The sequence below is a fragment of the Nitrospira sp. genome (genome assembly GCA_016788885.1).
Lineage (GTDB): Bacteria > Nitrospirota > Nitrospiria > Nitrospirales > Nitrospiraceae > Nitrospira_A.
Genome location: JAEURX010000036.1, coordinates 115343 through 173013, shown reverse-complemented (window position 1 = coordinate 173013; position 57671 = coordinate 115343). Strand labels below are relative to the sequence as shown.

Below are 57671 nucleotides of genomic sequence, written 5' to 3'. Positions count from 1 at the left end.
CCAGCAGTTTGAGGATGTCCTGAATGCCGGCCCCATCGTTCCAGACGATGCGCACCCGTTGGGGAAGCACCGAGAAGAACTGTTTCGCCAGGCGAAATTCCAGAGCCGAGGCGCGATCCAGTGAGATGACGATTTCATTCACGTAGCGGATGTCCTTGAGGACTTCGACGATGTGTTTGAGCGCGGGGTTCTCTAGCTCAGAATACAGCGACGGGAGAACCAGCGCGATCGGGTTCGTCGCCGCATGCCGCTCGAGTTCTTTTTCCAATTGCTCGAGGTTGGGTGCGCCGAGCCGATGCAAGACGGTCACAAGACCGTTCTGATGAAAGTCGGACATGGTCCCTCCAGTTCGGGGTTCGAAGAGAATGCTGGTCTGCAAGTACCCGGCACGGCAGGGACTGGTTCCACCGTGTGCGGCGGACACCGACCATGCCGGGTGGTTGAGTGCGCTGAGAGGAGATCGTTGCTATTGAGCCGGAGGCATCGCTTTGCTGGTGACGACCGACTTCACGATCTTGGCGCGTTTCACGGACTCCAAAAATCGATCCGGGGGTTCAGGATTCGGCAAATTTACTTCGACGGAGTACCAGCCTGATTTCATCGGACCTTTTTTGATGCCGTTGATTTCCTGAACCAGATCCTCGATGCTTTTTTCGGTGGTGCCGTCCTGGAAGGCGACCCAGAACATGAAGGCCTGTCGATCCGCTTCGCGAAGGGCATCCGAGACCGGCACGGCGGTCGGCACCGGCGTTTCCTTCGGCGGATCGTTCTTGGCCACGACCGTCGGTTTGGCCGTTGCGGCATTGGCCTTGGCGACTTCCAGCGAGGTCAGCGCCAAACGGGCATGCAATTCTCGGTTGCGGCTCTCCAAGAGCGCGACTTGTTTAATCAGCGTTTCGTTCACCGACTTGATCGACTGCAGATCCTGCCGCACGACATCACGGTCCGCCTCGACCGCACTCACCGCAACGCGCATCCCGCTCTGGACTTCCTGGGCCACATCGGTCTTGACGGTCTTGAGATCGTCCTGGACCGCGACCATCTGCGCAGTGAGTTTTTGTTGGGTATGGGCGACGGTCCCGACGAGAGTGTTCAACTGCGCGAGACGGTCTTGTTCTGCGCGGGACACGGCCATGGCCGTCGACTGGGACTCGACGAGTTGGGCCAGTTGCCGGTGGACTTGGTCGATCTGATCCTGCGTGGATTGCCGGGCCGCCAACTCCTCTTCCATCTGGTGCGTGCGATCCTCGGAGCCTAACCATCCGGGTACCCGTTCCGCCAGCAGCGCGACCACTCCTACCGCCAGCACGACTTGGGCAAACGTAGTGGCCATGGTCCACACCGGGACGATCGGTGCTGCGGTGGACGCGGTGCCGGCCGGGAGTCCAATGGCGGAGGCCACGTGCGACCACCACCGTGGAGCGCTCTCATATCGCAAGTGGAGTGAGCCGCCGTCGAAATGATTTTGGATGCTGAGGGTCAGGCTGCCTTTTCCGATCGGGAGGCGTAGGCTTTTCTGCCCGGCTTCGGCGGCCACGCAGCCGCCAAGCAGCACTCCGGACTCGCTCCGGATTTCGAGGTGCTGAATACTGCGGTCTTTGGTCGTGCAGGTGAAGGTTGGATCGACCTGCGAACAGTTCAGCGTGCCGACGCGCTCGTGGTTGACCAGCACCTGGAGAAATCCAGGCCGCTCCTCAGCCGCGCGTTGCGGTTGGTCATCCAGGGCATCAAGCAGATGTGCGCGATAATCGTTGAGCTCTGGTGTGTCCATGTTGCCGTCCTCCCCGATCGCCGCCAAAGAGAGCCAGGACGCCTCCCTTTTTCAGCGGATGTATATGCAAATTGACTTGCGGCTTGGATCCGCTGCTCAGTTCGGCTTGCCGGCGGTCTGCCACTTCCAGGAAGCAATCCCGGCAAAAGGCCAAATGCCAGACGCGGTAATCGTGGCCGTAGTCATCGTGAAAGAGTTGCCCCCACTTTTGTTCAGATAAGCAGGGGTAGTGTTCCGGTTCACTTTTTCGATAATGCGATTGCAAGACCGGCATCAGCCGATCGACTTCGTTGTTCAAGTGGTCGGGCCTGGTGCGCAGCTCTTCTTCCAAGACGTCGATCTCCGAGCCGCTCAAGCCTGTTTCGTTCATCGTGCGTTGCCATCCCGATTGACGCCACCGTTCGAAATTTTTGTAGACCCGCTGGCTTTCGGCCTGTCCAAATCCCAGGAGCTTCACCACGTGGGCCTGGCTGAATCCATAGAAGTGGTAAAACAGTGCGATCAAGGCGTCGCGACTGACGACGGCCCGCGAGGCCAACCCGTCGAGAAATCGTCCCACCGGGGTCAGCAACTCCTTGTGGTAGCACAAGGGGTCCGGTTGGCTGAACGACTTCGCGATCAGGCTATCCAGAAGGAAGAACGGGCGGCAGGGCACTTCAGTGCGCCCGAACACGACAAACCGTTCCACCAACTCGTACCCCCACCGGAGCGCCAATTTTTCGTGGGTGATGTCGTCGCCCCACTGGCTCGTTTCACGGAGGAAGCGCTTGGTTTGGCTGGTCGCGCGGTCCAACAATTCCGGGAGAGACTTCGTGACCAGCTCATCGAACTCGCGTTCCGTGGTCACGACATTGTTGAGGCGTGCGGAGAACATCTGACCGTCTCGCATGGCCTTTCCATCCGGCATCTTAAGCGACATAGTGGCGAATTCTCCGACGAATGACAATTCGACAAGTCCGCCTCTAGAAGACCATATTTGTCCATGGAGGGTCAATGGGGAGAAGGAGGGGCAAACCCGCACTGTATCAGGGTGAAACAGGCCTCGCCAGGATGTGGACAAAGTCCGCCAGCGGCGTTCTCGACAGCCGTGAATTGTGAAGTATGTCTCGCTAGGAGCCGCAACCGGGCTGTAGCGAGAGCCGAACGAGGTTCACGAACGACGGATAATGAGGACGGCCTATTTCCGCATCCTGCTAGGGCCGGTCGGTGGAGAGCCGTTTCGCCAGGCGTCTGGCCAGGCGCATCATGGCCGGGGAACGATCTGAGGGATCAAGCAGGACGTTGATGACATAGGGCTGGCTCGGGTCGGCCAACGCCTTGGCCAGCGTTTCGACAAATTCGCCATGGGTGACGACCCGCGAGCCCTGTCCGCCGCCGATGAGTTCGCAGATCCGTTCGTAGCGCCATTCATGAATATCGTTGAACGGGCCTTCCAGGATTTCACGCTCGGTGGAATAACCGTGGTTATTCAAGACGATGACCACCGGGGCCTGCCGGTACCGAACCGCGGTGGCCAATTCAGATCCGGTCATCTGAAACGCCCCGTCTCCGACCAGGACGATGGGCCGGAGGGATGGATCGGCGAACCCGGCCCCGATGGCGGCAGGGACGGCGAAGCCCATGGAGGTGTAGTAGGCAGGCGACAAAAACTCAAACCGCCGGTGGACGTGAAGATCGACGGAGGCGAACAGCGACTCTCCCACGTCGGCGATGACCAGCGTTTTTTCCTGCAGTACCGTATCCAAATGCCGAAACACACCGTGTAAGCTGACGGCAGCCTGGGCAGGGGGCATCGGTTCTTCAGGCCTGGAGGCCGTCGGCATCCGTTGTGCCGGGAAGGAGGGCAGTGGTTCTTTGGCCAGTCCCTTGACGAAATCCTCAAACAGAATGGAGTCATAGCGATGATGTTTGATCGCCACCCGATCCGCCGTGGCATGGATGGTGTGGCCGTCGGAGAAGAGGGCGCTGCGGGCGTCCAAGTCCTCCACATCGGACAGAATCGACCCCAGGATCAGGAGGCAATCGGTTTGATTGACGAACTCTTTCACTTCATCACGGGCCACCAAGCCGCTGTAGACGCCGACATAGAGTGGATGGTCCTCACGAATAATCGATTTGCCAAGGAGCGTCGAGGCGATCGGCACATTCAATCGTTCGACCAGGGTCGTGAGTTCATCATGCAGTCCGAATCGGCCCACTTCGGCGCCTGCCAAAATCACCGGACGTTTGGCCGATTCCAACATGGTGCGGACTTCGGCGAGGGCTTCGCGCAGGGCGGCACGGTCGGTCGGCTCGTCCACGGTGCTGGTCTTGTGGGAGGTGTACGCCAACGGCACGTGTACCATGTCACGGGGGATTTCGAGATAGATCGGGCGTCGATAGCGCAGCAGGGCCGCAAAGGCGCGATCCATTTCACGCTCCGCCGTGACCGGGTCCTCCAGGCTGACCGCTGCGACCGTCATCTTTTCAAACACTTCGCGCTGCGTCGAGAACTCGCGCACCATGTGGTGGAGGTAGGGGTTGCGGGCCCGCTCCGAGAGCCCGGGAGATCCGGTCAGAAGTACGACGGGTGAACGTTCCGCATAGGCGCAGGCGATGGCGTTGACCGTGTTGAGTCCACCGACACAATAGGTGACACAGAGGGCGCCGATGCCGTTGATGCGGGCATAGGCGTCGGCAGCAAAGCCGGCGCAATCCTCGCGCGTCGTGGCGATGTGTTGAATCGGCGAGGACTCCATGAGTTTATACAAGCCCAGCACGTAGTCGCCGGGAATGCCGAACATGTGGCGGACGCCCAACCGGTGAAGGCGATCGAGCACTGCGGTGCCGATAGTATGTGTGGTCATAGTTGTCAGCCGCTCCCTGGTGGCTCACCGCTTGCTGTCTGCGCTTCTCGCAGCAAACCATAGGTGTCGGGGAAGGTCAAGCGTAGCGCCTCATCGCACCGGTTGCTTCGCCGCACCGTTTCAGGCACCCTCGTGTGCCGTTCGCTGCGTCGCGGCGATGCTCACTGATACTTGGATGTACGGATGACCATGACTCAACTTGCGACCGTTTCTCCTGGAAAAATTCTTCTCACTGCCGAGCGTGACCAGCCGCGGTACTACGGTCACCTCTGGGTATTCGATACCAACGTCGCTGAAGTGTTAGGCACCCCGGCACCTGGCGATCTAGTCGATGTCTACTCCCATCGAAAACGATTCCTGGGCCGGGGGCTATACAACCCCCATTCCAAAATTCGGGTCCGCCTGCTCACCTTTCAGGAAGAACCGGTCGACGAGGCGTTTTTCGCCCGGCGACTCCGTGCCGCCGTGGCTCTTCGCGATACCGTCGCCCCGCATGCGAATGCCTGTCGGCTGGTTCATGGGGAGAGTGATCTCCTGCCAGGTCTGGTGGTGGACCGGTTTGGCGAAGTGGCGGTGATGCAGGCACTTGGGTACGGCATGGATCTCCGCAAGGAGTTGTTGGCGGACCTGTTGATGCAGGAAGCCGGAGTGAAGACCGTCTATTTGCGGAACGATGCAAAAAGTCGTGCGCTGGAGGGGCTACCGCTCTCGAAAGGATTTCTCCGCGGCGATGGTCCGACGACGGTGCCTATCTATGAGGGCAAGGCGCAGTTTACCGTCGACATTGCGGAAGGGCAGAAGACCGGGTGGTTTTGTGACCAACGTGAGAATCGATTGGCGGCGGCCGTGTATGCCAAGGGAAAGCGGGTGCTGGAGGCCTTTTGCCATACCGGCGCCTTCGGTATGCAGGCCGCTCTGGCAGGGGCGCAATCGGTGGAGGGGTTGGATGTCAGTGCTGCCGCGGTCGCGATGGCCCAGGCGCATGCGACGCAGAATCACGTGGCTGCGCGCTGCACCTACCGACAGGCCGATGCCTTCGATGAACTGCGTGTGCTTGAGAAACGTCAGCAACCGTATGATGTGGTTATTCTCGATCCGCCCGCCTTTGCCCGAAGTAAAAAGGCCGTACCCCATGCGTTGGCGGGGTACAAAGATGTCAATCTGCGGGGCCTTCGTCTCTTGCCGTCCGGCGGCGTCCTGGTCAGTTGCTCCTGCTCGCAACCGGTCAGCGATGACGATTTCTGGAAGATGCTTCAGTCGGCCGCGCGCGATGCGCATCGACAGATTCGTTTATTGGAACAACGAGGACAAGGGCCGGACCATCCGGTGCTCGCGGGTATGCCGGAGACACGATACCTGAAATGTTTCATCGTCCAGGTGCTGTAAGGGTATGAGGCGAGAGCATGAGGCGCCGACGGAGCCCGCGGATGTGCCGCTCGTTCCGCCGTCTGTGTCGCTGCCGGAGATTACGCCGAAAGCGGTGATCTTGTCGGTGCTGTTGGCCGCCGTGCTGGCCGGCGCCAATGCCTACCTGGGGTTGTTTGCAGGCATGACCGTCTCCGCCTCCATTCCTGCCGCCGTCGTATCCATGGCGGTGCTGCGACTGTTTCGCCAGTCCAACATTCTGGAAAATAATATCGTGCAGACGGCCGCTTCGTCGGGCGAGGCACTGGCGGCCGGAGTGATCTTCACGATCCCGGGGCTGGTCCTGATCGGCTATTGGACGTCGTTCGACTATTGGCACACGGTGACGGTGTCTCTGGTCGGTGGCGTGCTGGGGGTGTTGTTCACCATTCCCTTGCGCCGTGCATTGATCGTCCACGCTCGATTGCGTTTTCCGGAAGGCGTGGCGACGGCGGAAGTCCTCAAGGTTGGGACGTCCGCGGATGCGCGCGCGGGCGGGGCCGTTCGACTGTTGCTGGGAGCCGCAGCCTTGGGTGGTGGATTCAAGTTTGCCGAAGGGGGCTTCAAGCTGTGGAGCGAATCGTTGGAAGGAGCGCTTCAGCTTGGTCGTTCGACCTTCTATGGAGGACTGAATCTGTCCCCGGCCCTGGTCGCGGTGGGCTACATCATTGGCCTGAACACGGCCATTGTGGTGTGTTTCGGTGGGGCTATGGGATGGCTCGTGCTTCTCCCGCTGTACCAGGCGATGGTTCCGACCCCGGACGCACTCGCCGGTGTGGCGGCGGCAAAGGCTACCTGGAGTGGTCAGATTCGCTACATCGGGATCGGGGCCATGCTGGTCGGGGGTGTGTGGACCCTCATTCAGATTCGCGGTCCAATTCTGCAGAGCCTGCAGCAGTTGATGACCTTGTACCGGACCCGTGATGTATCGCATTCGTCGGAGGGGATCCCGCGCACGGAACGAGACGCGGGAGTCGTCTGGCTGATCGGACTGACGGTCGCGGCGCTGGTTCCTATGCTGTTGCTGTATCGGAGCTTGCTGGGGCAGAGCCTGCTGGGTGGAGCCGGCCTGACCCTGCTCATGGTTGTGGCGGCATTCCTGTTTTCTGCTGTGGCCGGGTACATGGCGGGTCTGGTCGGCAGTTCGAGCAATCCGGTTTCCGGTGTGACCATTGCGACGATCATGTGTGCCTCCCTGCTGTTGCTGGGAATCATGGGGCAGGGCAATCCAGCCGGGCCGGCTGCGGCCCTCTTGGTTGGGGCGGTCGTCTGCTGTGCGGCTGCCATGGGCGGCGATAATCTGCAAGATCTGAAGACCGGCCACCTGGTCGGCGCGACCCCCTGGAAACAGCAGGTGATGCAGGTGATCGGGGTGGCGACGGGCGCTGTGGTTATCGTGCCGGTACTGTCGTTGTTGCAGGCGAAGTACGGAATCGGAGACGCGACGGAAGCCCATCCCCATCCGCTCACGGCGCCTCAGGCCACGCTCATGGCGAAGCTGGCTAACGGCGTGTTCGGCGGCTCATTGCCCTGGCACCTGTTGGCGATCGGGATGGGGCTGGGCGTGGCGGTCATTCTGCTCGATACCCGCCAGGCACGACGTCAGGCTGTACTCCGGTTCCCGGTGTTGGCCGTGGCACTCGGAATGTATCTGCCGTTGAAATTGTCAGCGACCATCTTGGTCGGAGGCCTTCTGGCGGAGTATGTCCGAATCCGTCGACCAGGCATAGAGGTGTCGACCGAGGACCGGGGCCTGCTGTGTGCCGCCGGGTTGGTCACTGGTGAAGCGCTCGTCGGTATCGCGTTGGCCCTCCCGATCGCGCTGAGTTCCGTGTGGCCCTCGCTCGCAGGTGACCCGTTTCACCTCTTTGCGGCTCCACCTTGGGGAGGATGGCCAGGGCTGGTGGCACTGGTCTTCGTTGGGTGGGTGCTCGTGCGTTCGGCACTATCGGAAGCCGGTGTTACAAAAGCAGTGACGATGAACGGCGGAAGATGATGCTCGAACTGGTGTGTGCGGTTCAGTGGACTAGTCGCTGGGCGGCTCGAAGTGTCCAGGCGGACGTGATTGCCAGGGGACCGTGGCCTGCTTGGATTGTTTGACCAGGCTGCGGAGACTCACTTCCGCTGCGCGCAGGAGCTTCGGCTCCCCACTTTGAATCAGTGCCGTGAGGAGCACGTACAGGGTACGGTCGTGACCCGCGGCCAGAAGCAGCCTTTCCAACACGGGATCAGCCCCGGTCAAGGTGGACAGGGAGGCGCCTTCTTCTTCATCATCATTACACAGGAGGTCTAGTTCTGTGGGGTGGATAAAGAGCCAGGGGAGAGGAATCTTCAGGGCACCGGCCAGAGCTTCGAGTGTCGATGCGTTGGGATCGGCCTGCTCCGCCTCCAGTGATTCCAACAGACCGGCGTCAATGCCGGCTCGTTGGGCGAAGGCCTGTTCGGAACATTGTTGAGACACCCGCCAGGCACGAATCAGAGTTCCAATGTGTGGCATGGCGGGATATTACTGCATCCCGTTTCTGCCCTGCAACCTGTTGATTCTAAGAGCCGTTCCGCACTTGCTAGCAACATCAATGCCTTAGGCGCCATTCTCCTGGGTGGAACAGAGACGATGAAATCGGGTAGAATGGCCCGTTGTTGTTGATATTCTCAGCGAGGAGGATCAGCCGATGTTAGGAACCGACATTCGCGGCATTATGGCCGAAGAGGAAGAAGTCCAGCGGCGGCAGGAAGCCTTGCAGTCTTTGATGTCGATGCGTGAAAAGCTCCTGCGGGAATCCTTGGAGGCGCGAATCAAGCGGGCCCGTGGAACGGGAGACTGGACCACCCTGTCCGCAGCGGAATGCGCCAGTATTTACAAAGAAGAACGCGTGCATCTTCGTGCGCAACTGGAGCGATTGAAGGCCGAACGTGATCGCACACGCGGCAAACTGTCCGCTCTCAAGCGGGCGAAGGTTCGTGCGCAACGCATTCGCGCCGCAGAAGCCGCCTCCGGGAAAAAACGCAAATAGCGCGATGGCAGGGGCTTGGTCGATAAGGCCGGGCCCCCTGCCGGTGTGACTCCTACCTGGGTAACCTTGACCTCCTTACTCCGTATTGTTTCTCGTAATTATCTCTCGCACATCCGGGATGTCATCAAGACAAAGCGGACACGTGACCGCGAACGAGTCTTCGTGCTCGAAGGTACGAAGCCCATCGTGGAGTTGTTACGCTCGGCTCCCAATCGTTTTGTCTGTGTGATTGTGGCGCCGGGGTTTCTCGAACGCCAGCCACCTGAGATCAGGGATCTGTTCCTGGAAAGCCGGTGTACGCTCTACGGCTGCCCGGAAGACACGCTGGCTCAGCTGTCCCAGGTCGAAACATCCGGTGGCGCGCTGGCGATCGTGCATCAGCCGACGTGGGATCAGGCCGCGGTATTGGCGCAGCCCACGATGTTCGGCCTGTACGGCGACATGTTGCAAGATCCGGCGAACATCGGAACGATCATCCGGACGGCCGCAGGGTTCGATGTGAACGCCCTCTGGATGGCGCCGCATTCGGTCGACGTGTTTAATCCGAAAGTTGTGCGTGGGACCGCCGGCACGTTGTTTCAGCTGCCGATTTTTTCCCATACCTCGGCAGAACAGTTGCTGCAGCTCGGTTGTACGATTATGGCTGCCAACGTTGAGGTTGGAGAAGGGACTGTCCCCATTCGATCGATCCAGGCGCGACCGGCACGAACCATCGTGGCCATCGGGAGTGAAAGTCGGGGGCTGTCGGAGGCCGTACTGAAGGCCGCTACAGTCCGGTTTACCATTCCATTAAAACCGGGTGTTGAATCCCTCAATGCGGCGACCGCTGCTGCCATCGCACTATTTCACTTCTCCGGCCTTCCCATCGCGTCTTCGCAACCGTAGCCGATCAATTCTTCACGGGCCTTCTCCGGTCACGGCAGGCCAGGTGGTCTGCCCTGGACAGTAGACCTTCTGGGCTTCTGTCGTCCTTCCTTTTTCTGCCCCGTTTCCTTTACGATGGGCGTAGCTCTTTTCGTGAGGGAATCCAGGCGGATGAAGGAAAAAACTACGTTCCATTGTCAGGCTTGCGGGCATCAAGCGCCGCGTTGGCTCGGACGCTGCCCGGACTGTGGGGGGTGGAACAGCTTCAAGGAGGAGCGGGTGGCTCCGGCTCCGAAGGGCCGGCAGGGCCTCGCGAAGGCGGCCACGGCCGTCGCCACTCCCATCTCCGATATCGAAATCGTGGGCGAGCCCAGACACAGCACGGGAATGGGCGAGTTCGACCGGGTCCTGGGCGGCGGTGTCGTGCCCGGTTCGGTCATGTTGATCGGCGGCGACCCTGGTATTGGAAAGACCACGTTATTGTTGCAGGCCTTGCCTCTGTTGGCTGAATCGGGCGAACAGGTGTTGTATGTCTCCGGTGAAGAGTCCCCCCGGCAGATCAAGATGCGGGGTGAACGGCTTGGCATCGGCGGCAAGCACCTCCTCATTCTCGGAGAAACGTCCCTCGAGCACATTCTCAAAGCCATTCAAGAGATCAAGCCGGCGGCGGTCGTCGTGGATTCGATTCAGACCGTCTATACCGAGCAACTGACCTCGGCGCCGGGCAGTATCAGCCAGGTGCAGGAAGTGGCCGGGCAGTTGATGTGGTTCGCCAAGCGCAACAACGTGCCGGTGTTTATTATCGGGCATGTGACGAAGGAGGGGGCGATCGCGGGCCCACGCTTGCTGGAACATATCGTCGATACGGTGCTGTATTTCGAGGGCGACAAAAGTCATAGCTTCCGCATTTTGCGTGCGGTGAAAAACCGGTTCGGGTCCACGAACGAGATCGGGGTGTTCGAAATGAAGGACGGCGGGCTGGAGGAAGTCAGCAATCCGTCTGAACTGTTTCTGGCCGAGCGACCTCAACGCAGCACCGGCTCGGTGGTGGTCTCGAGTCTGGAGGGCACGCGGCCGATCCTCGTGGAACTGCAAGCCTTGGTGTCCGGGACGAATTATCCCATGCCGAAGCGAATGGCCAACGGCGTGGAAGCCAACCGTCTCTCGCTGCTGCTGGCGGTGATGGAAAAGCGCCTGGGCATGCATCTCTCGGGGCAGGATGTCTATGTGAACGTGGTCGGCGGGATTCATATCGATGAACCGGCGATTGATCTGGGTATCGTGGCCGCCGTGACCTCAAGTTTGCGCGAGTGCCCGATCGACTTTACAACGCTGGTCATGGGGGAAGTGGGCCTCGGCGGGGAGGTCAGGGCGATCAGCCAGGCCGAACTACGCATTCGCGAGGCGGCCAAGATGGGCTTCAAACGGTGTCTCTTGCCGGAACGGAACGTGGCGAAGTTAGACCCGGTCGAGGGCATTGAATTGGTCGGCATTCGAGAAGTGGGAGACGCGTTGGATGCGGTGCTGGTGTGAGGGGCGTGAGACGTAAGAAGGAAAATGTGAAACGAGCGCGCCACCTGATGTATGCCGTCATGCTCGTGGTCCTCAGCCTCTCCGGTTGCACGCTGTTCGGTCCGAGCGACACGGTCGTGCTCCAACAGGCGACGGCGGAACAGCTCATCGCGCTCCTGCAGGAGCAGGCCGGTGAGGTGCGCACCATCAAAGGCCTCTTCAGCGCGAAGATCACCGGCGGTATCCTGCCCATCGGCCAGCGCGTCCAGGGCACGGTGTTTTATCAACGCCCCAACGCCATTCGGTTACGAGGGTTTTCGGCCGTGGGGAGTGAGATTTTCGAGTTCGTGCAGATCGAGGATCAGTTTAAGCTCAGGCTGCCGACCATGGGGAGGGAAGTCACCGGTCGTCCGTCGGAGGCCGATCAACTCGGGCAGCTGACGCGTCCGTTTCAGCTGAGCGTCTGGGCCATGAGCGGCATTATCGGTACACAGGCTGTGGGAGCGCAGGACCAGGTTCGATTGTCGGAAGATGGGGCCCGCTATCGGCTCGATGTGCTGACGGCGGCGACCTCGAATGGTGCGGCACCCTTTGTCAGTCGGCGAATCTGGTTTGATCGGCGGAATTTGTTGGTGGTGCAGGAGGAACGGCTGACCTCGGCAGGCGACATCGAGGCGACGATGCAATTTGATGACTATCGCGCAGTCGGTGCCGTGCCGGAAGTGACGCCGGCATCGAACGGCCAATCTCCTTCGGGCGACAAGCGCATCATGCGCCCCTTTGCCATTCGTATGACCGACGGGCAGGGCTCGGGTAGTCTTCAGGTGACGTTTCACGAGCTGGTGCCGAATGAGCCGATCAAACCGAGTGAACTTGGACGGGTATGATGGTGCAATCGGCGGACCATCTTTTGGCCATTGATACTGCGACGGCGTGGCAAAGCGTGGCCCTGCTGCGAGGCGAAGACGTGTGCGCCTTAGCGGAACAGGATGCGGCCGGCTCGCACGCGCGTTCGCTGATGGGCGCCATTGATCGTGTGCTGCGAGAGGGAGGCCTCACATTGAGGGATCTCCAAGGATTTGCGGTGTCGATCGGCCCCGGCTCGTTTACCGGACTTCGTGTCGGTCTTGCGACGGTGTTGGGGTTTCGGGCCGTGCTGGGGACATCGATCATTTCGGTCCCGACGCTGGAGGCCATGGCCTGGAACCTGCGCGATGGGCAGGGGGTGTTGGTTCCGGTGCTGAAGAGCCGTCACAACGAGGTGTACTGGGGGGCCTACGAGTGGCGCCCGGGCACAGGGTTGCAGACTCTGATGACCGAACAGGTCGGGCCACCGGCGTCCGTTGCCCGAGCCTGCAAGGGAGTCGATGCGGTCACGCTGTTTGGAGATGGTTGGCAGGCCTATGAACGGGACATCCGTCAGGCCGTGGCCACGACTGGTGCACAAGTACGGGAGGTTGAGGCGGAGCGTCAGCGTCCTTCGGCTGTCAGCATCGGTCTAGCCGCGAGATTGCGTCGGGCGACGGGTATTGTGAGAAATGAGGCCTTGGTTCCGCGGTATGTGCAGCGCACGGAAGCGGAGGTCAAGTTCGAGGAATTACAGGGTGTGTCGGCGCTGGAACGGCGACGGCAGCGAGTGGCCGATAAGTTGGCACGGCGGAAACAGGGGGGCCGGAACAGCCATGATTCTCAAACGCGGAAGTAGGCAGCAATGTGGAGCAGGGCGCTGAAGATGGCATCGGATTCGGTCATTATTGAGTCGGCAACTCCAGAGGTCTTAGACGAAGTGTGGGCCATCGAACAGGCTTGCTTCTCGGCCCCCTGGACGCGCAAAATGTTGGCGGCGGAACTGTCCGGCAACCAATTTGCCCATTTCCTGATCGCGAAATGTTCCGACCTGCAGTCGGGCGCCTGCGTCATTGCCGGGTACTTCTGCTACTGGATTGTATTCGAGGAACTCCGGTTGATGAACCTCGCGGTGCTGGCCCCGTTCCGGCGTCGAGGCGTCGCGACCAAGCTGGTCTGTGCGGCCCTTCGAGCGGGGGTAGAGCGCGGGGCGAGTCGGGCCATGTTGGAGGTGCGGGCGTCCAATCAGGAGGCCAGGAATCTGTATCAGCAGCTGGGGTTTCGTCATACGGCCACGCGGGCGCGCTATTATGTGAATCCTGAAGAAGATGCGGTGCTGATGGACATGGCGCCGCTGGAGGTGAGTGCTTTGTGCGGTCCGCCCGGGGAGGCTCCTCTCCGGGAGGCGGGTAACACGACGGTCATCCACGAACGTATGTAGTCAACCAGGAGGTGCGACATGCAGACGGAGACGGCGATCACTGAGCGGTTACGGCGGTCCAACACAGAGTTCCGGGCGCTTGAAGAATCTCACCATCGCCTTGACGCGGAGCTGGCTGATTTGCAACGACGGCATGTGCTCACGCCGGCGGAAGAAGTACTGAAGAAACAGCTGCAGAAAGAAAAGTTGGCCACCAAGGACAAGATCGCCGAATTCATTCGAGCCTCGCGCTAACGCGGGGCGGGGAATTCCGCCCCGCACTCGTTGTGTTGCTCCGCGCGGGCAGAGCCGGACGTGACGGGTCGGAGAGACCGGGCGCTTATTCAGACAGGCAATGCTCGCACCACTGGCCGCCCATATTCAGTCGCTGAAGAAGCGGCTGCTGATCATCGCGGTGACCTTGGGCGTCGCGTTTGCGACGGCGTTTGCCTACTCCTCTGACATGGTCGCCTGGTTGAACCGGCCCTTCCCCAACCAACTGGTGTTTTATGGACCGACGGAGGCGCTGTTCGCCTCCATCAAGGTGTCGTTCCTGGCCGGCATCATCCTGAGCCTGCCGGTCGTCTTCTACCAGGTCTGGAAATTTATCGAACCAGCGTTGCTCCCCAAGGAGCAACGCTGGGCTATTCCCATGTTCCTGCTGGCCGCGTTGCTCTTTGCGCTGGGCCTGGTCTTTTGCAATCTCGTCATCCTCCCCCTGGTCATCGATTTCTTCGTGAGCTTCGGTATGGATCGCGACATTACACCGGCCTTGGGCGTGGGGACCTATATCGATTTCAACGTCAAATTTCTGCTGATCTTTGGCTGCGCCTTTGAGCTGCCGCTGGTCCTCACGCTGCTGTCGAGGGTTGGAGTAGTGTCGGCGGCGGCGCTGGCGCATTACCGCAAGCATGCCATCATGGCGGCGCTGATCATTTCAGCCGTCGTGACCCCCGATGCCACGCTCTTCACCATGTTGCTCATGGCCGTCCCGCTCATGGTACTCTATGAAATCGGGATCATCGGGGCGAAGATCTTCGGACGGGCGACGGGCCCGGCACCCGACATGAATTTGCCCCTCGACCCTGATATACCCATTGGTACCGCCGGTCATCGCGTCCGCTGATCCGGTGTTCACAATTTGCAAAGGGTGGACTCATTATGCTGCGTCGCATCATCGTGCTGACGGCGCTCTCAGTCGGCAGTCTGTATGGGGTTGCGCAGGCTGTCTCCTTTTCGGGCGGCAATGAGAGTAGTGGGTCTTCGAAACTGGAGCAGGCTCATCCAGGGCAGGAGCCGGCCGGATCTTCCGACATCGGCAATACGAGTATTCAAGCGTTGGCTTCCGGCTCCGGCGGGGTGATCTACGCCGGATCGTTTGGGATGGGCATTTTTCGCAGTAGCGATCGGGGAGCATCCTGGTCGTCCGTGAACGACGGACTCACCGATCCGTTTGTGCTCTGCCTCACCACCGGAAAAGACGGCGCCATTTATGCGGGAACGTTTCGCGGCGGCGTCTTCCGCTCGCGTGACGGGGGAAAAACTTGGCACGCGATCAATAACGGGTTGAAGCGCCTTGAAATCAAAGTGCTGATGATGGATGCCAAGGGACTGTATGCCGGGACCGGGGACGGAGTCTATTTGTTGAATGCCGCGCAGGATCAATGGAAGACGGTCAGTCCCGGGTTGGACGAAATTCTCGTGCATGCCCTCGCACGCACCAATGACGGCACGCTCTATGCCGGCACGTCCGGCAAGGGGGTACATAGCTTGAAGGAACGGACTCCGGGATGGACACGTCTCCGGCAGGGGTTAAAGGACCATGAAGGGCTCGTGGAGAATTTTATCCGTGTGCTGGCCGTCGACAAGGAACAGGGTGTGTATGCAGGTACGTTCGACGGTGGTGTCTTCCGCAGCGGTGACGGCGGCAAAACCTGGCTGCCGATCAGTCGGGCCCTGCCGAACGATTCGATCCGTGGTCTCATCAGCAACGAGCGCGGAGTGTATGTGGCCACAGGTCGCGGTATTTTCAAGACCGTCGATAAGGGGCGACAATGGGTACCTCTGAACAAGGGGCTGAGCAATCTTTCGGTGCAGGTTTTGATCGAGGGCGAAAAAGGCGGCTTCTATGCCGGGACCAGCTCCGGGGTCTTTCGCAGCGATGATGACGGCCTCACCTGGACGGCCGTGAGTCAGGGATTGGAAGGGGAGAGCATCGCGCCATTCAAGTTTAACTGAGTGAGGAAAGGATACGAGATGTCGGCACAAACCGGTTCACAGCAAGCCACTATTACCGTGACATCGAAGAATGAGCCCTGGGGGCAGATCGTCCTGCGCTTTTTTCCGGACGTGGCGCCCAATCACGTGAAAAATTTCGTTGATCTGGCGAAGAAGGGATTCTACAACGGTACCACGTTCCATCGAGTCATTCCCGGATTCATGATTCAAGGCGGGGATCCCAACAGCAAGAATGCGGATCGTGGATCGCACGGCATGGGTGGACCAGGCTACCACGTGAATGCCGAGTTCAACAGTAAGCCGCACAAGCGGGGGACCCTTTCCATGGCGCGCGCCAACGATCCGAACAGCGCCGGATCGCAGTTTTTTATCTGCGTGAATGACGCCAACTTTTTGGATTGGCAATACACGGTGTTTGGCGAAGTGCAGAGCGGTCTCGAAGTGGTCGATAAGGTCGTGTCAGCCAAACGCGATGGACGCGACAATCCGTTGGAACGCGTCGAAATGACGGTGACGATCACGGAATAACGAGTTGGTCGCAGGGACACGGTCACCAGTGCTGAGGGGCATGAGACAACCATTCGAATGTCGTGTTGCTGTGCTTGCCCGGTATCTGGTGAGGGTGTTCTGGGTGTTGACCACGCTTGGCTGCGCGATCCCTCAGGTCCCCTCGCGAACCGTCTACGAAGATCCCGTCAATTTTGTCAGGCTGGAGCTGGATGCGAACGTGCTGCCGGAATGGCCGCCGGGGCATTTTACGCATCCGGCGCAGTTCTCCCATGACCAGATCCGGCGGGTGCTGATGGGGCTCACCGTGCAGGAGCACCAGACGGCGGTACAGCGCTGGATCGGGGGGGAATCGCGGCGCCTGCCGATGTTTCGTGATGGAGAAATTACGATTCTGGTGCCGCAATTGGTCGAGGCCTTGCGGCTGGCCAGGGAAAATGAGCGAGTGACGTATTATCTGAGCCAGCCGCAGACATCGGTGAAACGCATCATTACCTCAGGCGGGCTCTACGTCCGCGGCACTGAACTCCACTTCATTCTCGGGAATTGGCAGACTCTGTACGGCATTCCGGCCTATGGCATGATCTACGATCGCCGATATCCCATGAACCCCATCATTTCCAAGGGGTTCGATCTCTTCTTCGACCTGGACCAGGCCAGGGTGCAACAAACCACCAGTCTCTGGGACTGGCTTCTTGCCAACTCCAAAGACGAACTCGTCATCGACCTCTCGATTGTGTTCCCTGGCCAAACTGTGTGATGTTCCGCTCGATCGGCGGAAAAGCGCTCATCGCACCAGGCTGGCGCGTGTGGTCTGAGTGGATTGACAGGTCTGCCCGAGACCGGCGCCAGCAGAGTCTGAATGATCGGCGCCGGCAACGCGCGAGGGCGTGAGCCGGTCAATTGGCGGTGGAGGGTGGGCCTTCCACACGGCTGACTCCCTCTGGAACTCGAGGGGTATTCGCGGCGCGACTCAACAGGAGAATTCGACCGGTATCGTCTCCTTGGGAGGTGTAGGCGAGGGTGACCTCCGCAATCTTGTAGTCGTACTGCGTTTCCGCCAATCGTGTTTGTGCCGCCGTGAGCGCCACCTCTGATTGAGTGACTTCCACCACCGTCCCCAAGCCGAGCTTGTATCGCTGCTTCGAGAGCTGCAACGCCTCCTGTGCGGTCTTGACCTGTTCTTCTGCGAGCGCGATCTGCTGCGCGAAGGTGAGGGTGTCGAGATACGCATTGGTCACCTGCTGCGTCAGCGCCTGCTCCACATTCGTAGTCGCAGCCGATGCCGCCTGCCGATTGGCGTTGGCCTCCACGACCTGGTTTTCGATCAGGAATCCGGTGAAGAGGGGCATGGAGACCATCGCGCCGGCCATCCACCAGCCGCCGGTCTGTTGATTCTGGCGCGGATCAAAAGGGTCGAAGGTGCCGCCGCTCGCGATCGCCGACACCGTCGGGAGGTATTGGCGTTTGGTCGCCGTGAGTCGCGCATCGGCGGAGGCGGTCTGCTCCTTAGCCCGTTTGACTTCGGGATGGGAAAGGCTTTCGTTGATCAGGGTCTCCAGCGTTTTCTGCGGACGTACGGCGACGGAAATATCCTCCAGCACGTAGTCGTCGGCCCCTACGATCCCCATCGTCCGATTCAGGTCGGCGAAGCTGGCCTTGAGATCGTTCCGGCTGCGCACCAGGAGCGATTGTGCATTGACCAGCTCGACACGCGCCAGGTCGAAGTCGAGTTTGGATTTCAGTTGCTGGCGATACAACGTTTCGATTTGTCCGGCGATGATGCCGCGTTCACGAACCGTCTCCTCGGCAATCTGTACCAGGCGATTGCGCTTCAGACTGTTCAGGTATGCGCGCTGTACATACAGGAGCACCAGGGCGCGTCTCGCGTTTACATCCTGCCCTTGGGCGCGTTCGGCGAGTTTGTTCGACTCGACCAGATTGCTGGTATAGCCGAAATCGTAGAGGCGTTGATTGGCGATGACGCCGCCGGTGAAGGTGGTTTGATTTTCACGCAGCAATCCGCCTCCGATCAGGAAACGCGGATTACTCACGCCGGCGCCGGCGACCGTGTTGGCGTTGGCATACACCTGCGGATAGTACAGGGAGCGTGCCTGTTCGGTACGCGCCTCAGAGGCCTTCAAATTCGCGGTGCCCTCAATCAGCATCGGATGGTTCTTGACGGCGAGGTCTACGGCTTGCTGTACCCCGAGAAAACTTCCGCGTGATAAGGTCACCGGCTGATCCGTCTCTGCGGCGAAGGCGATAGGTTCGACGTTTGCCGTTGACGACATGAGTGCCAGCATGAGGCACGCGCTGACCGGCAATGGGTATCTCATGGGCGATCTCCTTGCTTCGGCGCGCTTCCGTTGAAGGGGTTGCCTGGCGGAGGCGGCGTGCCTCCCGGCGCGCGCCGCTCGAATTTTTGTTGAGACGTCTTGGCCTCCGGCAGGTTGAAGGGTGAGGGTTGCACCGGTGTCCCATCCAGCAGGCGTCGCTTCCCGACCGCGACGACCTCTTCGTCCCCCCGCAACCCGGCCGTGATCTCCATCCACCGACCGTCGCTGATCCCGGTTTGGACGGCGATGGACTTGGCCTTACCCTCTTCGACGACAAACAGGGACTTTCCTTTGGGTGTGCTGATGACGGCCTGCGGCGGAACCACAAGGGCTTGGGGAATCTCGCGCAACCCTAAGGAGACTTCGGCGAAAGTGCCTGGCCGGAGTGCATGATCCGAATTCGGGATGTCGATTTCGACCAAGAGGCTTCGGGTCGCCGGGTCGAGTGCCAATGTGGACCGCGTGACAGTGCCCGTAAATGAGCGGCCGGGGAGTTCCGTGACCTTGACCGTGGCTGTGGTCTTGCCGGCCACGACCCAGGGGCTATCGTCTTGCGGCACATTCGCGTAGACCCGCACGGTGTTGAGGTCCATGATCGTAAACAGCGGAATGGCACTGGTGGCCGAGGAGGTGGCGATTTGAATGAGGGCGCCGGGGTCCGCGAATCGTGCGGTGACGATGCCGTCATACGGAGCGCGGACCTTGGTATAGTCCCGCAGCACGACACGCTGTTCCATGAGATGTTTGGCCCCCTGGTAGGAGGCTTCGGCGACATCCACGTCCTGCTTGGCAATGACGTCCGGTGATTCCTTCCAGACCTTGGCAAGCCGCTCATACGTCAACTTCTTAATCTTGTAGTCCGACACGGCCTGTTGGTACTGCTCCTCCACCTCAGGAGCGTCGATGACGGCGACGACCTCATTCTTCTTCACGGCATCGCCTTTGTCCGGGCCAATCCATTTAAGATAGCCCGACACTTTCGCATACAGCGTCGTCTGGTAGAGCGGCGAGACGTTGGCAGGCAGCTTGACCGTATACACCAGGTCGCGCCGCGTGGGGGTGACGACCTGGACATCGACCGGCGCGGAATCCGATTCCGCTTGAGTGGGACCCGCGGCTTGTTCCGCTTGTGGCGCAGGTCTGGTGACAGGAGGCGTCGGTGGGGTCGGCTCAGCGTCACCCTGCCAATACCAATACCCCGCGCCGAGCAGGAGCAACAGTGTGGCCGCTCCCAACCACCGTCCCTTGCGGCCGTCCGGTGTGTTCGCGTGTGGCAGAGCGTCCTGTCGTTCCATCAAATGTCCTCCGGAGTGGCGGGCGCGGTGGCGGAGATCGGGGCCCGCTCGCGTCGATAGAGCACCAGGCTATGCATCACGGGGACGACCAACAGCGTCATGATCGTGCTGACCGCCAGTCCTCCCACCACTGCGCGCGCCAATGGCACCATGGTTTCATTGCCTTCGCCAAAGCCGAGCGCCAGGGGGAGCAGGCCAAGAATCGTTGCCAGCGCCGTCATCAGAATCGGACGGATGCGGCGGCGTCCCGCTTCCAGCACCGCATGTGCCGCGGTCGCTCCGTTCCGGACCATGCGATTGGCGAAATCGACGAGCAGAATACTGTTCGAGACCACGATGCCCATCATCATCAGCGTCCCGATCATCGACTCCACGTTGACCGACGTGTTCGTCAGGTGCAGGGTCACGACGGTGCCGATCCAGCCCAGCGGGACAGCCACCAGAATGATCAGCGGGTCGATAAAGGAACGGAACAGCGCGACCATCACCAGATAAATCAAGACCACAGCTAATGGGAGGGCTAAGGCGAAGTTCTGGATCGCGCTCCGCATGTTGGCGACTTCTCCGCGCAATTGCACCGTCACATCTTTGGGCAGATCGATGCCGGCCAGGACCTTTTCGATGTCCTTGGCGACACGCCCAAGGTCGTTGCCGACCGGGGTGACCAACACGTTGATCAGACGCGACAGGTCGTAGTGATCCACCGAATCGGGACCGGTCTTGAACTTCAACGTCGCCACATCGCGCAACATCACCGGCGGCCCGCGTCGGTCGTCGCTTGACGCGTAGTAGCCGCTGGTGATCTCCATCTGCCTCCCGGCAAACGGCGTGTTCTGCAGCGCGAGGGTCGAGCCGAGCATCCCGCCGCCGGTGAGACTGGCGGTTCCCAACAGCGGCGTGCGCGCGCCGATGATCGGAATGTTCAGCAGATCTTCCGTCGTCGTCAGCGACTGTTCAGGATACTGCGCCAGGAGGAAATACCCGTTCGCGGTTTTCGGATCGAGCCAGTAGTTAGGCGAGAGGGCCAGGTTCGAGCTGATGCCGGTAATGACGTCGACGACGACCCGGTTCTGGTTGATGCCGTAATAGGCGGCTTTGGTGCGATCCACATCGATATGCAATTCGGGGTAACTTTTGCCCTGTTTGATCCGGACATCGACGGTATTGGGCACCTGGGCGATCTGCTGTTGAATCCGCTCCGCTACAGGCCGGATCATGTCGAGGCTGGGGCCTTTCACTTGAATATCGATCGGCGCTTTCAAGCCAAAATTCAACACATCGTTGATGATACCGCCGGTTTGGAACGCGACTTCCACACCGGGCAATGAAGCTTTGAGTCTGCTGCGCAATTGCGCGATGTAGTCATCGGTATGGCCTTCATGTCCGGTGACGAGGTTCACCAGCACAAAGGCGGTGTGGTTGCCGGTGTTCGGCGCGAAACGCGCCGCATCGCCGAAATAGAGCCCGGTATTGGAGATCACTTCTTCCAGATCTGCCTTGGGAATCGTCTCGTGCACCAACTGTTCGATCTGTCCCACGATAGCCGTGGTCTTTTCAATCCGGGAGCCTTCAGGCGCGGTGACCGACATCGTGAAGTTGCCTGCGTCGACTTTGGGGAAGAACTCGGTGTGCAGGCGGGGAATCAACAATGCGCCGGTTGCGACCAGCGCGACGGCCGCCAGGCCGATCACGAGCGGCTTGAAGCGCAGGCCGCCCTGTAACAACGGTTCATAGACCGCGAGCACATAGCGAAACCATCCCTCGTCGGCCGAGTCTTCATGGCCGGCAGTCTTGCGCTGTCCGGCCTGGTAGAGCCAGGCCAGCACCACCGGTGTGACCGACATGGAGACGACATAGTCGGCAAGCATGGCAAACGCGACGGTCATCGCCAGGGGCACGAAGAGGTATTTGATGATGCCGGTAAAAAACATGATGGGCAGGTACACGATCAGGATGCAGATCGTCGCGACCAGAATGGGAAGCGTCAGCTCCATCGCGCTGTCTTCCGCTGCCGAGCGCCCGTCCTTGCCCATTTCCAGGTGCCGGTGCAGGTTTTCCTGCACGACGATGTTGTTATCGAGCAGCGTGCCGATCACCAGCGCCAACCCGCCCAGCGTCATGATGTTCACACTCTGACCGGTGAGGTAGAGCGCAACCAGGGCAGCGGTGAGCGAAAGGGGAATGGCCAGGCCGACGACGAGCGCGGCCTTCACGCTGGCGAGAAAGATGAAGATCATTAAACCGGCGAGTCCGGCGCCGAGAAGTCCTTCCTTTTGAAGATTGGCGATGGACTGGCGGATATACAGCGATTGATCGTAGAGAAACTTGACCGTGGTGTCGGATGGAATCTCCGTCAGCTTGTGAAGCTTCGCACGAATGCCGTCGGTGACTTCCAGCGTGTTTGCGCCTTCCTGTCTGGTGATCGGAATGTAGGTGGCTTCGCGCCCGTTCACGCGCACGATCGAGGTTTGTACGGCGGCGCTGTCCGCGGCTGTGCCGATATCGCGGATCAACACCGGGGTGCCGTTGACGATCTTGATCGGCAGGTCGTTGATCTTCTCCACGACATCGATGAGGCTGTTCGAATACACAAAGTAGTCGAGGTCGCCGAGCTTGACGTTGCCGGCGGGAATGATGGCGTTCTGGTTATTGAGGGCGTTGACCACATCAGAAGGAGAAATGCCGCGCGCGAGGAGGCGTTGCTGATCGAGAAAGACCGTAATCTGCCGCACCTTGCCGCCCAGCGGGGGGCCGAACGAAATGCCGGGAATGCTGGCGATTTGCCCGCGGACGGTGAAGTAAGCCAGATCGCGAATCTCTTTGGCTCCGAGCGAGTCGCTCGCGACGGAGAGCAGGCCGACCGGCAGGCTCGAAACGCCGAACTTAAAGACCGACGGAGGGTAGACTCCCGGCGGGAGCGTGCGGATGACGCTATAGGCGAGGCTTGTCAGCTCCGATTGTGCGGAGTCGATGCTGTAGTCCGGCTGAAAAAAGACTTTGATGTAGCTCATGCCCGCGAGGGACTGCGATTCGATATGCTCGACATAACTGGCTTCCACGAATCGCTGTTCGAGGCGGAAGCTGATCGCGCCTTCCATTTCGCTAGGGCTCAAGCCTCGGTAGAAGGTGGTGACGAGAATCGAGGGCAGCTTGATGTCGGGAAAAATGTCCACGCGCATCTTCTGGTAAGAGACGCCGCCCAGAATCAGGGCGATCATGCACAAGGCGAAGACGGCGTAGGGATTTTTCAGCGCGGCGCGCGTCAACATGGGGCGGCCATCCGTCGGGTGCAGTTATGTTCCAGCCAAAATTTCCAGAGGTGCAGGGAGAGCGTCACGAGTTCATCGAACTGTCCCGGTTTGACGACGTACCCATTGGCTCCGGCTTGGTAGCAAGCACGCACGTCGGTGGTATCGTCGGAACTGGTCAGGATGACGACAGGAATCTGCGCCAAGTGCGCCTCCTGCTTGACTTGCTTCAGCACATCCACGCCCCGTTCGCCTCTCAGCTTGAGGTCGAGCAGAATCAGCGCCGGCTCGTCGTTCTGCAGATGATCATTCAGATAGGCCATGGCTGCGCGGCCCCCTTCGACGATATCCAGACGGCCCTGATAGCCGGCTTGAGTCAGGGCCTGGCGAAATAATTCACATTCGCCGGGACTGTCGTCGATAAGGAGTATGGAGGCGGCCATGCGATCCTTGCCCACAAAGGTTGAATCTCTTCCCTTGCAGAGAGCGTTCCTGAGGCGATGTCAAACTGATCGGGGTTAGAATTGTTCGCGCGAACAACCTGTTACGTCGGGCAGCTCGGGTTCGGTTGGTGAACAAATCGGCAAACGCGGGGAAGAACTCTGGAGAAACTCCCGTGGTCCATGGAATTTCTCCAGAGCTTGGACAGGGTGCCGGCCTACGCAGCCTTTGCCGCCGTCTTCTTCCACTCCATCATTTTTGCCGTGAGCTTGGCCGACGCGACGGTATACTCGCCCTTCAGCCCGATCGATGATTCTGCTCCGCTCTTATCGCCCGCCTGCACCTTCGTCACAACAGTGGCCGCAACTTTATGAAACGCCTTGTGCAGCTCAAGGATGTCCTTGTAGTAGGGATCGTTCGCGACTGCAGTGCCGGCCAAGCTGTAGAGCCACTTCCCGAACTCGCACCGGTTATCCACGCCGACCTCAGCAGGGACCAGCGACAGGGTGCCGTCGATATTTTGCCGAAGCTTGACCTTCCAGGCTCCATGCGCGCCGATCGCCTTATCGATCTGTTCCACGATGTGTGACATGTCGCCTCCTTATTGATGATAGGGAATTCCCATTCCTCTGTCGGACGGGTGCGGGAGAATCTTGAGCGAGAACGCGAACGGGGAACGGCGCCCGCAGTAAGTGCCTTATCTGCAACAGGCTGTGTTCGAAGGGTCGCGTCGATCACAACGTTTGGCGACTACGGGAATACCTGGACAAATCTGAGGCGCCGGCGGGGCATTTGTCGATCGGCGTCCAGGGCCTTTCCTAGGCCAGTTGGAGCGCGGCTGTGGATAGCATAGTTCCAGACGATCAGATCGGGCACAGAAGATCTCTCTTCGCCCTTTGCCACTTCCATGAGGATTCGCCGTCATGTCAGAAGATGATTCAACTGCAGACACCAGTCGAGGGTGGCGTCTAATCAATACGAAAGATTTCGGGCTGCTCTGGTGGGGACAAACCACCTCCCAGATCGGCGAAGGGCTCAACAAAGTTGCGCTGCTGTGGTTCGTCTATGAACTGACCGGGTCGGCTATGAAGATGACCATGGTCGGTCTCCTTCAGACCATCCCGCCGCTGCTGTTCGGTCCACTGATCGGAGTGTACCTGGACCGGATGCCAAAAAAGGCTGTCATGATGTGGGTCGATATGCTGCGCGCCCTACTGACGCTCCTCATCCCGACGCTTTATGCGTTGGATTCACTTTCGATCACCGGACTGTACGGCCTTATTTTTCTCACATCGGTCGTGTCCACCGTGTTTGGTCCTGCGCTCGTGTCTGCTGTGCCGCTGTTGGTTCGACCGTCCGAACTCATGTCGGCGAATGCGCTTATTCAGGGGACGAATAATATCGGGATGTTGCTGGGGCCGGCGATCAGCGGGATTATGATCGCGCTCATCAATGCGGAGAATGTCTTATTCGTCAATTCCGCCACATTTTTGATCTCGGCCCTCTGCCTCATGCCGATTCACGTTACTGCACCTCTCGCGAGGCCCAAGGATCTTTCCACGTCCATTTGGCAGGAACTCACGGTGGGATTCCAATTCGTCTTCGGTCAGCAATCGATGGTCCTGACGTTGGTCATCATTTCGTCGCTCTATAATCTCGGGGTGAGCGCCTTCATCTTTATTTTGCCGGTGTATGCCAAGGAATTTCTCCAGGTTGGCCCGGTGCAATTGGGCTGGTTATGGTCGGCCCTGGGGGTTGGCATGTTAGCCGCTTCGACGTGGCTGGCCTGGAACAAGCATAGTGATAGGCAGAGACGATTGCGCATCGTCGTGAGCGGCATGACCATCGGTGGCTTGGCCGTGTGCAGCCTGAGTCTGCTGGAAACGCCGCTGATTGCGGCGGGGATCGTCATCATCGTGGGTGGCAGTACGGCGGTACTCAATCCGATCATTTGGGCACTCTTGCAGGAGGTGACGCCGGAACATCTGATCGGTCGCGTGGTCACGACCTTCAGCGTGGGCTCCATGGCCTCGGCGATGGCCGGGATGACCGGCTTCGGATGGGTGGCCGATGCGGTGGGGCCTGCTGCCAGCCTCATAGGACTCGGTCTCGTGTTGTTACTGACCGCAGCGGTGGCCGTCGCATGCGTTCGCAGAACCTACCCTGTGCCGGTTGCCCATGCGTAATCATCGCCATATTTCGATCTTCTTGCTCTGAGCAGACGCAATGAGACAGGGCGATCATACTCTCGCCGGCGGAAGGATTACGCGTGGGACATTTCTCGCCCCTTCTCAGTCTTCCTGATTCCACTCCCGCCGCAAACGTTTATACTGGCGATATGCTCCATGCCCATCGGTGGTTGCTGACACGCGACTTTGCATTCATGTGGTGGAGCCAGGTCTTGTCTCAGGTTGCCGAAAGCATCAGCAAGCTGGCGCTGTTGTGGTTCGTCTATGCGGTGACCGGATCGCCGCTCAAAACCACCGTCATCGGGCTTTTGCAGACCCTACCGCCGATTCTCTTCGGACCGTTCATCGGCGTCATCGTCGATCGCGTTCCGAAAAAAGCGATTCTCATCGTGAGCGATGTCGCAAGGGGACTCTTGATCGGCCTGATTCCCTGCCTGGTGTCGATAGAACATTTCACCGTCGAAGCCCTCTACATCCTGACGTTCCTGTTCGGCGTGGCCACAGCCGTCTTCGTCCCGACGCTGTCATCCGCCGTGCCCTTTATGGTGGCTCGTCCGCAGTTCACGGCGGCGAACGCGCTCCTACAGAGCACGACGAGTCTGGGTATCATCATCGGGCCGGCTGTCAGTGGAATCGGTATCGCGTTCTCCGGGTCACAGGATGTGCTCTGCCTGAATGCGCTCACCTATTTCGCGTCCGCGGCCTGCCTCTTGCCGATCCGGCTGCGCGGGACGAACCAGGCGGTGAATGAGAGTGCGGGCTGGAGACCATTCATCCGCCATCTCGTTGAAGGCCTGCGATATGCCTTTCTGACTCATCGAACCTTGCTGGTTCTGATCCTCCTCGCATCCGTCTACACGTTCGGCAGTGGCGCCTTCACGACACTGTTTCCTGTCTTTGGGCGTCAACTACTGGGTCTCGGCCCCGTGGAGGTCGGATACCTCTGGTCATGGCTGGGAGTGGGGTTTCTGCTCGCATCGATCGGACTGATCCGGCTGAGCGCCTGGGATCTTGCCAGGCGGCTCCAGGCGATCGCGGCGTCCTGCGCGGTCGCCGGCCTGGCGGTGGTGGGCCTGACGTGGACCGATAGTTTTGGCATGGCGTCGGCCTACGTCGTCTGCATTGGAATCGGTCTCGGTACGTGGACGCCCATCGCCTGGGGCATCATTCAGGAAGTGGCTCCGCCCGGAATGGTCGGTCGGGTGATGGCTGTCTATACGGCCATGGCCACGGCCACCTCCATGCTGGGCATGAGTGCGTTCGGCTGGGTGGCGGAATCATTCGGCTCCATCGCCAGTATCGTCGGTATCGGCGGGGTGATGGGTGTCTTGGCAGGCGGCACGGCCTGGTTTAGGGGATGGACAGGGAGGGAGACCCATCCCATGTGACGGATGTCGATCACGATGTCCCCGTAGAATAGCGACCGCATCCGGAGGATAGCAGGCATGCTCCACTAGTCTCTGACCGCCCGTAGTTCTATTTATCATTGCCTCACTCTTTAGCCCCCGCGAATCTGCAGATTACGGCTGCAAGGAGTCGACGCTCCCCGTGTCCTCTGCCACGTGATGCCACTTCGAGGCTGAACATTGGGACCTGATGAGAAGCGATGGATCTGGAGGGAACACCAATGTGAAATGATGGTATTTGAGTTGTCCGTAGGATTTCGTGTGCCTCTTGCACATACGTAGTCAAAGGATTACAAGTGGTGCGAAGCCGTCGTCGCGCGATGAGGTTCACCCGGTGGGAATCTGGGGTGCCCGATGTCGCGGAGGATATTCCGTGGTCGCACAATGGTGTGATCAGAGATGATGCCCCTGCGACTCAGTCGGCCAGTGTGCCGTTGACTGCTGACACTTTTATCGTGAGGACAATCATGCCCAATAAAAACACGCCGTATCATCCGATCATCTACGTTCGTGGGTATGCGATGACGCCTTCGGAGATTGATGAAACCACCGCGGATCCGTTTTGCGGGTTCAATCTTGGGTCGACCGTCTATCGGGCGGTGTCGGAAAAAGATCGTCAACCCAGGAAGTACGTCTTCGAATCGCCGGTGGTGCGGCTCGCGTCGGAATTCGGGTATCGTGATGTCTACGAAGACGGCTACGACATTCTTGATCCTGAGTGGAGCGACGATCCGGACAATACGCTCCCCAGCCGGTCGATCATCGTGTACCGCTATTATGATGAGGCTTCGCGTTTGCTCGGCCTGGGTGAGACGCCCCCCATGGAGGTCTTTTCAGCCAAATTGGGAGAGCTCATCCTTCGGGTGCGTGATCTGGTCTGTGCCAATGCGGACAACGGGGTGACGAAGGAGGCGTTCCGCTGCTACCTCGTCGCGCATTCCATGGGCGGGCTCGTCTGCCGGGGGCTGCTGCAAAATCCGAAAAACGATAAGAAGGGCGCGGCAAAATATGTGGACAAGTTTTTCACCTATGCCACTCCACACAACGGCATCGACATGGCCGGAATCAACGTACCCTCGTGGCTGAGCAAGGGCGATATGAACAACTTCAATCGCGAGCGAATGACGGAGTATCTTGATCTCAAATCCGAATACAAGAAAACCGGGGATGTGGACTGGATCCCTGAGGAACTGTTTCCGTCAGAGCGGGTGTTTTGTATGGTCGGTACGAATCGTATGGATTATGGGGTCGCGCTTGGCTTATCGCGCACCTTTGCCGGCCATGGCAGTGATGGGTTGGTGCGGATTGAGAACGCTACGCTCAAAGGCATGAAGGCCGATGGTTCCCTCAGTGCTCCTTGCGCGAAGGCCTTCGCCTATCGGGCCCACTCGGGGTTCTTTGGCATCGTGAATAGTGAAGAAGCGTATCAGAACCTCATCCGCTTTCTGTTCGGCGACGTACGTGTCGACATTTGGGTGGATGTCGAGGCGTTTCGCTTACCGAAGGAAGTGGCGCAGGCGGCCAAGGACGGCCAGGACATCAGCGCCCTGTACCAGTTTGAGTTACTGGCTTCACCGCGCGGAAAGTTGTGGTATCTCACGCGCCGCACGGCGGAAGAGGATTCGGTCGCCTGTCTGACGCACAAGGAATGGGCATCGGCGCCGAAGAAAAACGGATCGCAGTTCCTGTCGACGGTCTTCCTGGCCAACCGAGCGAAGGTGAATAAGAAGCGGCGGTCGCTCTCATATGCGGTGTCACTCGGGGTCCGTGTGCCTGATTACGAGATCGAGAAGAAGCTATGGGTCAATAAACATTACGAGGGCAGTTATTTGTTCCGAGACTCGATTGTGCTGGAGTTGATTCCACCTGCCGGTCAAGGCGAGCGGTGGAAAGTCACGTACGCGTGGCAGGGCCAAGGAACGAGTACTGCCGATACGGAGATCGATCCGAAAGCGATCAAGGGCGGGAAAATTGAGATTCAGGTCCCCTTTGACAGTGGCACCGCTCCTGGAATGAGTGGCCGGTTGCGGTTCGTCATTTCAGCTTGGAATGCGGATGCGGTGATGGATGACAAAGGGGAGCCGCTCGGTTCCGGCTCATGAGCGGCACTCGGTAGCGTGAGACGCGCCCTGGTTGGTAGGGGGCCCTGTCTTTGTTGTCATTCAGAATCCGCCGCCAGGACCTGGAAGATATTTCTTGTCCGGTGGCGTGGTGGGGCGAGGTGCCGTGTGTCCAAGGCTACTCCGTCCCGCCCTGTCTTTCCTCAAATGTCCCGGTCCCGCAGCTCAGCTTCCCATACATCATGCCGAAGTATCCGCAGTAGGCACCAGCCTTGAAGGCCCAATCTCTTCGGGTAGCTTGCTCGATCCGGCCTTCGTGGACGACGAACGACACGGATTGTGAACCGACAGGAAGCATCGCGGGCAGAGGGACAATGACGAGATACAGCACCATCCCGGACCACCGTAGGCCACCGGTGCTATAGATCCATTCTTCCTTTCCGTCGTCGCGTTGCTCAATCTGGTCAGGCTCACCCCATCGCGTTCGGAGTTCCCCGGCTGTCTTGAGATTTGTGTCCGTGTCCGCCTTGCGTAAGTTGATGGCGCCCCTGATCTGTTCGATCTTCGGCTGCTCGCTGGATTCGGTGCGGGTTCCGAGCGTCCAGGCGCCTAATCCGACGCAGCCGTGCACCGACGCGGCGACGGCGATCCCTAGCACAAGCCTCAGATATCTGGGCATCGCGTCCTTTCTATGTGAATACGAGGCTGAAGCCTACTCAGATCTCTCGGGTAAAAAAAGACGGACATGAACGAGTTGCCTTGTGCTCTGGTCCCGAGGCGAGACGATCCGCCGGTTCCCTCCCCCTTCCAAGGTAGGATACCGGTCAGCCGCCTGGTCTCGATAGGATCCGCCAGAGGGAGGCGATGATGGCACCACGTCGGTATGTCCGAACCTACTACCGGTTTCCGCTGCGTGTTCCTGTCATTTTTGGAGGAGCGCCGTTTGTCGGCGAAGGGCTCTTGAGCAACCTGTCGTTGAAAGGTTGTTCGGTGACCTGTGATCGGGAAGCGTTGTGTGGAAGTGAAGTGCGCGTGAGCATGTTACTGAACAATGAACCCGCTGCCTTGCCGGTCGAACTCGGTACCATCAAATGGGTGAGGGGAAATCAGTTTGGCGTGGAGTTCCTGCGCGTACCGGTGGACGCACAGCAACGCCTCAATCGCGTGTTGCGGCTGGAATTGATCGACTGGTTGGAGAAACGACATCGTGACAGCACGTCACGGAGATCAGCCGGACACACGCCAGAAACTCCCGGGTGAGATCTCGCGTTCTTTGTTCTGTGTCCCGCTCGACACCTCTTCCGCTTGTCCACGGACCGCATGATGTCGCATCTCTTGGACGATTCGCCCGAAATCGTGGAGTCCGTCGCACGATTCCTGTACACTGTGGACCTTAGCAGCAGATACGGTTTCGCTGTGTCGGTTCAACGCCGGCAGCGCCGTCTCGCACAGAGCCGTCTCATCGCTTGCCGATGGAGTCCATGGCTTCCGAACCGACCTCGCCAGATCAGAAGGTCATCGACGAGTCCCGCCAGGGCCCACACTCCTGGTGGTCCCACCTGGCTGAATGGCATCCCACGCTGTTGACCGCGGTCGTCCTCGCCATGGCGACGGGGTTGCGCATGACGCTTACTCCGCTATGGGGGGCTGGCTACACCTTTATTACGTATTATCCTGCGATTATGTTCGTGGCAGTGGCCTGTGGCTGGCGCCACGGTACTGGTGCGACGCTCGTGTCGGCGGCATTGTCCGCATGGTTTTTTCTGGATGTGCCGGGCTCGCCTCATGAACAACAGGTGGCCGTGGCCGTGTTTATCGCCGCCAATCTCATCATTGTATCCCTATCCGAAGCCATTACCAGGGCGCGTCTTCGTGCGCAAGCAGAAACCTCGCAGATGCGGGAAGAGGAGCAACAGTTGCGGTTGGAAATCGAGGCTCGCGCCAAGGTAGAGCAGCGGGTTCGTGCCAGCCAGCGGCAGATGCAGTTCGTGACGGATCATGCCCCGGTACTCATTGCACAATGCGGCACAGATTCCCGATACCGCTTCGTCAACCGGCAATATGCGGAACTGCTGGGACACACTCCGGAACAGCTGATCGGCCGGCATCCGAGCGAGGTGCTGAGCGCGGAGGCCTATCGGCATGCGGCGCCCTACATCGCAGAGGCGCTGGCTGGGCGACAAGTGCGATTCGATCAAGAGTTTCTCGGTGCCGCGTCCGGCCACCGTCTCCTGCAAGTCACGTTTGCGCCGGAATGCGATGAGCGCGGAACCGTCACGGGTTTCATCGCCGCGATCGTCGATATCACCGAGCGAAAGCGGGCGGAGCAGGCGCGGGCGACGTTAGCGGCCATTGTCGAGTCATCGGAGGATGCCATCGTCAGCAAGGATCTCCACGGGATCATCACCAGCTGGAATCGGGGCGCTGAACGGCTGTATGGGTATAGTCAGCAGGAGGCGGTTGGGCGACCGGTGACGATGTTGGTGCCGGAGGATTTGCTTGATCACGAGGTGCCGATTCTCGAACGGATCGCCCGTGGCGAAGCGGTCCAGCAGTATGAAACCGAGCGACGAAGAAAGGACGGGACACGCATCCATATTTCCCTCACGGTGTCGGCTATTCGAAACGATGAAGGCCAGATCGTGGGGGTGTCGAAAGTCGCCCACGATATTACGGAGCGGAAGCAGGCTGAAGCCGCGTTACGCGAAAGTGAAGAGCGCCTGCGCCTGTTTATCGAGCATGCGCCCGCGGCCATCGCGATGCTCGACCGGCAACTCTGCTATGTGGCCGTCAGCCGGCGGTGGTCGTCGGAATACGGTTTGGAAGGGGACGTGGTGGGACGATCTCACTATGACGTCTTTCCTGATGTTCCCGAACGGTGGCGGGTTGCGTATCGGCAGGGATTGGCTGGTTCGGTCACATGTGCTGATGAAGATCGCTTTGAGCGTCAAGACGGAACTGTACGCTGGATTCGCTGGGAAGTCCGCCCCTGGCGAGACAAGGGCGGCGGTGTTGGCGGGATCATTATTTTTGCGGAAGATATCACGGCGGGAAGACTTGCGGATCAGGCGCTGCGTGAAAGCGAGGCGCAGCATCGTGCCACGTTTGACAATGCGGCGGTGGGCATCGCCCATGTCGGACTGGACGGACGTTGGCTGCGCTGCAATGAGGCCCTCTGTGCGCTGACCGGGTATGCACGGGAAGAACTGTTGGGGAGAACGTTTGCCGACATCACCTATCCGGAGGATCTCGAGCCGGACTGGGCCGCAGTGCGCCGTTTGTTGGCGGGTGAATTCGAGACCTTCTCCATGGAGAAACGCTATATCCGGAAAGACGGCTCGCTCATATGGGTGCAGTTGACGGTCTCATTGCTGCGAGACGCTCATGGGTGTCCTCAGCACTTCATCTCGATCGTGCAGGATATTCAAAGCCGGAAGGAAGCGCAGGCGCAATTGCTTGGGCTTGCGGATGATCTGGAGCGGCGTGTCGAGGCGCGAACCAGAGAGTTGGCCGATTCGCAAGAACGGCTGCGGGCGTTGGCCACCGACCTCAATCTCGCCGAGCATCGCATTCGCAAGCAGCTCGCTACGGACCTGCATGATTATCTGGCGCAGCTGCTGGTTCTGAGTCGCATCAAGTTGGGGCAAGCCAAACTGGAAGAGGTGACGCCGGCGGCAGCCCAGGCCATGACGGAAGTACAGGAAGTGATGGACCAGGCGTTGGCCTATACGCGAACGTTGGTGGCCCAACTCAGTCCCCCCATCCTCAATGAGTTCGGCCTGCTCATGGCGTTGCGGTGGCTGGCGGATCGGATGCAGCGTGAATTGACGGTCGTGCTGTCGTTGGAGACGATGACGGAGAGTCTCCCCCTGTCCGAGGAACAATCGGTGTTGCTGTTTCAGTCTGTCCGCGAACTGTTGATGAACATCGTCAAACATGCGGGGACAAACGAAGCCATGATCAAGGTGGTGCAATCCGTGGGGGCCCTGGCTATCACGGTGTCTGATCGCGGTGCCGGTTGCGATCTTGTGGCGGCTGAAACAGGATTTGAGACAGGGTTCGGGCTGTTCAGCATTCGCGAGCGGATGAAAGCCCTTGGCGGGTCCTTCGAGGTCACGTCGATGCCGGGTGAGGGAACGGTCGCCACTCTGACGTTGCCATTGGAACGGCAGAATTCAGCGGTTGCGGAACCGGTGGATGAGGAGGCTGCGCGCGTGGCCCTTGTCGAAGCGGTCTCGCTCGAACCGGGGATGGTCGGAGTTCAGCGATCAGGCCATGTCCCTTCGCTTGGGCATCCGAAGATCCGGGTGGTGCTGGTTGATGATCATCAGATGTTGCGCCAGGGGCTTCGGACCATCGTGAATGCACATCCGCAGCTGGAGGTGGTCGGCGAGGCAGGTGACGGGTTGGAGGCGATCGAATTGGTCCGCACCCTGAAGCCTGGCGTGGTCGTGATGGACGTCAACATGCCTCGATGCGACGGGGTGCAGGCAACCAGGCGGATCAAGGAGGAATTTCCGGAGATCCACATTCTCGCCTTGTCCATGCACAATTCCCCCGATATGGTCGAACGCATGCAGCAGGCCGGCGCCTGCGGCTATCTCACGAAAGAGAGTGCAGGGGGACAGTTATGTAGGGCCATTGTGGAGGCGACGGTGAGCACGCCGTAACCGGCAAGAGCGATCGTCGTGGAGGGTCTGTGGGGTGATGCCCCTTAGTGTAGAGGTTGCTGGTGAGTGAGTTGTTCGGCCAGCACGTCGAAGATTTTCTCCGGTACGAGCTCTTTCGGCAGGAACGCGTTCGCACCGACAGCCCGCAGCGCCGCTTCGACTTCCCGACTGGTGTGGCACGACATGCCAATCACGACGGTGTTCGGGAGCAGTGCGCGAATACGCCGCGTGGCTTCGACCCCGTCCATGCGTGCCATGCCCACGTCCATCAGCACCACGGCAGGGCGAAGGGTCTGCGCCAGCTGAGAGGCGGCGATGCCGTCCGCCGCTTCGCCGATGACCTGAAACCCCGGTCGCTTGTTCAAGATGGTCCGCAAGGTGTCTCGCAATTGCAGGTTGTCATCCACGACGAGAATATCGATCATGAAGCGCCTCAGTCGGGTGAAGAAAAGGCCTCTCATGGTCAGGCTAGCACAAGTGTGAGATTCCGAGAACGATATTGTGGAAGTTGCCGGGTATGCCGACGCGCAGTCGTTCTTGACGCGCCTGTCGGTGCGGTGTAGGGTCCACCAGATTTGTTCCGGATCGAACGTCCGACATGCTTGGTGCCAGGTGACGGGGAGCGGCAAGCCCGCTCAGACGGAACCAGGCGTATCAAAGAGGAGCAGGACTGAATATGGGAATAGGTGAGCGAGGACCGATGGTGGCCATTCTGGTCGGCGGGGGGCCGGCACCCGGGATCAACAGCGTCATTGGCGCCGCGACGATTCGCAGTATCCTCGGCGGGTGCGAGGTGATCGGGATTCAGGATGGCTTTAAGTGGATCATGGCGGGCAACAGGGACAAGATCAAGCGGTTGACTATTGAGGATATCAGCCGGATCCATTTCAGTGGCGGGTCCTGCCTGGGCACGGCGCGCGCCAATCCCACCCAAAAGCCGGAATACCTCGATGCCTGCTTGGCCAGCCTGGATGCGCTCGGGGTGACGAAGCTGATCACGATCGGCGGGGACGATACGGCGTTCTCGGCCCTCAGGTTGGAGCAACGGGCGCAGGGACGCCTGCAGGTGGTGCACGTGCCCAAGACCATCGACAACGATCTTGATCTTCCGCACGGGATTCCGACCTTCGGGTTTCAAACAGCGCGGCACATCGGCGTGGAACTGGTCAAAAGTTTGATGGTCGATGCGGAAACGACCTCACGTTGGTATTTTGTGGTGACGATGGGGCGCAAGGCCGGTCATCTGGCATTGGGCATTGGTAAGGCCGCCGGGGCAACGCTGACGATCATCCCGGAGGAGTTTCGCCGGAAGCCGATTCGGCTGAAGACCCTGGTGGATATTCTGGTGGCAGCCTTCATCAAACGGCTCGCAGCCGGCCGTTCCGACGGTGTGGCGGTCCTTGCGGAAGGCCTCGTCGAATTTCTCGATGAACGGGACTTAGAAGGGTTGGACGATGTCGAACGTGACCAGCACGGGCATGTGCGTCTGGCCGAAGTCAATTTTGGCGTTGTGCTGAAGCGCGCCGTGGAGAAGGAACTCCGTACGTTCGGCGTAAAGACCACCATTGTCGACAAGAATATCGGGTATGAACTGCGGTGTGCAGACCCGATTTCCTTCGATATGGAATATACGCGCGACTTGGGCTATTGCGCGGCGCAGTTTCTTCTGGATGGCGGCACTGCGGCCATGGTGTCGATTCAAAACGGCCGGTTCATTCCGATTCCGTTCGGTGAGATTCTTGATCCGGCGACTGGCCGCACTCGCGTGCGGATGGTGGATATCGAGTCCGAATCATACGCCATCGCCAGGCGATACATGATTCGCTTGTCTCCTGAAGATTGGAGTCACCCACGTGTGGTGGTGCGACTCGCGACGACTGCCGGCATGGCCGAAGACGATTTCCGAAAGCGATTCGAGTACCTGATGGAGAAGGATGTTTGAAATCGACCCCGCCGTGAGTGGTGGCGCGGGGGGCGGATGTAGGAGACCGTGATGGCGACTCCTGTCGGCCCTGATGCCGAAATACAGCTCGTCTTCGAGCGGCAGCGCGTGTGGGTGTCGCCCTGGGGGGCGGCATTGCGGCGGTATGCTGTGGTGAATGCTGATGGCGGTGAAACCGATATCCTCTGGGGCTATTCCGGCGGCGCACAGAAAAAAGGCGGGCAGGGAGACGTGCTCATCCCGTTCCCGGGGCGCGTGGCCGAGGGGCGCTATCGTTTCGACGGCCACACGCTGCAACTCGAACGGAACGACAAGGAAGGACCGAACGCGATCCATGGGTTCGTACGAGCTCTCCCCTGGACGGTGCAGCAGATCGATTCGGCTGAGGTCGCATTTGAGGTGCAGTTGGATGCGGCGAGCTACGGCCCGCGTGGGTACCCCTTCTCCCTTGCAGTGAGGGTGGGGTATCGCGTGGACACGCAGGGGCTGAGCTGTGCATTTTCAGTTCAGAATGTGGGGCGAGCGGCTGCACCGGTCGGGGTGGGATTCCATCCCTATTTCACCGTGGGGACGCCGCTGGTCGACATGGCCGAAGCGAAAATTCCTGCGACCGGTTATCTGGAGTTCAACGAGCGGCTGGCCCCGACCGGCAAGGTGGTGGATGCACAGGGAACAGACTGGGACTATCGCGACTATCGACGTGTCGGCTCGCGCCGGTTCAATCATTGCTACGTTGGGTTGGAACGCAGTCCGGATGGTCTGGCCACGGCGTCCTTGCGTCACCCTGGAACCGGAGCCACGATCGACGTGGTGATGGACGGTGCCTTTTCCGCGATTGTCGTGTACACCGGCGACGCGATTGCCGATGCCCCTCGGCGTGCCCTGGCGATCGAGCCGATGACCTGCGCCACGGATGCGTTCAATCACCCCGAGTGGGGTTTGACACGACTGCTCCCGGACGACACCTTCACGGGTCGATATCGGGTGGTTGCGCGTCCCGGCTCACACCGGTAGTGCCACCTGCCTGCATTTCGACACCACCCCCTACGACGGCCTGCTGGTTTCGATGATGCGGAATCGTACTTCATCGACTTGGGTGTAGGCCGAGGTCTCTTCTCCCGCAAACAACCCGCATCGATAGAGGCCCGGCGTCCATCCCGAGGAAGGGCGCTGGAGCACGAAATACCCGGACTGATCGTTCGTCGACATGATGAGACGGTCCTGCGCCATCGCTGTGTGGGTGCCGGCCAACTCGGCTTGTTCCTTGAAACAGCGTGCGGCCAGGGGGACCTCGTCATACGAGGCGGTTACCAGCCCAAACACGAGATAGATGTCTTGCTGGCTGTCAGGGAAACTGATGCTCGGGTCCAGTGGAATATAGTCGTGGGCACCGGTTGGAGAGTCGTCGCGCATGACCCTCTGCGCGGGGATCACGAACCGAAACCAGGCGAAGTCGGCGTCTCGGCCGACCAGCGAGGCCGCCGCATCCAGCGTGTTTTGCGGCTTCAAGTGTTCGATGGCTTTCGCCGCCAGTTCAGCTTCCGGGGGGGCCGGCGTGGCCGCAGCCTCCCGTTTTGCAGCAGCCGCTGCCGCCTCGGCTTCGGCCTCGACTTCTTTGGCAAACTCCGGAACGTGCGGGCGAACCTTGTCTAACCACTGTGTCAGCATGGTCTTGTTTAGGACACGGGTCCCGGAAGGAAGCTGCACTTCTCTCGTGGATTTTTCAAATTCGAGCGTTGCATTGTAGAGGGTCTTGAATTGCATATAGGCCTCTTCCCAGCGGCCGAGTTCCACCAGGCACTGGCCCATGCGAAACGCCGTCGTCGTATGTTCTTCATCGGTCGGGTCGAATTCAGCGGCGGGCTGGGAGAAAGCGAGCGCTTCCTTGCATCGACCGAGCCCCATCAGGATCAGGCTCAAATGCTGGTTGGCCAATGGGTCCATCGGGTTGAGGCGCAGCAACTCCCGATACACCGGCTCGGCTTCTTGAAATCGTCCGGCCTCGAAGAGCCGGTATCCTTCGGCGCGAATCATCGACCAGTCCTTGAGCTGTGTTGGGTTCGCATCCGGCGTCATGACCGGGGCAAATCGTCGGCCCCGTTCCGTCGAGCCGAAGAAGACCGTGAGCAGATTCTTCGCCGAGAGTTCGAGCGGGGAACCGGGCGTGACTCGTTCAAGGACGAATTGCACGTCACGCTCCGCGCCTTCGTAATCCAGAATGTCGAATCGCGCTCGAGCCAAGGCCAAGCGCCAATTGAGCATGTCCGGTCCGAGTTCGACGGCGTGCTTGTAGGCCTCGAAGGCGTCTTCCAGTCGGTCCAACTTGCGGAGTTCCCGCGCCAGCCGTAAAAAAATGAGCGGATTGCGGGGATCGATCCCGGCGATTCGCTGGAGTTCCGTGACAGCCTCTTCGACCTGTCCCGACCGGACTAGTACGCTCCATTTGGCCCAGCGAACATTCAGGGCGGCAGGAAGCTGTGCGAGAACGGTGTCATAGGATTGCAGCGCGGCTTCCGTGTGCCGCGAAGTCGCCAACATGTCGCCACGCAGTTGGTGCAGTGTGAGCGCGTGAGGATGGTCTTGTAGGCCTTGGTTAAGAATGTCGAGGGCGAGATCGATGGTGCCCTGTTCCCAGGCGGCTTTAGCATGTTGGGCGACCTGGCCTTCCGAGCGGAGCGTGCTGTCGTTGGCCGATACGCTCGATACAATTCCCACGACGAGCGTGAGGAGAAGCATGATTAAGCGGCCACACAACTGACCATTTCGGCTCACTTGTTGGTGGGGAAACAAAGCTCCCAGGGATCTATGTATGATCATGGTGCGTGTCTCTCGTGTGAACAACCGGTCGTCTCATTGCCCGTTCCCATTAGAGACAGGGGAAGGCTGAAGGATTCGTGGCCTTCAGGGCGCTGAGATACAAAACGTCATCTTACTGTATGAATCCACGTCCCTGCGAGGGCACCCTGGGACAAGGCACTGCGACAAAAGAATCAGCGTGATCAGGAGGAAGAGGCGTGGGACGTACTCAGCGCACGTTGACGAAACGGCCTTGGGCCATGGCTCGCAGCTGGTTGATATCTTCACTCCGCGTCACCGACAGCGGTACGGTGTGGGAAATTTCTTCAAGGAGCAGATCCGTCGTCAACGGCTGTTTGCGATGCAGGGCGCGATAGAGCGCGGCGACCACGGCCTGCTCGATTTCCGAGCCGCTGAATCCTTCGCTGGCGTCCACGACTTTCTGAAGATCGAACCCGGCGTTGTTCTGTTTACGAAGGCTGAGATGGATCTTCCAGATGGCCCTGCGTTCGCCTGTGTCCGGCAGGTCGACGAAAAAAATCTCGTCAAAGCGTCCTTTGCGCAATAACTCCGGCGGGAGTGCCGAGAGGTTGTTCGCGGTGGCCACGACGAAGACGTCGTGCTTCTTTTCCTGCAGCCAGGTGAGGAACGCGCCAAAGAGGCGTCGGCTCAAGCCCGCATCCGCCTCGCCGCTGCCGCCTCCCGCCGCCATCGCCTTTTCAATTTCATCGATCCAGAGCACGATCGGGGACAGGGATTCGGCCATCTCGATGGCCTTGCGAAAGTTTTTCTCGGACTCGCCGATAAATTTGTCGAATAACCGGCCCGCATCCAATTTGAGCAGCGGCAGTTGCCATTCGCGCGCAATGGCTTTCGCTGCCAGGGATTTGCCGCATCCCGGCACACCCACCAGCATGATGCCCCGCGGCGGGGTCAGGTTGAGCGCCTTGGCTTCGGCTGTGAATCCCACCTTCGCCCGCTCCAGCCAGGATTTCAGATTCACGAATCCACCGAGCTCGAACCGGTTGTCTTCCAGCGGGTAGTACTCCAGCAAGCCGCCATCCTTGATCGCCTGGACCTTGCGCGTGAGAATCGTCTGCACATCACTAGCGGAGAGAACCCCATCTTCGACGACACATTGGGTAATAACCTGTCGAGCCTGATGCAAGGTCAATCCCTGTAAGGCGCGGAGGATCGCGTCGCAGTCCTGGTCGGAGGGACCCATGTGCGCCGCCTTCGGGGCAGCCATGGAATTGAGGAAGCTCTGCACTACCGTGGTGGATGCCGGGCGACGGGGTGACGTTCTCGTTCCCAGGGATTGCAGGACGCTCTGAAGCATGGTTTGTAATTCCTGTCGATCCGGCAGTTGGAGGTCGAGCCGCACCGCAATTTGATCGAGGTCAAGCGGCAAGGCGATGGGATGACCGGTGACGAGACAGGTTGCGCGTGATCGGCTGAAATGCTGGCTCACCTCGCGCAGTTGGCGCGCGACGGCGGCATCCTGCAAGTGCGGGGCGAGATCCTTGAGCCAGAAAATGCCTTCGACCGTCAATCCATGGAGATGTTGAAGGACGGCGAGGGGCGTGGCGGTCAACTTGCTGAGGCTCTGTTTTTCTTCGGGCCTGGTGAGCCCTCTCGTAATCGACCACTCGAATAGCGGCATCCGTTCCTGGGCCGCCACGGATTGCAGGAGGGTCAACACCCGGTCTTCTTCCACGGTCTCGATGACAATGAGCGGGTGGGAGGAGCGGATCAAGGTGCGGAGATCATGCACGGTCGTGGAGAGGGCCATAGGAGTGTCATGCTACCACGAGGTTCAGAGCGCACCAAGCAAAGGGGGGAATGCGGTGAGCGATGACACGAAGGACACGGGGAGCATGCAACCGCCATCTAAACGTCGTTTTCCGTGAGGCAGCGACCGAGGCCTTGTTGTTCGGCCAGGTAGTACGCATAGTGGATGGCGGCTAGATTCGCGACCCGTTCTTCGGCTTCCTCGCGGCTCTCTGCCTGGACAATCTGAATGCCGAATCGCGCCGTCAGGGAATCGAGAAAGTCTATCAAGCCATTGCGGTGATACTGTCCCAATCGTCCGCCGCCGCGGTTGGCGTGGATGGCGCCTTCGATGACGAGAAACCGATGGGGGATCGCGAGAAGCGGTTCGAGTTCGCGAAGAAATTCCGGACGATTGCCTGACGGATTTGAGAAAACGGTATTCAGTTCTTCCATGCGCCGGCGTTCGACGCAGAATATCTCGGGCGCTTCCGCAATGGCGTAGTCCCCGGCTGGCAACGCTTGCTTCCGTGTTCCGGCGATCCGAATGAGTCCCTTGAATTCATAGGGTTGCGTTTCGCGCACATCCACGAGCAGATGGATGGCGGGGATCATGATTTTGGGATGACTGAACCGGGTGACGTTCAGCATCGTTTGTGGTCCACGCGGCTCCTGGCGCGGGCGCGCGGCCGGTTGAGGGCGAGCTGCCGGAGCGGGGCGCGGAGGCGGCGTTGGAGAGGCGGGAGAGTGTCTGCCGGTATCGTAGCGGGCACGGGCGACCGGGTCACTGAGCGTTTGGTAGGCCTGATTGATCAGTCGGGTGCGGGCTTCAGCTTTCTTGTGCAGCGTAGGTGAATGCACGAAGCGGTCGGGATGCCACACCTGTATTTGTTCATGCCAGGCTCGCTTGATGTCGACCTCCGTCGCGTCTGACGAAAGTTCCAGGATGGCGTAGTAGTTGGTGGTGCGTTCGGGTTGCATCGGTTTTCCTGCGTGACGAAGTGTAACGGAGTGCGACGGGAAACAGCTAGGTTGAAATGAGCGATACGCTTCCTCCTGGCGTGCCATTGTGCGAGCCTTCAAGGCGGTGTATCGTAGGCCCTGGAGACACGGATCTTTCTTATCTCAGTGGAGGCGATGCGCATGATCTTGGTGACGGGGGGCGCCGGGTATATCGGTTCGCATACTTGTGTGGAACTGCTCAATGCCGGCTCGGCAGTGACCGTGTTCGACAACTTTTCCAATAGCCACCCTGAAGCCCTGGCGCGCGTGCAACGCATCACGGGAAAATCCCTTCGTCTGATTCGGGGCGACCTTCGGGATCGGGCGGCGCTGGTCGCGGCGCTTCGGGAGAGCGGGGCGACGTCGGTTATCCATTTTGCCGGCTTGAAAGCGGTGGGTGAATCGGTGGAGAAGCCGCTGTCCTACTACGACAACAACGTGGCGGGGTCCCTGCGTCTTCTGGAAGCCATGGGAGAGTGCGGCGTCACCACACTCGTCTTCAGTTCTTCTGCCACGGTCTACGGTGATCCGCAACGCCTGCCGCTGACCGAGGATCATCCCCTCTCCGCGACCAATCCCTATGGCCGCACGAAGTTGATGGTTGAAGAGATCTTGCGGGATCTGCAGCGTAGCAATGCTTCGTGGCGGATCGGCATTCTGCGATACTTCAATCCCGTCGGGGCGCATGCCAGCGGGCTGATCGGAGAAGATCCCCAGGGCATGCCGAACAATCTCCTGCCGTTCGTGGCTCAGGTGGCGGTCGGCCGGCGCGAACATTTGAATGTGTGGGGGAATGATTATTCCACGCCTGATGGAACCGGCGTGCGCGATTACATTCACGTGGTGGATTTAGCGCTGGGGCACCTCAAGGCGTTGGATGCGCTGGCCCGCTTGGACCGGCCGGGGGAATGTTTAACGGTCAACCTCGGAACCGGGAATGGGTACAGTGTTTTGGAAATTGTCCGGGCCTTCGAGAAAGCCAGCGGAAAAGCGGTTCCCTACAAGGTTGCCCCGCGCCGTCCCGGCGACGTTGCCTCCTGTTATGCTGACCCCGGGTATGCCTTGAAATCATTGGGCTGGCGGGCCGCCCGTGGCTTGGAAGACATGTGTGCCGATGCCTGGCGTTGGCAACACCACAATCCGAACGGGTATGCGGGCTGAGGCGAGGATTGCTGATGGTGAACCGGCGCATCAACTTTCGCATGCAGGCAGGTCAGCTCATCGGCGTCTGCTTGCCCGTCGTACGCCCTCTATGCGCAGGTCTGGTCATTGGCTCCATGCTGTTCGTCACCGAAGCGCAGGCAAATCACCAGGGTCACTCCACCCACGCGGAGACGGAGGATGCTGCCGCCATAGGCGAGGGACGGGAGATTGCCGGTGCGCCGTTTCGCGTCTTTCTCAGCAAAGCGCCGGCAGCGGGTGAGGCTGGACTCGATGCGGCCGATCTCGACGCGGCCGTTCAGACTGTGATCGATACGTTGACGATCATGTTTCAGCATCGGGCCGACTATTCGCGTTTCGATGAAAGCCTGACGAAGCAGGCGCTCAAACGGGTCGTCATTGAACCAGTCGTGGTCAATGATGAAGGAAAAGCCTTTCCGTTTTTAGTGGCTCGCACGAAAGAACCGGGTCGAGTCACCCTCCTCATCAGTGCGGCGTCGCTCAAGGAGAAAGGCTACCTTCAGCATCCGAACATGTTGGTGCCGGTGCTGGCGAGGGAGTTCCAGTGGGTCGTCAGCAAGGCCGATACTGCGCCGAAAGCAACAATCCTCTCGGCAGAACGGAATCTTAGGAATGCTCCCATCCGGACGGATGCGGAGATCGGGCATCTCTCTGCGGAAGAACGGACGCAGCTTCTACACCGTCTCTTCGAGACCTACCTGAAAACAATCGACGACCTGAAAAGCCTCGACGGTCAACCGTACTATGAGGTTGGGGGGACGGTTCCCATCTCGCCGACGCAGCCGGATTCGACGACCAAGCTGTATGAGATTCGTATTCGGGAAGCGCTGCAGAAAATCGTGAGAGAGCCGTACTTCTGGGAGCATACGCCGAAAGCGGTCACAAGCCTGCTGAACGGAACCGTGTGGACGGTGACCTTTGTGAGAATCGAACAGCGGGATTGGACGACCCGCACCAGAGTGCTCCCGGAGGATAAAGCGGTGGTGGTGGGTGCACGAGAGCAGCGGATTCAGCCGGCCGCCGTTCTGGTGAATGTCCATCGCGCGGCCTCGCCAGATGATCCCTCCTATCCGGACACACGGGGACAGCTGATGGGTGCGCTGTCTGCCGATCAGTTGGCCCGGGTGATCGCGCTGGAGATTCACCAGAATATCCGGGAGAAGTCCATGAGCGGCCACACCGCACAGGATGCCCTCACCGCACCCAAGTGAGGCGTGAGCCGGACGCGAATCCCGATAAGAGTTCACTAAGGGGCGATCGATTGAGCGGAGTGCTCCTGCGTGTAGCGGACGGTCTCACGATGAAAGGCTGCGGCGTCATTGGTGGCTGGTGGCCCGGCCACGTTTCGTCTGTGCTCCGCCCGCAGATGGATGCTCCGGATCACGCGTTCAAATAGCGCGGCGTCGGCAGGACGATACCCAACTTTTGAAAGATGAATGTTGGCGTACACATCTTGTTCGACCATGCAGGCATACATGCTCTTTTGGTCCAACCGAACTCCTTGAAATCGGTGCAGCGTGTATTCGAGCGTGTGGAGAGCGGGAGTCGTCGTGAGCACGATGTCATGTCCACGGCTCACGACCGGGCCCTGGCGGAGGGCGTGCAATTGTTCGAGACAACCGGCAGAAGAAGCGTTGCCCTGAACCGGCCCCATCGCAATCGAGAGATTCAAACCGGTAGCCGGGTGTGAGGCGGTGAGGTACCGGCGCCCGTCTGTTTTGATCTGATCCCGTTCGATCTGTAATCCCTGAAACTCGATGGCCAACTCGATGCCGCTCCCCGGCTGCATCTTGGCCAGGAGCGCCATGTCCGGTTCTGCAAAGGCCGGTGACGTGTCGATGAATCCTGCCAGCAAGAACAGGCAGAGCCTGAGTGCCGAGTGCGATGCGTCGTTGCGGTGCGTCGTCGCGATGTGTCGTGTGTACATAAGGTCTCCTTCGCGAAAAACGGTACGTGCCTAGGGTCAGTGTAGGGCGAAGGGGCGTGCATCCCAAGCGAATTGCTCATTCGCACGTCGAGTGTGTGGGGATGCTACGTAGGGAACAGTCCCCAGTCGCAGAGGCGTGTCACGGGTCCGGTCATGGAAGAGGAAAAGGCTTTGGCGTGGGCCGCGATGCCGGTACACTGAGCAGGCAAGTGATCTCGTCCCTGATCTCAGGCCTGCACTCCTCGATCATGCCATCATTGTCCCGATTGAAGTCCGGTCTGCCGTGGTTTCTCGCCGGTGCCACCCTCTCTGCCGTCTGTTTCGGATTGCTCTCTTCCTGGTTCATCATTGTCAACGACTGGCTGGGGCTTGGGCTTATCTATGACACGCGACCGCAGTGGCTTGTAGCCGGGATGACGGTCGCATCTCTGCTCCCCTGGCTATCGATGGCACTGATGGTGCTGCTCAGGCACTGGCGAGGTCCTGCCTACAGAGCGACGGCGTTCGGTTCCGGTATCGTGGCACCGTATCTTCTGGCCCTGGCTAGTGTGTTCCTCCTGCCGACCTTGGAAGATCATTGGCATCGGCGCGGATTCGATTCCGCGTTGTGGAAAGCCAATCAGGCAGATGATCCACTGTGGCCGGATCGACTGTGCATGGTTGACGACTTGCTCGCGCGGGTGACGTTGGTCGGTTTGCCGCAGGAGCGTGTGGTGGAATTGCTCGGGCCAGGCGACAGGGACTCTGTTTCGAACGGGTGGAATGCGGTCTACTATTTGGGGCCCCAGCGCGGAGCCTTTCGAATGGAGGAGGAAGCGCTGGCTGTGCGGTTTGGCCCCGAAGGGCGTGTGGTGGAGTATCGAATCCTGGCCGATGAGTAGCGCAGATGAGGTTCATTGTTTGGTCGTACGTCTCTTTCCCTTCTCCCTCTCCTCTCATTTCCCTGATGCCGTGCCTTGAACAATCAGACGTCATCGATCGTCGACGATCGGTCAGGTCCGGCATCTCCAGGGGCAGATTCGGCCTTTTCTGTAGTCGGGTTCCATTGCGGTGTCATACGTCGTTCTACAAATGCTCGTAAATGGTCCTATTCTCGCATTTGGCACATCTCTCACCTTGACCTCACCTACGTCTCCGTGTATTTTGCCGACCTGCTCGCTTATCCTACGTAGTCTTGCGTTGTTTCTGCGGTCGAGCCGAGGCGCGGGTTTTGAGCTGCGCTCTGCTCGTCTGGCGGTCTGGTAACGTCCTAGGCGTGGCTGGATGCCCCGTTTCGATGAGGAGGGAAACATGAGCCGAGTTGGCGGGCTCGTATGTGTGTTGGTGGCCCTCTGGGCCGGTGTCGGATCGGGATATGCGGCGGCAGAGTCCTCGTCAGGAGCCGGTGAAGAAACGATGCGGATCATGCATGTCGTCTTGGCCGGGGCTGTGCCGCTGGAACGCGCCCGCGGATTGGTGAATGAGGCACAGGCCGCGGGATTCACGGCAATTCAAGTGCTGTTGACGGATGGTGTTCAGTTTGAACGGGCGCCCTGGAAGCCGGCGAAGGGGGCATGGAGCAAAGCGGAGTTTCTTTCGTGGGTCGCCTATGCGCGTGCGCACGGGTTGGAGGTCATTCCCGAGGTCAAACTGCTCACACATCAGGAGCAGTTCTTTCAAAAACGGCAGCCGCATCTGATGTTCAATACCGTGTCGTACGATCCCCGGAAGGACGCGACCTATACCGTGGTGTTTGCGTTCCTCGACGAGGTGATCGAGGCGCTGCATCCCAAGGCGATTCATATCGGGCATGATGAGGCGTTCGGATGGACGGTGGGGCAAGTGTCAAAGTGGCTGAAGTTGGGGGAGGTCATGATTCCCGCAGAATTATTCGTGCAGGATGTACGGCGGCTGCATGCCTATCTGACGGCCAAAGGAGTCGCGACGTGGATGTGGGCCGACATGCTCCTGAGTCCGACCGAGTTTCCGGGAATCCCGCCCCGGTATCTTCACGGCGTGGCCGACGGGTACGGCAAGCCGCTTCGTCAGCAACTGCCGCGCGATATTGTGATGTGTGAATGGCACTATGGCGAAGAAGCGGTACAGTTCCCTTCGATAGCCGTGATGCAAGGAGAAGGATTTCGCGTGATCGGCGCGACCTGGAAACGGGAGGTCACCACGCGCAATTTTAGCCGGTATGCCTTGTCCCGCCATGTCTATGGCTTGATGGCCACCACCGGGACGCATGTGCAACAGAACGACTCCGACCTGGTCAGTTGGATCATCCAGGCATCGGGAGCGCTCTTCCGCAACCCCGATGCGGTCGTGCCGCCCATGCCGGCCCCGGTTGGCGCCTCGGAGGGAAAGGGCTAAGCAAGACACTGTTCACGTAAGCTCCGGCCTCAGCCGGCTGCATGTTCAGCAACACCATGCCCGTGATCTCTACGTCACGTTCCGGCATGGCGATATTCTCCTTCAGCTTCCCCTCATTTCCACGAAGACAACTGAGACCTCGAATGTCAGGCGGCGGCCTGGCCGCTTCCACTGGAGCGAATGGGAGTGGACCGCGCCAGCCTTGAACACGTAGAATGCGCCTCTTCGGTTCACGCATTCATCTCCATCAGAGGGCGTAGGGACGGCGGACCGAATCAACAGAGCCATGATCAGGAAGGGATCGTCATGAGTGTGAAATGTGGAATCGTCGGGCTGCCGAATGTGGGCAAGTCCACCCTCTTTAATGCGCTGACCAAATCGGGGATTGCAGCCGAAAATTATCCGTTCTGCACGATCGAGCCGAATATCGGCATCGTCGAAGTGCCGGATGGGCGGATGCAGGCGCTGGCCGATATCGTCAAGCCGCAACGGATGCAGTACGCCACGACCGAGTTCGTGGATATCGCCGGGTTGGTGGCCGGAGCCTCGAAAGGGGAAGGGCTGGGCAACCAGTTTCTTGCGAACATTCGTGAAACCGACGGGATCGTGAACGTGGTCCGCTGTTTCGAAGACGACAATGTCGTGCATGTGGCCGGCAAGGTCGATCCGATTTCCGATATTGCGACCATCGTGACGGAGCTCGCGCTGGCCGACCTCACCACAGTCGAAAAGGCGCAAGAGCGGAATGTGAAACTTGTCCGCTCGGGAGACAAAGATGCGGCAAAGCTTGGCGATCTACTCATACAGGTGGCGGCTTGTCTGAATGAGGGCAAACCGGCGCGGACGATGAAGCTGGATCCGGCGCAGCGGGCCTTGTTGAAGCCGCTCTGCCTGCTGACGATGAAACCGGTGATGTACGTGGCCAATGTGTCGGAAAAGGGCTTCACCAACAATCCGCTGCTGACCCGCGTGGAAGAATTTGCCGCACGAGAAGGGGCGCCGGTGGTAGCGATTTGCGCGGCCCTGGAATCTGAAATCGCGGTGTTGTCAGACGAAGAAAAACAGGAGTTCCTGGCCGACATCGGGATGAAGGAGCCGGGGTTGAATCGCCTGATCCGCGCGGCCTATCAACTGCTCGGGCTTCAAACGTACTTTACGGCAGGCGTGAAAGAAGTGCGCGCCTGGACCATTCATATCGGCGACACCGCGCCACAGGCTGCCGGTGTGATTCATGGTGATTTTGAAAAGGGGTTTATTCGCGCGGAAGTGATCGGGTATGACGACTATATCGCCTGCAAGGGCGAGACGGGGGCGAAGGAAAAAGGCAAGATGCGGTTGGAAGGGAAGGAATACGTCGTCCGGGACGGCGATGTGATGCACTTCCGTTTCAACGTATAGCCCGGTGTGAAGACCATGTTCTGAGGCAGGAATGTTTGTCTGATTTGGAGACCGATGATGAACGAACAAGACACGCAGCGCGCCGTAGCAATTCTCAACCGGATCATGGAGCTGGAGTTGGCCGGGGTCGTGCGGTACACGCACTATGCGCTCATGATCTATGGGTACAACCGGATTCCGATCGTGTCGTGGCTGAAGGGCAATGCGGATGAGAGCCTGGCCCATGCGCACAAAGCCGGGGAACTGGTGACGTTGCTGGGCGGACATCCTTCGCTGAAAATCGGGACATTGCTGGAAACGGAACAACACGATGTCGGCGATATTCTGCGAGAGAGCCTGGAGCATGAGAAAGCGGCCGTGGCCTCCTATTACGAACTGCTGAAGCTGGCGGAGGGCAAGTCCGTCTTATTGGAAGAGTTTGCTCGAGAGATGATCGTGGGTGAGGAACTGCATCTCGATGAAGTGAATAAGATGCTGCGCAAATCGGGTGATGTGCAGGCCTTCCGTTCCTGATCACCGAATGGCTGGAAGGGTGGTTCGTCTGGGCGACCGGTCGGCTACCCCTTCCAGTCGCTTCTGCTGATCGCACCTCAATCGATCCTCCTGCCATCATGTTTGATGTCATCTTGTACCAACCGGAAATTCCTCCGAACACCGGCAACATCATCAGGCTCTGTGCCAATACCGGGGCTCGATTGCATCTCGTGAAGCCGCTGGGCTTTACGCTGGAAGACAAGCAACTCTTGCGGGCGGGGCTCGACTACCACGAATTCGCCACGCTCACGGTGCATGAAACCTGGGAGATCTGTCTCGAACGCTTCGCTGACCGGAGGCTGTTCGCCGTCTCCACCAAGGGCAGGCAGCGATACGATCTCGTGCGCTACGCTGAGGGGGATGTGTTTGTGTTCGGTCCGGAAAGCCGTGGCCTGCCGGCCGAGATTCTCGGGAGCGTCTGCGATCAGCAACGTATTCGCGTGCCGATGGTGTCCGGTAGCCGTAGCTTGAACTTGTCTAATTCGGTGGCGGTGGTGCTTTACGAAGCCTGGCGGCAGGTGGAATTCGGGCACGGTGTCTAAGAAATGTGGTGCAGGTCACTCCACTCCAAGTGCGGCGGCGATCAAGCTGAACAATTCATCCGGCATGACGGCTTCGCCGAATGCGCCTTCATGCACGGCTTGCTGCCGCCGCAATACTCGTTCCCGTTCATCGAAACTTCCGTGATAGAACACGACCGGTACAGTGAGGTGGCGTTTTCGTAATTGACGAAGTAGATGAATCCCTGCGCTTACCGTATCAAGATGAAGCTCCGGTCGTTGCCAGTCTGACAGCACCAAGTCGAACGGTTCTGGGTCTTTGTCCAGGCGTGCGAGCGCACCCTTTGTGCTGGTTACAGCTACGACCTCGATTTGGAGTTTGGCCAAAGCGGCGGTTTCAAATCGATTGTTGTCGGGACGGTCATCGACCCAGAGGATACGCTTTTGATTTGTAGCATTGATTAATGAGAGCGCATTTTGTTTGGCCTTGCCAGAATCAATATCGTGAGCCCCACGAGCTATAGCCGCCTCTGTAATCCGATCTGAGAATCCTGTGATGATTCGATCCACGATTGGGTCGGAACCGCGTTCCGAGAGACTCTGCGAGCCTGCTTTTGTGATAAGGCCGGTCGACCTGCCTGTTATGTCTCCCACAGATGTCTTCTGAATGGGAGTCGATAGGGCAACATGAATCGATCCAGCCTGAATCTTTCCTACGGTATTCCGGATACCTTTGGCGACATCCGTCCACGCTTCATCTCGATTGGGCCAAGACGTCACGGGTCGCAGGTCTGACGGCAAGCCTTGCAAGGCCGCGAAAGGTGCGTCGGTGATATCCACTGAGCGGAGCATAACTGGCACCACGCTCGCTTGTCCGTCTTGGTGGCGCTTCAAGGCTACCTCAAGTTCATATCCCCAGATGTAGTCGGAGTTAATGAAGTCTGCGCTGATCAGGAGTAACACAAGCTCTGCACTCTCTAGCTGGGTATCGATCTCTGTATCCCACTTCTGTCCCGGGACAATACGTCGGTCATGCCACGAGCGAATGACGTTGCGCCGTTCCATGATCTTCAGATGGCCGGCCAGTTCGTCTCGCAGTGATTCATCCTCGTGGGCATAGCTGTAGAATAAATTGACGGGTTCCATGTCTGTATTGCTCCACGATTAGACTTCTCAGACTAAGAAGGGATGCAGATGGTCTGTGCTCACGCTCTGCTTGGCGTACGTGGCCCCAACACGCTGGATGTCTCGGATGTGTTCAACCGAATCCATGGCCTGCACGGCCTCGGCCTGAATATTCACCACCCCTAGGGTTTTCAAGCCTGTTGGGCTCACGTCCGGATCATACCGAACATAAGTGAATTGTTTCGCACCGGTCCAATTTAAAGGGGTCGTGCCGGGAGCTAGCACCATGTCTCCAATTTCGCGATCGAGCGGCGCGCCAAAACGGCAATCACCCAACATGCGGCAGGCCATGTCCCAGCCGGCGCAGGCCGCATTCATGAGGGCACGCGGGACATTCTTCACGTGATCACCTAGCCAGAGGTCATCTGCTTGCAGATTGAGGCGCGCGTTGGCGGCACAGCCGGTTCCGACGGAAACTATTAAGAGCTTGTCCGTTCCCGTGGGCCAATTGAGTCGGTATGGGGCTGCCGTCGCCATCTGGAAAGCCAAGAATGCCGGGTTGTTGTACGTGGTCACGCCGCCGTCGACGAAGACGAACTGGTATTCGCTTGGCGTGCCTGGGGCGAACGTGACAACCTCAGGCGGGAAGAATGTGGGGGCTGCGGTGCTGGCGCGCACCAACTGCCAGAGCGGCAAGTTGAGATTGCAGTCCTTCCGATCGCGCTGGTTGTACTTGGCCTCAGGATGGTTCCAGATCGGCCAGGGCGAATCGGTGCTGTGGTTGCGTAATACCATCATGAGCAGAGTTCGCAAGCCCGCATCGCCGAGCGTGGCAGGGGGCGCGCCGTCGGGATACCCCAGCGCCCGGTTGAGTTCTGCGCGCAGTTTTGCAGCCAACGGCTCATCGTTGTAGCTATAACGAAGCCGCTTTAAGACGAATGCCTTGTCGAACATCTGCTCACCGCTGTCGACGTAAAACGCACGGATTTGTTCCATGGACATGCCGGCCGAAATGCTGGCGGCGATGATGGCGCCGGTGCTGGTCCCGCAGACGAAGTCGAACCAGTCAGCCAAGACGAGATCTGGTTTGGCGAGTTTCGCGCGAAGGTCTCCCTCCAGCTTGGCAAGAATTTCCACCGTCATTAGTCCGAGGATTCCCCCGCCGTCGCAGGCAAGGATTTTTTTGGGGCCGGTAGGCTGCAGGCCTGCCAGCAATTGCTCATTCATTTTGCCTCCTCGCGCTTGCAAGAATGAATAACCCCTGCTCGTCCTCTATTTATTTTCCGCATCCATGAGGGCGTCGGGTGCCGCTCTCACGCATCCGCCAAAATCGACAAGCCCGAGCACAGTGTCGGACTTGTTAGCGGAAAGGTTTCATCGTCTTAGTGCGTTCACTATCGTGACCGAACTGCCTCTTCGCTGCTGCGATTTGAGGCTTTGGTTTCAGAATAGGCTCTGCTGAATTCACCGCTCCGGTAGTGCATCCTAGAGCGTCCTGCTATCGATCCACGTCACCTGTCCCGTCCTCCGCTTCACTTCTTCATACATGTGCGCGGTGCCCCCAGGTCCGTCGCCGCCTCCGCCGTCCCACAGGCAGATGAATCGCACCTTGTTGATCCCATAGGACAGGGCGGTGTAGAGCAGCCACAGATTGCAGCGTTCGAACGGATTCACGCCGTCGGGTAGAGGCCCGAGTTCGTCCGGCATGATGCGAGGCTCGTTTTCAAGGTTGGCCTTGAGTGAATAAAATCGATCCCGCCATTTTGCGCCATCGACAGAAGGCAGGATCGAGCGCTGGATGAATTCCGGCTCCGGGAGCGGCAGCAAGAGTTGCACCCGCACGTTTCGTTGTCGACAGGCCTCCAGAAATAACAAGTCCCCGCCGCTGGCGCCTTGGGCCAAGGCGAGGTCTTCAGGTCCGGCGCCCAGTTGATCTAATGCTTCGGCGATTTTCGTGGCCGCGACCGACTCTTTCTCCGCTGGAAAACGCTTGTTAGGGCGATCTGGCGCGTCGATCATGTGACCGCTGAACAGCAACACCTGGCCTGGCTGCCAATGGTCTTCAGGCCGTCTGAGCTTTTGCAATGCGCGGTCGAAGGTGGCGATGGCGGCATCGACGTTTTCCGGACGGAAGCCCAGGTCTTTGAGCAGTTGCAGCTGGAGGCGACTGGAATTGAGCGCAAACCAATCTCTATCATTTTTCGCAATGGCTTCCTTATAGGCGGCTTGTGCCGACTCCGGCGTACCGACCAGCACCTCCAGATCGCCCAAGGTCATGTGGGACCAGAAGCGCTGTTCTTCGTTCAGCTCGGACTCAGCGGCAAATCGGACAGCCCCGGCCATGGTATCCATTTCACCGTCGTAGCGCGGATCGTTGATAGTAAGGTGGCGATAGAGGTGCATCAAGGTCAGCGCGTTGATGCCTGAATAGTAATGACCGGGGTTACTGCGATAGGCGGTCGCATAGCTGTCGATGGCGCCACGCAGGAGGGCATCTTCGTAGGCCGCTTCTTCTTGCATCTGCTTCGGGCTGCTGCCGGGGCGACGCCAGGCGGCGATCCAGGCATCCTTATCGACTCGACCGAGCAAGGCCCAGGTTTCGGGGTCTCGCGGATAGAGCTCCAAGGTTTTTTGGTAGTGTGCGCGCGCACGGTCCGATGAATGGCCAGACCGACCGGCCACAGCCAGGCGTTGCAGGCAGATACCCAACTCGCGCAAACCTGTAGGATGGTGCGGTTCGACCGCCAAGCCTCGTTCGAGCTGTTCCAACGCAAAGCCGAATCGTTCGGCTTTACGCAACGTTTCTCCAGCTTTGATCCACGCTTCGGCGCGAAACGCCGCGATCGGCGCCTCATCCGCCAGGACCAACACGTCACCGATCTGTCCGGCTTTTCTCGCCAGCGTGATGCGGTCTTCCCATGCCTCATGTTGTTGCCAGAATTCCTGCACGTTACCGATGCGGAGCGACTTCCAGTCCGGCTCCTGGAGATTTGGCATGAGTTGATAGACGGGGCTTATCTTGCGGCCATGCCACGATTCCCTCGTGGCCCTGATGATAGTGGTTAGGTTTTTTTGGTCCTGTTCCACTGTCGCGGGATCTGGTCCTTGGTTCTTAATGCTGTAGCGGAGTTTGCGATCCGTGTAGAGATCGAACGCAGTCGTCACTCGCCCACCGCAGATCAGGACAACGCAGCGGGCTCGTAGGGCATGACGCACGCCTAATTCATACCAGACATTGGGATTGTCCAACGTGAGGTCGGCCACCACGAGGTCGGCGATTAGGAGCTCTTGGAACATGTCGGTGCGAATGTCGCCGGCACGTATTTCCTGGTCGGCCCGGAAGGGTTCGAGGTCAGCTGCTTCCAGAGCAGGTTTGATCAGCTCTGCATAGACCCGGTTGAAATCGATCTCGTTTCCTTCACGGTCTGTTTTCACGCCGAACGGCATGGCGACAAAGGCGTGTGGTTTCATGCAAGTCTCCGATGGAGATCGCAAGACCTGGCCCATTTAAGTGTCGCGTACGAAACCCTGCTTACCATGGAGATGCTTGAGGCGCATCATACTCCGTTTCCCATGCTCTGAACATTGTGAGGTGTGCCCGATGCGGTATACTTCGAGCCCACCGTACCTGAGTCAAAAAGCGCGAATCATAATGCGCAGCCGAGGCTCTGGATCAAATAATCAGCAGCAAATGCTATACCGGAAACGAAGTGAGCGGTCTTTAGTTATTTTGTGCGAGGATGTGAAATACCTGCATTTTTGAGAAAGAGGCGCAAAACGAAATGTCGTATCTGAAGAGCTGAGCGCTGTTATCTAAAGTGATACAGCAACCCTTTTTCAACTCACTGCCAGCGGCCGGAACTTTCCATTCAATGATGCGATCAAATCTCGAGCACCAGCCCGATTTCAACTACCTGTTCGGACGGCAGATGGAAGTACGAACTGGCGCGCTGGGTATTGCGCGACAGCACCACAAACAGTTGCTCCCGCCAGATCGCCATGCCCGGCTTCGGGGTCGCTAAAAACGTAATCCGGCTGAGGAAGAACGTGGTGTCTTGTACCGGCAGCGCATGGCCATGCGTGGCAAGCTGCGTCAGGACGCGCGGAATGTCAGGCGTTTCCATGAAGCCGCATCGGGCGACCACTTGAAATAGCTGTTCTTGGATTGGCGTGATCTCCAGCGGCGCCCCTGCCGGAACAAACGGGACATGTTCGGTGCGCACAGTGAGCACATACACGTACTCGTGCAATGTCTTGTTGTGCCGGACATTCTGTAGCAGGGCCGGCGGGGTGATGTCCGGTTGTTGTGAGAGAAACACGGCGCGACCTGCGGTCCGGCATTCCACCTTTGATAGAACATCGCTGACAAATTGGCGCAGCGGAGGAAACTGCACACGGAGGTGTTCGGCGACGATGGCACGACCTCGTGCCCAGGTGCTCATCACGGTGAAAATCGCCGCGCCGAGCAGCAATGGAAACCATCCGCCATGCGGGATCTTTTGAGCGTTCGCGAGAAAAAACGCGAGGTCGATGAAGAGGAATACCCCCACGGCCATGACCGCCGGCGGCGCGCTCCACCCCAAGTGATGCCGGGTCACGCGGTACATGAGCAAGGTTGTAATGATCATAGAGCCTGAGACTGCAATGCCATAGGCCGCAGCCAGGTTGGTGGAGGAGCCGAAGGAAAGAATCAGCCCGACCGTGCCGACAAACATCAGGCAGTTCAGGAGGGCGAAATAGATTTGCCCATGCTGCTCCGCGGAGGTGTGCGTAATCCGGAGCGGCGGAAGATAACCGAGTTGCACCGCTTGTAGGGTTAATGAAAAGGCGCCGGACAACATGGCTTGAGACGCGATGATGGTGGCCAAGGTCGCCAGCGCTATCAACGGATAGAGCATCCACTCCGGAGCCAGATGATAAAAGGGGTTGGCGAGAGCCGCCGGGTTCCGCATCAGGAGCGCGCCCTGGCCGAAGTACTGCAGCAGCAGAGCCGGCAGGGCCACGGCGAACCAGCCGACTTGTATCGGGCGACGTCCGAAATGGCCCATGTCCGCGTAGAGCGCCTCAGCCCCTGTGAGAACCAGAAACACACTGCCCAGTACTAAGAAGCCGATGCCTGCATGGTGATTCAGAAATCCGGCGGCATACAGGGGATTGACTGCGAGCAACACCGCGGGAGTTTGGATTACACTGTGCAGACCCAGTAGGGCCAGCGCGACGAACCAGACCAGCATGATGGGACCGAAAATACTCCCCAATTTCCCGGAGCCATGGCGTTGGATGGTGAAGAGCAGCGCGACCAGTCCGACCGTGACGGGTAAGACGTATGGCGTTAACACATCGGTCGCCAGTGTGAGCCCCTCTACGGCGCTGAGGACGGAAATAGCCGGTGTGATGATGCCATCGCTGTACAGAAAGGCGACGCCCACTAACCCCAGCGAGACGACCAGGCTCAGCCCTTTGCGGAGGTTCACTGGATGAGATCGCTGGCTGAGCGCCATGAGTGCCAGCATGCCGCCTTCGCCGTCATTGTCGGCCTTCATCACGAACAGAAGATACTTCATCGTGACGACGAGCACGAGCGACCAGACGATCAAGGAGAGGATACCCAGCACGTTGTCAGGCGTGACCGATAGGCCGTGTGATTCATGAAAACACTCGCGCAGAGCATACAGAGGACTGGTGCCGATGTCCCCGTAGACTACCCCCATGGCGGCTACGGTAAGGGATGCGGAAGCCGGAGGATTGTCCAGGTGTTTCGGCATGCATGAGCCACCCGGTGCCGAGGATCGGTCTGTAAGGTGGCTGTCCGGTGGCGAGGGCGACTATAGCATGTTCAAAGGAGAATGTCGGCGCGCTCAGCGCGTCGATAGGATCACGGATGGTCTCTAGCGACCGGCAGGGGGCGTGATCAAGCCTGGAAGTTCTTCGAATCTTCTGCTAAGTTCCGACGGTTCAACGCAAAGGGTATCGCCATCGCGCCGCCCGAAGTCGTCCACTTCATCTGACAAGAAAGCCTCTGCGACCGGTTGGATGTCATCCGGCCACGCCTCGCTTTCGGAAAGCCTGTTAGACGCCCATGACTGCCTCCACGACGCCGACCATTTCAGCCGAAGCCCAGCAACGTATCGTCAATCTGCTCGCACAAGAAATCGGCGTCACCTCACCGCAAGTATCGGCCGCGGTGACGCTGCTCGACGGCGGAGCGACGGTGCCCTTCATTGCGCGGTATCGCAAGGAGGCCACCAATAATCTGGACGACACGCATCTGCGTACATTGGAAGAACGGCTTCTGTATCTGCGTGAGCTGGAAGAGCGGCGGCAGACGATTCTGGCCTCGATCGAGGAACAGGGCAAACTGACGGATGAACTGCGTCGCGCAATCGAACAGGCAGCGACGAAACAGGCGGTGGAGGATATTTATCTGCCGTTCAAGCCTAAACGCCGCACCAAGGCGCAGATTGCGCGCGAGGCTGGACTGGAGCCGCTGGCCGACGCGCTGTTGGCCGATCCGACACTCGACCCCGAACAGGAGGCCGTCAAATATGTGAGGGTGGTGGCCGCGGCGGAAGGTGTCGAGGCCGTCAATGTACCCGATGCAAAGGCGGCCTTAGAAGGTGCCCGCGATATCCTGGTCGAGCGTTTTGCCGAAACTGCCGATTTGCTCGCCGCACTGCGCGCCAAATTGTGGAACGAAGGAATCGTCACGTCAACGGTCCTCCCCGGGAAAGAAACGGCGGAAGAAGAGAAGTTTCGCGACTATTATGCTTATTCGGAAACGATTCGCACGATTCCCTCGCATCGCGCCCTGGCGATGTTCCGTGGCCGTACGCTAGGTGTGCTGAAATTGGACCTTGGTCTGGGGGAGACGCTTGATGCTCAGGTGCCGCATCCCTGCGCCGCGCTCATTGCCGCTCACTTCGGTATTGAAAACCGCGGACGGCGCGCCGACAAATGGCTCAACGATGTCTGTTACTGGGCCTGGCGAGTGAAGGTGCATCTGCATCTGAGCACCGAGTTGCTGCTGCAGGTGCGCGAGGCGGCCGAAGCGGAGGCGATCAAGATTTTCGGTC

The 57671-nt window shown here is 59.3% G+C and carries 48 protein-coding genes (2 of these 48 running past the window's edge); 28 read left to right on the top strand and 20 right to left on the bottom strand.

Annotated features, from left to right (window positions below; genetic code table 11):
• From JNL86_09530 to JNL86_09515, 4 genes are all read right to left on the bottom strand, one after another.
• Positions 1-337 carry the beginning of a glycosyl transferase gene (locus JNL86_09530; GenBank protein ID MBL8043145.1) on the bottom strand. The gene continues 896 nt to the left of window position 1, outside the view, so 337 of the gene's 1233 nt are visible here — the first part of the coding sequence; its start codon is at positions 335-337; its stop codon lies off the left edge, out of view.
• Between the two features lie 129 nt (positions 338-466).
• Complete coding sequence (locus tag JNL86_09525) at positions 467-1771, bottom strand: hypothetical protein (GenBank protein MBL8043144.1); 1305 nt, start codon at positions 1769-1771, stop codon at positions 467-469.
• The gene (locus JNL86_09520) at positions 1728-2690 is read right to left on the bottom strand and encodes a hypothetical protein (protein ID MBL8043143.1); all 963 of its coding nucleotides are present in this window, start codon (positions 2688-2690) and stop codon (positions 1728-1730) included. Before JNL86_09520 ends, JNL86_09525 begins: the two co-directional genes overlap by 44 nt.
• A 274-nt stretch (positions 2691-2964) precedes the next feature.
• Positions 2965-4617 (bottom strand): alpha-keto acid decarboxylase family protein, encoded by a 1653-nt coding sequence (locus JNL86_09515; protein MBL8043142.1) that lies wholly within the window; start codon positions 4615-4617, stop codon positions 2965-2967.
• 183 nt (positions 4618-4800) lie between these two features.
• Between JNL86_09515 and JNL86_09510 the strand changes: the two genes are divergently transcribed.
• The gene (locus tag JNL86_09510) at positions 4801-6003 is read left to right on the top strand and encodes a class I SAM-dependent rRNA methyltransferase (GenBank protein ID MBL8043141.1); all 1203 of its coding nucleotides are present in this window, start codon (positions 4801-4803) and stop codon (positions 6001-6003) included.
• Between the two features lie 4 nt (positions 6004-6007).
• The gene (locus JNL86_09505; protein MBL8043140.1) at positions 6008-8017 is read left to right on the top strand and encodes an oligopeptide transporter, OPT family; all 2010 of its coding nucleotides are present in this window, start codon (positions 6008-6010) and stop codon (positions 8015-8017) included.
• Between the two features lie 30 nt (positions 8018-8047).
• On the opposite strand, the gene JNL86_09500 is transcribed toward JNL86_09505, so the two are convergent.
• Complete coding sequence (locus tag JNL86_09500) at positions 8048-8518, bottom strand: helix-turn-helix transcriptional regulator (GenBank protein MBL8043139.1); 471 nt, start codon at positions 8516-8518, stop codon at positions 8048-8050.
• Between the two features lie 175 nt (positions 8519-8693).
• Between JNL86_09500 and JNL86_09495 the strand changes: the two genes are divergently transcribed.
• The 11 genes from JNL86_09495 to JNL86_09445 all read left to right on the top strand — a co-directional run bounded on the left by JNL86_09495 (position 8694) and on the right by JNL86_09445 (position 17182).
• Positions 8694-9035 (top strand): hypothetical protein, encoded by a 342-nt coding sequence (locus tag JNL86_09495; protein ID MBL8043138.1) that lies wholly within the window; start codon positions 8694-8696, stop codon positions 9033-9035.
• 162 nt (positions 9036-9197) lie between these two features.
• A complete protein-coding gene (locus JNL86_09490; protein MBL8043137.1) occupies positions 9198-9920 on the top strand; it encodes an RNA methyltransferase in 723 nt (240 codons plus the stop codon).
• A 150-nt stretch (positions 9921-10070) separates the two neighbouring features.
• Positions 10071-11432, top strand: a complete 1362-nt coding sequence (gene radA / locus JNL86_09485; protein ID MBL8043136.1) for a DNA repair protein RadA — start codon at positions 10071-10073, stop codon at positions 11430-11432.
• A gap of 26 nt (positions 11433-11458) precedes the next feature.
• Entirely contained in the window at positions 11459-12298 is an 840-nt protein-coding gene (locus tag JNL86_09480; GenBank protein ID MBL8043135.1) for a hypothetical protein, read from the top strand.
• The gene (tsaB, locus tag JNL86_09475) at positions 12295-13116 is read left to right on the top strand and encodes a tRNA (adenosine(37)-N6)-threonylcarbamoyltransferase complex dimerization subunit type 1 TsaB (protein ID MBL8043134.1); all 822 of its coding nucleotides are present in this window, start codon (positions 12295-12297) and stop codon (positions 13114-13116) included. The genes JNL86_09480 and tsaB overlap by 4 nt, the downstream gene beginning before the upstream one ends.
• Before the next feature lie 27 nt (positions 13117-13143).
• Positions 13144-13698 (top strand): ribosomal protein S18-alanine N-acetyltransferase, encoded by a 555-nt coding sequence (rimI, locus tag JNL86_09470; protein ID MBL8043133.1) that lies wholly within the window; start codon positions 13144-13146, stop codon positions 13696-13698.
• Between the two features lie 18 nt (positions 13699-13716).
• Positions 13717-13932 (top strand): YdcH family protein, encoded by a 216-nt coding sequence (locus JNL86_09465; GenBank protein MBL8043132.1) that lies wholly within the window; start codon positions 13717-13719, stop codon positions 13930-13932.
• 100 nt (positions 13933-14032) lie between these two features.
• A complete protein-coding gene (tatC, locus tag JNL86_09460; protein MBL8043131.1) occupies positions 14033-14803 on the top strand; it encodes a twin-arginine translocase subunit TatC in 771 nt (256 codons plus the stop codon).
• A gap of 35 nt (positions 14804-14838) precedes the next feature.
• Positions 14839-15915, top strand: coding sequence for a hypothetical protein (locus tag JNL86_09455; GenBank protein ID MBL8043130.1), 1077 nt, complete (start codon positions 14839-14841; stop codon positions 15913-15915).
• Positions 15916-15933: 18 nt separating this feature from the next.
• Entirely contained in the window at positions 15934-16443 is a 510-nt protein-coding gene (locus JNL86_09450) for a peptidylprolyl isomerase (protein ID MBL8043129.1), read from the top strand.
• Positions 16444-16483: 40 nt separating this feature from the next.
• The gene (locus JNL86_09445) at positions 16484-17182 is read left to right on the top strand and encodes a hypothetical protein (protein ID MBL8043128.1); all 699 of its coding nucleotides are present in this window, start codon (positions 16484-16486) and stop codon (positions 17180-17182) included.
• A 139-nt stretch (positions 17183-17321) separates the two neighbouring features.
• On the opposite strand, the gene JNL86_09440 is transcribed toward JNL86_09445, so the two are convergent.
• The 5 genes from JNL86_09440 to JNL86_09420 all read right to left on the bottom strand — a co-directional run bounded on the left by JNL86_09440 (position 17322) and on the right by JNL86_09420 (position 24337).
• On the bottom strand, positions 17322-18761 hold the full coding sequence (locus JNL86_09440; GenBank protein ID MBL8043127.1) for a TolC family protein: 1440 nt from the start codon (positions 18759-18761) through the stop codon (positions 17322-17324).
• Complete coding sequence (locus JNL86_09435) at positions 18758-20056, bottom strand: efflux RND transporter periplasmic adaptor subunit (GenBank protein ID MBL8043126.1); 1299 nt, start codon at positions 20054-20056, stop codon at positions 18758-18760. The genes JNL86_09440 and JNL86_09435 overlap by 4 nt, the downstream gene beginning before the upstream one ends.
• A complete protein-coding gene (locus JNL86_09430; GenBank protein MBL8043125.1) occupies positions 20056-23325 on the bottom strand; it encodes an efflux RND transporter permease subunit in 3270 nt (1089 codons plus the stop codon). Before JNL86_09430 ends, JNL86_09435 begins: the two co-directional genes overlap by 1 nt.
• The gene (locus JNL86_09425) at positions 23319-23747 is read right to left on the bottom strand and encodes a response regulator (protein ID MBL8043124.1); all 429 of its coding nucleotides are present in this window, start codon (positions 23745-23747) and stop codon (positions 23319-23321) included. Before JNL86_09425 ends, JNL86_09430 begins: the two co-directional genes overlap by 7 nt.
• Before the next feature lie 215 nt (positions 23748-23962).
• Positions 23963-24337, bottom strand: coding sequence for a CZB domain-containing protein (locus tag JNL86_09420; protein ID MBL8043123.1), 375 nt, complete (start codon positions 24335-24337; stop codon positions 23963-23965).
• Positions 24338-24668: 331 nt separating this feature from the next.
• Here JNL86_09420 and JNL86_09415 point away from each other — a divergent pair, with 331 nt between their 5' ends.
• The 3 genes from JNL86_09415 to JNL86_09405 all read left to right on the top strand — a co-directional run bounded on the left by JNL86_09415 (position 24669) and on the right by JNL86_09405 (position 29442).
• A complete protein-coding gene (locus JNL86_09415; protein ID MBL8043122.1) occupies positions 24669-25931 on the top strand; it encodes an MFS transporter in 1263 nt (420 codons plus the stop codon).
• Between the two features lie 152 nt (positions 25932-26083).
• Positions 26084-27322 carry an MFS transporter gene (locus JNL86_09410; protein MBL8043121.1) on the top strand — a complete coding sequence of 413 codons (1239 nt, stop codon included), beginning with the start codon at positions 26084-26086 and terminating at the stop codon, positions 27320-27322.
• 485 nt (positions 27323-27807) lie between these two features.
• On the top strand, positions 27808-29442 hold the full coding sequence (locus JNL86_09405; protein ID MBL8043120.1) for a hypothetical protein: 1635 nt from the start codon (positions 27808-27810) through the stop codon (positions 29440-29442).
• 136 nt (positions 29443-29578) lie between these two features.
• Here JNL86_09405 and JNL86_09400 read toward each other — a convergent pair whose 3' ends face one another.
• Positions 29579-30079 carry a hypothetical protein gene (locus tag JNL86_09400; GenBank protein MBL8043119.1) on the bottom strand — a complete coding sequence of 167 codons (501 nt, stop codon included), beginning with the start codon at positions 30077-30079 and terminating at the stop codon, positions 29579-29581.
• Positions 30080-30264: 185 nt separating this feature from the next.
• Between JNL86_09400 and JNL86_09395 the strand changes: the two genes are divergently transcribed.
• Both JNL86_09395 and JNL86_09390 read left to right on the top strand, forming a co-directional pair.
• A complete protein-coding gene (locus tag JNL86_09395) occupies positions 30265-30660 on the top strand; it encodes a PilZ domain-containing protein (GenBank protein MBL8043118.1) in 396 nt (131 codons plus the stop codon).
• 221 nt (positions 30661-30881) lie between these two features.
• Positions 30882-34070, top strand: coding sequence for a PAS domain S-box protein (locus tag JNL86_09390; protein MBL8043117.1), 3189 nt, complete (start codon positions 30882-30884; stop codon positions 34068-34070).
• Between the two features lie 44 nt (positions 34071-34114).
• On the opposite strand, the gene JNL86_09385 is transcribed toward JNL86_09390, so the two are convergent.
• Entirely contained in the window at positions 34115-34495 is a 381-nt protein-coding gene (locus JNL86_09385) for a response regulator transcription factor (GenBank protein MBL8043116.1), read from the bottom strand.
• A 251-nt stretch (positions 34496-34746) separates the two neighbouring features.
• On the opposite strand from JNL86_09385, the gene JNL86_09380 reads away from it, so the two are divergent.
• Both JNL86_09380 and JNL86_09375 read left to right on the top strand, forming a co-directional pair.
• Entirely contained in the window at positions 34747-36012 is a 1266-nt protein-coding gene (locus JNL86_09380; protein MBL8043115.1) for a 6-phosphofructokinase, read from the top strand.
• Between the two features lie 51 nt (positions 36013-36063).
• Positions 36064-37026, top strand: a complete 963-nt coding sequence (locus JNL86_09375; GenBank protein ID MBL8043114.1) for a hypothetical protein — start codon at positions 36064-36066, stop codon at positions 37024-37026.
• 30 nt (positions 37027-37056) lie between these two features.
• Here the strand turns inward: JNL86_09375 and JNL86_09370 are convergent, their stop codons facing one another.
• The 3 genes from JNL86_09370 to JNL86_09360 form a co-directional block, all read right to left on the bottom strand.
• Positions 37057-38748, bottom strand: coding sequence for a tetratricopeptide repeat protein (locus JNL86_09370; GenBank protein MBL8043113.1), 1692 nt, complete (start codon positions 38746-38748; stop codon positions 37057-37059).
• A gap of 289 nt (positions 38749-39037) precedes the next feature.
• A complete protein-coding gene (locus JNL86_09365; GenBank protein MBL8043112.1) occupies positions 39038-40600 on the bottom strand; it encodes an AAA family ATPase in 1563 nt (520 codons plus the stop codon).
• A 98-nt stretch (positions 40601-40698) separates the two neighbouring features.
• On the bottom strand, positions 40699-41559 hold the full coding sequence (locus JNL86_09360; GenBank protein MBL8043111.1) for a DnaJ domain-containing protein: 861 nt from the start codon (positions 41557-41559) through the stop codon (positions 40699-40701).
• 162 nt (positions 41560-41721) lie between these two features.
• On the opposite strand from JNL86_09360, the gene galE reads away from it, so the two are divergent.
• Together galE and JNL86_09350 are read left to right on the top strand one after the other, a co-directional pair.
• Positions 41722-42741, top strand: coding sequence for a UDP-glucose 4-epimerase GalE (galE, locus tag JNL86_09355; GenBank protein ID MBL8043110.1), 1020 nt, complete (start codon positions 41722-41724; stop codon positions 42739-42741).
• 14 nt (positions 42742-42755) lie between these two features.
• Entirely contained in the window at positions 42756-43973 is a 1218-nt protein-coding gene (locus tag JNL86_09350; GenBank protein ID MBL8043109.1) for a hypothetical protein, read from the top strand.
• A 35-nt stretch (positions 43974-44008) separates the two neighbouring features.
• On the opposite strand, the gene JNL86_09345 is transcribed toward JNL86_09350, so the two are convergent.
• Positions 44009-44689 (bottom strand): hypothetical protein, encoded by a 681-nt coding sequence (locus JNL86_09345; GenBank protein MBL8043108.1) that lies wholly within the window; start codon positions 44687-44689, stop codon positions 44009-44011.
• A gap of 248 nt (positions 44690-44937) precedes the next feature.
• Between JNL86_09345 and JNL86_09340 the strand changes: the two genes are divergently transcribed.
• From JNL86_09340 to trmL, 5 genes are all read left to right on the top strand, one after another.
• Positions 44938-45570, top strand: coding sequence for a hypothetical protein (locus JNL86_09340; protein MBL8043107.1), 633 nt, complete (start codon positions 44938-44940; stop codon positions 45568-45570).
• A 409-nt stretch (positions 45571-45979) separates the two neighbouring features.
• Complete coding sequence (locus JNL86_09335) at positions 45980-47041, top strand: family 20 glycosylhydrolase (GenBank protein ID MBL8043106.1); 1062 nt, start codon at positions 45980-45982, stop codon at positions 47039-47041.
• A gap of 306 nt (positions 47042-47347) precedes the next feature.
• Entirely contained in the window at positions 47348-48439 is a 1092-nt protein-coding gene (gene ychF / locus JNL86_09330) for a redox-regulated ATPase YchF (GenBank protein ID MBL8043105.1), read from the top strand.
• Positions 48440-48496: 57 nt separating this feature from the next.
• On the top strand, positions 48497-48952 hold the full coding sequence (locus JNL86_09325) for a bacterioferritin (GenBank protein MBL8043104.1): 456 nt from the start codon (positions 48497-48499) through the stop codon (positions 48950-48952).
• 98 nt (positions 48953-49050) lie between these two features.
• On the top strand, positions 49051-49515 hold the full coding sequence (trmL, locus tag JNL86_09320; GenBank protein MBL8043103.1) for a tRNA (uridine(34)/cytosine(34)/5-carboxymethylaminomethyluridine(34)-2'-O)-methyltransferase TrmL: 465 nt from the start codon (positions 49051-49053) through the stop codon (positions 49513-49515).
• A gap of 15 nt (positions 49516-49530) precedes the next feature.
• Here the strand turns inward: trmL and JNL86_09315 are convergent, their stop codons facing one another.
• The 4 genes from JNL86_09315 to JNL86_09300 all read right to left on the bottom strand — a co-directional run bounded on the left by JNL86_09315 (position 49531) and on the right by JNL86_09300 (position 56363).
• Positions 49531-50619 carry a TIR domain-containing protein gene (locus tag JNL86_09315; GenBank protein ID MBL8043102.1) on the bottom strand — a complete coding sequence of 363 codons (1089 nt, stop codon included), beginning with the start codon at positions 50617-50619 and terminating at the stop codon, positions 49531-49533.
• 27 nt (positions 50620-50646) lie between these two features.
• Positions 50647-51825 (bottom strand): patatin-like phospholipase family protein, encoded by a 1179-nt coding sequence (locus JNL86_09310; GenBank protein ID MBL8043101.1) that lies wholly within the window; start codon positions 51823-51825, stop codon positions 50647-50649.
• Between the two features lie 258 nt (positions 51826-52083).
• On the bottom strand, positions 52084-54069 hold the full coding sequence (locus JNL86_09305; protein MBL8043100.1) for a hypothetical protein: 1986 nt from the start codon (positions 54067-54069) through the stop codon (positions 52084-52086).
• A 410-nt stretch (positions 54070-54479) separates the two neighbouring features.
• Complete coding sequence (locus JNL86_09300) at positions 54480-56363, bottom strand: potassium transporter Kup (GenBank protein ID MBL8043099.1); 1884 nt, start codon at positions 56361-56363, stop codon at positions 54480-54482.
• 314 nt (positions 56364-56677) lie between these two features.
• Between JNL86_09300 and JNL86_09295 the strand changes: the two genes are divergently transcribed.
• Positions 56678-57671: the start of an RNA-binding transcriptional accessory protein gene (locus JNL86_09295; protein ID MBL8043098.1), read on the top strand. The gene runs 1406 nt beyond the window's last position; only the first 994 of its 2400 coding nucleotides appear in the window; it begins with the start codon at positions 56678-56680; its stop codon lies off the right edge, out of view.

Coding starts and splice junctions, on each gene's coding strand:
- JNL86_09525 (MBL8043144.1), bottom strand. CDS start 1,771: ATGGACACACCAGAGCTCAACGATTATCGCGCACATCTGCTTGATGCC.
- JNL86_09520 (MBL8043143.1), bottom strand. CDS start 2,690: ATGTCGCTTAAGATGCCGGATGGAAAGGCCATGCGAGACGGTCAGATG.
- JNL86_09515 (MBL8043142.1), bottom strand. CDS start 4,617: ATGACCACACATACTATCGGCACCGCAGTGCTCGATCGCCTTCACCGG.
- JNL86_09510 (MBL8043141.1), top strand. CDS start 4,801: ATGACCATGACTCAACTTGCGACCGTTTCTCCTGGAAAAATTCTTCTC.
- JNL86_09505 (MBL8043140.1), top strand. CDS start 6,008: ATGAGGCGAGAGCATGAGGCGCCGACGGAGCCCGCGGATGTGCCGCTC.
- JNL86_09500 (MBL8043139.1), bottom strand. CDS start 8,518: ATGCCACACATTGGAACTCTGATTCGTGCCTGGCGGGTGTCTCAACAA.
- JNL86_09495 (MBL8043138.1), top strand. CDS start 8,694: ATGTTAGGAACCGACATTCGCGGCATTATGGCCGAAGAGGAAGAAGTC.
- radA (MBL8043136.1), top strand. CDS start 10,071: ATGAAGGAAAAAACTACGTTCCATTGTCAGGCTTGCGGGCATCAAGCG.
- tsaB (MBL8043134.1), top strand. CDS start 12,295: ATGATGGTGCAATCGGCGGACCATCTTTTGGCCATTGATACTGCGACG.
- rimI (MBL8043133.1), top strand. CDS start 13,144: ATGGCATCGGATTCGGTCATTATTGAGTCGGCAACTCCAGAGGTCTTA.
- JNL86_09465 (MBL8043132.1), top strand. CDS start 13,717: ATGCAGACGGAGACGGCGATCACTGAGCGGTTACGGCGGTCCAACACA.
- tatC (MBL8043131.1), top strand. CDS start 14,033: ATGCTCGCACCACTGGCCGCCCATATTCAGTCGCTGAAGAAGCGGCTG.
- JNL86_09455 (MBL8043130.1), top strand. CDS start 14,839: ATGCTGCGTCGCATCATCGTGCTGACGGCGCTCTCAGTCGGCAGTCTG.
- JNL86_09450 (MBL8043129.1), top strand. CDS start 15,934: ATGTCGGCACAAACCGGTTCACAGCAAGCCACTATTACCGTGACATCG.
- JNL86_09445 (MBL8043128.1), top strand. CDS start 16,484: ATGAGACAACCATTCGAATGTCGTGTTGCTGTGCTTGCCCGGTATCTG.
- JNL86_09440 (MBL8043127.1), bottom strand. CDS start 18,761: ATGAGATACCCATTGCCGGTCAGCGCGTGCCTCATGCTGGCACTCATG.
- JNL86_09435 (MBL8043126.1), bottom strand. CDS start 20,056: ATGGAACGACAGGACGCTCTGCCACACGCGAACACACCGGACGGCCGC.
- JNL86_09430 (MBL8043125.1), bottom strand. CDS start 23,325: ATGTTGACGCGCGCCGCGCTGAAAAATCCCTACGCCGTCTTCGCCTTG.
- JNL86_09425 (MBL8043124.1), bottom strand. CDS start 23,747: ATGGCCGCCTCCATACTCCTTATCGACGACAGTCCCGGCGAATGTGAA.
- JNL86_09420 (MBL8043123.1), bottom strand. CDS start 24,337: ATGTCACACATCGTGGAACAGATCGATAAGGCGATCGGCGCGCATGGA.
- JNL86_09415 (MBL8043122.1), top strand. CDS start 24,669: ATGTCAGAAGATGATTCAACTGCAGACACCAGTCGAGGGTGGCGTCTA.
- JNL86_09410 (MBL8043121.1), top strand. CDS start 26,084: ATGCTCCATGCCCATCGGTGGTTGCTGACACGCGACTTTGCATTCATG.
- JNL86_09405 (MBL8043120.1), top strand. CDS start 27,808: ATGCCCAATAAAAACACGCCGTATCATCCGATCATCTACGTTCGTGGG.
- JNL86_09400 (MBL8043119.1), bottom strand. CDS start 30,079: ATGCCCAGATATCTGAGGCTTGTGCTAGGGATCGCCGTCGCCGCGTCG.
- JNL86_09395 (MBL8043118.1), top strand. CDS start 30,265: ATGATGGCACCACGTCGGTATGTCCGAACCTACTACCGGTTTCCGCTG.
- JNL86_09390 (MBL8043117.1), top strand. CDS start 30,882: ATGGCTTCCGAACCGACCTCGCCAGATCAGAAGGTCATCGACGAGTCC.
- JNL86_09385 (MBL8043116.1), bottom strand. CDS start 34,495: ATGATCGATATTCTCGTCGTGGATGACAACCTGCAATTGCGAGACACC.
- JNL86_09380 (MBL8043115.1), top strand. CDS start 34,747: ATGGGAATAGGTGAGCGAGGACCGATGGTGGCCATTCTGGTCGGCGGG.
- JNL86_09375 (MBL8043114.1), top strand. CDS start 36,064: ATGGCGACTCCTGTCGGCCCTGATGCCGAAATACAGCTCGTCTTCGAG.
- JNL86_09370 (MBL8043113.1), bottom strand. CDS start 38,748: ATGCTTCTCCTCACGCTCGTCGTGGGAATTGTATCGAGCGTATCGGCC.
- JNL86_09365 (MBL8043112.1), bottom strand. CDS start 40,600: ATGGCCCTCTCCACGACCGTGCATGATCTCCGCACCTTGATCCGCTCC.
- JNL86_09360 (MBL8043111.1), bottom strand. CDS start 41,559: ATGCAACCCGAACGCACCACCAACTACTACGCCATCCTGGAACTTTCG.
- galE (MBL8043110.1), top strand. CDS start 41,722: ATGATCTTGGTGACGGGGGGCGCCGGGTATATCGGTTCGCATACTTGT.
- JNL86_09350 (MBL8043109.1), top strand. CDS start 42,756: ATGGTGAACCGGCGCATCAACTTTCGCATGCAGGCAGGTCAGCTCATC.
- JNL86_09345 (MBL8043108.1), bottom strand. CDS start 44,689: ATGTACACACGACACATCGCGACGACGCACCGCAACGACGCATCGCAC.
- JNL86_09340 (MBL8043107.1), top strand. CDS start 44,938: ATGCCATCATTGTCCCGATTGAAGTCCGGTCTGCCGTGGTTTCTCGCC.
- JNL86_09335 (MBL8043106.1), top strand. CDS start 45,980: ATGAGCCGAGTTGGCGGGCTCGTATGTGTGTTGGTGGCCCTCTGGGCC.
- ychF (MBL8043105.1), top strand. CDS start 47,348: ATGAGTGTGAAATGTGGAATCGTCGGGCTGCCGAATGTGGGCAAGTCC.
- JNL86_09325 (MBL8043104.1), top strand. CDS start 48,497: ATGAACGAACAAGACACGCAGCGCGCCGTAGCAATTCTCAACCGGATC.
- trmL (MBL8043103.1), top strand. CDS start 49,051: ATGTTTGATGTCATCTTGTACCAACCGGAAATTCCTCCGAACACCGGC.
- JNL86_09315 (MBL8043102.1), bottom strand. CDS start 50,619: ATGGAACCCGTCAATTTATTCTACAGCTATGCCCACGAGGATGAATCA.
- JNL86_09310 (MBL8043101.1), bottom strand. CDS start 51,825: ATGAATGAGCAATTGCTGGCAGGCCTGCAGCCTACCGGCCCCAAAAAA.
- JNL86_09305 (MBL8043100.1), bottom strand. CDS start 54,069: ATGAAACCACACGCCTTTGTCGCCATGCCGTTCGGCGTGAAAACAGAC.
- JNL86_09300 (MBL8043099.1), bottom strand. CDS start 56,363: ATGCCGAAACACCTGGACAATCCTCCGGCTTCCGCATCCCTTACCGTA.